We start from the raw sequence: 57,671 nt of genomic DNA, 5'->3' as shown, positions 1-57,671 counted from the left end.
GGATCCCGGCCTCGGCCGGACTCATCTCCGTGACGTCGAGCTCCTGGCCCGACTGCCGGATGTGATCGACCTCCCTGCGCAGGTCCGAAACCTGCGCACCCTTCTCGAACGCGGCCGTGATGGGGGCGCGGGTCGTGGTCGCCCGCACACCGCCCGCCGTCAGGGCGTCGAAGGCCTCCAGGCAGTCCGAGTTCATCGGGACGAACGAGCGCATCGACCGGTCCCACGTCCGCTGGGTGCATCGTCGGGCGAACTTCACCAGGAACGACCACAGCCCCGGATCGATCGCGGGAGGGACGTACAGCGGGGCGTCGCGGTCCAGCAGGGAACGCAAGCCGTAGCGGAGCACGGCGGGCTCCGGCAGCGGGACCGACAGTCCGGGGGAGAGGTAGCCCGCATTGCCCCACGAGGACCCCGCTGCGACACCCTCGCGATCCAGCACCGTCACCTCGGTGCCGTGCTCCTGCAGGAACCAGGCGGTCGACAACCCCACGATCCCCGCGCCGACCACCACCACCCTCTCGGGCACTCCGTCGCTGCCGTCCGCACGCATGCTCGCCTCCACGATTCTCGTCGACTGGGCCCAGCATGAGTCCGTTCCCGCTCGGAGCGTCTGTCGGATCCGCACAAAACAAGCCCGCCGCGTTGGAACGAATCCACGATCGCGTCACTCGGACGGGTCGCTCGCGGCCAATGAGATGATCATCGCGAGACGCTTGTCCGGATCGTCCAGATCCAGCGGCGTCAGTTCGGCCATCTTTCGCATCCGGTAGCGCACGGTGTTCGGATGCACGTCGAGACGGGAGGCGGCGTCGCCCAGGTCTCCCTGGCACTCCAGCCACGCACGCAGGGTCGCGACGTAGCGAGTACCGCGCTCGGCGTCGTGCCGGCGGAGTTCGACGACAGGGCCGCGTGTCGGCTCACGCCCGGCCGAGGCGGCATTGCGCAACCGACGGAGCAGGATCTCGTGCCAGGCGTCGTCGTACCCCACAGCGAGCCCCCGCGCCGGGTCGTCCGCGTGCACCGCGAGGCTTTCGTCCGCTTCCCGGCGACTCGCCGAAACCTGGAACGGTCCCGCGAGACCACCGACTCCGGCGAGGACTCCAACGTCCTCGGGCATCTCCCTGGTCAGGGAGCGAATCCATTCGTAGGCGCTCGTGGTGTCCTCGTCGCTCGACAGCACCGTGTACACCGCGTTCGCGAACAGCGCGCTCCGCCCCGGACGAGCCCAACCGAAACCGGTGGTGGCCCGCTCGAAGGCCAACAGCACGGCAGCCCCCTGCTCACCATCGGTGCGGGCCTGCACCACCACCACTCGGAACCGGCTACCGCGCAGCCCCAACCTGCTGAGCACCGTGGGTGCGTCCACGGTGCCTTCCAACAGTCCGATCACGAGGTCCGACTCGACCTGACGCTCCAGATCGGCGCTCGCCCGGGAACGGAGCATGTGCAGCGCCACGGTCCGTGCACCCTCGATCAGAGCCGCCTCGTGCTTCGGGGCGAGCGGTGTCGGAGTCTCCACCCAGATCGACCCCAGCAGCTCCCGGCCCGCCCGAACGGCGATGACCACTCGTCCGGCGATCCCGTCGTCGGACAGCGGTCCCACGAACAGGGGCTCGTCCGAGGAAGCGAGGTGCGCGAACACGCGCCGATCCGACAACTCGCGCCGGATTCCCTCCGGGACCCGCCGACCGAGGATCGTTCGCAACCGAGCGGGGTCCGACGCCTCCTGACTGCTCGAGTACGCCAGCACACCGGACTGGTGGTCCTCGATCGTGACGGGTCCGGCCACCGACTCCGCCAACGAGTCGGCCAGCACGAACAGGTCCGTGGGGCCACGTCCCGCCTCGGTCTCGCGGCCTTCCAGCACGAGCCCGTACACGACCCCCGCGAGTTGCCCCCAGGACACGGCCGGATCGACGACCACGACCGCGACCGACCTGTCCCGCGCAGCACTCAGGATCCGCTCGGTCATCTCGGAGAGGCGGAACACGACCACGGTGGCACGGGTGACGTGGAGCAGGGACCGCGCCGACTCCGAGGACTCGATGCCCACGGCCAGCAGCACGTCGTCGACGCCGCCCACGGTCTCGGAGGGGTCGTGCAGTGCGACACCGCGCAGCTCGGTCCGCCGGGCCCCGGCAGCGCAGTACAACCGCGCCCCGTACTCACCGAGGACGTTGACCAACCGATCCAGCTTGATCACACGACCTCCATCAGCCAACCCCGCGAGCCTTCACGGAAGGCACCCGCCCGCCCCCGCCCCGTGGGATGGACGGGGTTCCCTCCGTGAATCCGAAACTCAGGAGCGCAGAGTGGCTCCGCAGTGCTCCTCGGCGGCGGCGACCGCCGTGTCACGGGCCTCGATGGCCTCTCCCTGCTTCAGCGTCCGGTCGGGCGCGCGGAAGCGCAGGGCGAAGGCGAGGGACTTCTTGCCCTCCCCGATCTGCTCGCCGGAGTAGACGTCGAACAGGTGGACGTCCTCCAACAGCTCACCACCACCGGAGCGCAGGGCCTCGGTCACCTCGGCGGTGGGCGTCGAGGCGTCGACCACCAGCGCCACGTCGAGCAGGACCGGCGGATACGCCGAGATGTGCGGAGCCGGAAGCTTCTCGACCAGCGGGAGCGCGTCCAGGTCCAGCTCCACGGCGCAGGTCCGCTTGGGCAGTTCCATCGCCTCGACGACCTTGGGATGCAGTTCCCCGGCGTGGCCGACGACCGTGTCACCCACCTTGAACTCCGCACAACGCCCCGGATGCCACGGAGCGAGGTCCCCGGCGGTGACGGTGAGTTCCACGCCCGCCGCCTCGGCCACGGTCCTGGCGGCCTGCACGGAGTCCTCCCAGCCGGCCTGACGCCCCTTGCCCCACCATCCGGCGCGCTCCCGGTTCCCGGCCAGCACCGCACCGACATGGGTCGGCTGTGCCGGCAGGGCCGCACGCATGGCGGCGAGTTCCTCGTCGGCGGGCCTGCCGGACACGCCGAGCTCGGGCACCGCCTCCGGCTTCTCGTCCGGCTGGACGACCTGCCCGATGTGGAACAACGCCAGGTCCCGGTGTCCGCGGGACACATTGCGCTGCAGCGATTCCAGCAACCCCGGGATCAGGGTGGTGCTCAGTTCCGAACGCTCGGTTTCCAGCGCGTTCAGCGCCGTCAACGTCCTGCGGCGCGAGTCGTCGGAGTCCAGGCCGAGCTTGTCGAACACGTCCTGCCCGGTGAACGGGAACGGCAGTACCTCCACGTACCCGTCGTGGGCCAGCGCGCGCGAAACGGACCGACGGCGCTGTTGCGACTCGTCCAGACCGCGACCGGCCGGAGCGTGCGGCAGCACCGAGGGAATCGTGTGATAGCCCTCCAGCCGCAGTACTTCCTCCACCAGATCGGCGGACTGGATCAGGTCGGGACGCCAACTCGGCGGGGTCGCGGTCACCAGACCGACTCCCTCGTCGGAGGTGCTCACCTCGATCCGGCAACCGATCTGGCTCAGGCGCTTGGCGGTCACGCCGCGCTCGTAGGAGACCCCGGCAACCCGGTCCGGCAGGGCCAGCGGCATCGTCACCGGCTCAGGCGCGATGGGCTCACCGACGTCGGTACGGCCCGTTTCGACACTGCCGTCGCCGTAGCGAACGAGCAGCTGAGCGGCCATTTCCGCGGCCACCGGCCCCAACGCGGGGTCCACCGAGCGCTCGAAGCGCCTGCCCGCCTCGCTGGGCAGCTTGTGCCTGCGGATCATGCGGGCGATGGAGGCCGGATCCCAGTGCGCCGCCTCCAGCAGCACATCGTGCGAGTCCGGACCGATCTCGGTGCTCGCACCGCCCATCACCCCGGCCAGTGACACCGGGCCGGAGTCGTCGCAGATCACGATGTCGTCGGAGGCCAGGGACCGCTCGACGCCGTCGAGGGTGGTCAGCTTCTCGTCGTCGGTGGCGCGGCGGACCACCACGGTTCCGGTGAGCTTCGTGGCGTCCCAGGAGTGCAGTGGCTGCCCCAGTTCGAGCATCACGTAGTTCGTCACGTCCACGGCCAGCGAAATCGACCGGATACCGGCCAACGCCAGCCGGCGCCGGATCCACCACGGCGTCGACACCGTCGGGTCCACCCCGGTGACGCGGCGGAAGACGAACCTGTCGCAGGCGGTCGAGTCCTGGATCTCCACCGGCCGGGACGGCTGCTGCTCTTCGGGCACTGCGCGCGTGGCGGGATCACCGAACGGCACGTTCAGCGCGTTCGACAGCTCACGAGCCAGGCCGCGCACCGAGAAGCAGTACCCGCGGTCCGGTGTGATCGACAGCTCGATGATCGTGTCGTCGAGTCCGACGAGGTCGATCGCGTCCTCGCCGGGATCGGCCGATCCCGGCGGCAGCACGAGGATGCCGTCGAGGTCCTCGCCGATTCCCAGCTCCTTGCTCGAGCAGATCATGCCCTCGCTGGTGCGCCCGTAGGTCTTGCGGGAGCTGATCTCGAAACCACCGGGCAGCACCGTGCCCGGCAGGGCGAGCACCACCAGGGCGCCCTCGCTGAAGTTCGTGGCGCCGCAGATGATGCCCTGAGTCCGCTGCTCGCCCGACTCCTCCTCGCCGACCTCGACGCGGCAGAACCGGACGGGCTTCTTGAACTCGGTGAGCTCCTCGATCTCGGCCACGCGGCCGACGACCAGCGGCCCGTCGACCGAGGCCAACGGGGTGACCTCCTCGACCTCCAGCCCGATCCGGACGAATGCCTCCGCCAACGTCGACGCACTCGTGTCCTCGGGCAGCTCAAGGTGTTCGGCCAACCAGGAAACCGGAATCCGCACTGGTCGTCGCCCTTCTTCTCGATGGGTCAGGAAACAAGGCCGGATACGACCGGCGGGTCAGGACTCGACCCCGAACGCCCGGGTGAACCGGACGTCCCCCTCGACCATGTCCCGCATGTCGGGGATGCCGTTGCGGAACTGCAGGGTTCGCTCCAGCCCCATGCCGAAGGCGAATCCCGAGTACGTCTCGGGGTCCACTCCGCAGGCCCGCAGGACGTTGGGGTTGACCATGCCGCAGCCGCCCCACTCGACCCAGTCCGCGCCGCCCTTCTTCTCCGGGAACCACACGTCCATCTCGGCGGAGGGCTCGGTGAACGGGAAGAACGAGGGGCGCAGCCGGGTCACCGAATCCGCACCGAACATCAGGCGCGCGAAAGCGTCCAACGTGCCCTTCAGGTGCGCCATGGTCAGCCCCTTGTCCACGGCCAACCCCTCGACCTGGTGGAACACCGGCGTGTGGGTCGAGTCCAGCTCGTCGGTGCGGAAAGTCCGGCCGGGCGAGACGACGTAGACCGGCAGCTCACGCTCCAGCAGCGCACGGACCTGAACCGGGGAGGTCTGGGTCCGCAGGACCAGTCCGGAGTCCTGCGGGGCGATGTGGAAGGTGTCCTGCATCGTGCGCGCGGGGTGGTCCTTGCCGAAGTTCAACGCGTCGAAGTTGAACCACTCGGTCTCCAGCTCGGGCCCCTCGGCGACCTCCCAGCCCATCGCCACGAAGCCGTCGGAGACCCGTTCGACGAGCTGGGTGATGGGGTGCCGGGCACCGGTGGGGACGCGGTCCCACGGCAGCGTGACGTCCACGGCCTCCTCGCGGAGGACACGCTCGTCACGTTCGGCCTGCAACTGCTCGCGGCGCTCGTCGAAGGCGCTCTGGATCGCCGAGTGGGCTTCGTTGACGCGCTTGCCCGCGTCGGACCGGGCCTTCGGCGGCAGCGAACCGATCTCGCGGCGAGCTATCAGCAGTGGAGAGCGCTCTCCGAGGTGAGCGGGCTTGGCCGCGGCCAACTCGTCGAGGTCGGCAGCCTCCTCGAAGGCCTTGCGGGCTTCGGCGACCGCGCGCTCAAGCGTCTCCGGGGCGAGCGCGACGACCTCTTTCGGGTCGTACGAGTCGTTGGCTGCGGACATCGTCAGTCGTAACTCCCGTGATCCCACGGCCCGCCGAAACGGACCTGCTCGTGAACATGCGGACTCACACCGCGTTGGTCAGCCTTCGAGTCTAAGCGATCGGCCCAGTCTGCTTTGCGGCGCAATGCGCTGTGAGACCTCCCACGCTATGACCGTGCTGGGTTTTCCTCAGCGAGCACGGCGCTGGGCTCTGGCGGAGGCGTAGAGACACACCGCGGTGGCCGTCGCCAGGTTCAGGCTCTCCGCCTGTCCATACAACGGTACCCGCAGGGTGGTGTCCAGTTCTTCGACGACTTGCCGTCCCAACCCGTGCGCCTCGCTACCGAACACCCACGCCGTGGGCTCGGCCAGGGCTCCCCGCAGATCGGCGGCGTCGAGGTCCTCCACGGCCGCCCCGTCGGCCCCAACCGGCCTCAGTCCCGCCTCGCGGCAGGAGCGCAGCACCGACGGAACGTCCCGCTGACGAGCCAGCGGCAGGTGGAAGAGACTGCCGGTGGAGGCACGGACGGCCTTGCCGTTGTAAGGATCGACCGTGTCGCCGGCGAACAACACGGCCGCGCAACCGGCCGCGTCGGCCACCCGGACCGCGGTCCCGGCGTTTCCGGGATCGGCCACGTCGACCAGCACCGCCACCAGTCGCGGGCGATCGGCCAGTACTTCGTCGACGTCCCGGCCGGGCAGGTCGCACACGGCCACCAGCCCCTGCGGCGTCACGGTCTCCGACAACGAAGCCGCCGCGCGGGAAGTCACGGGGTGCAGCGGAATCCCGGCCGCATCGACGGCTTCCCACACGTCGGGATGCCGGGTGAGGGCGTCCTCGGTGGCGAAGACGTCCCGCAACCGTGCCGTACCACCGAGCTGAGCCGTCACCGCCTCACGCACGGCCTGCGCTCCCTCCGCCAGGAACGCACCCGCGCGCTCACGACCCGCTCGGCGGGTGAGCTTGCGAGCGGTGACGACCCGGGACGAACGCTCCGTCAGCGGAGTTCGCTCGATCCCGGGTCGCCGTGCCGGCTCGGTGCGCGAAGAAATCAGGCCGCACCTTCGGGCAGGTTCTGCCGCGCGACGTCGGTCAGCGCGGTGAACGCGTTCGGGTCGTTGACCGCCAGCTCGGCGAGCATCTTGCGGTCGACCTCGACCTCGGCCGCCTTCAAGCCCTGGACGAAGGCGTTGTAGCTCATCCCGTTCTGCCGCGCGGCGGCGTTGATACGGGTGATCCACAGCTTCCGGAACTCACCCTTGCGGGCGCGCCTGTCCCGGTAGTTGTAGGTCTGCGAATGGAGCATTTGCTCCTTCGCCTTGCGGTACAGCCGGGAGCGCTGCCCGCGGTACCCCTTGGCGGATTCGAGGATCTTCCTGCGTTTCTTCTGGGCGTTTACTGCCCGCTTGACGCGTGCCACGGGTCCGTCCTGTCGAACTAATCGGGGGCGGTGGTCCGCCCGGGCGAATAAGCCTGCAAGTCGCTGGTGAAAGCGGCGCACCGCTCACACATCGAAGAGGAGATCCCTCCGATCAGCGTCCCAGCAGCTTGTTGACCTTCCTGACGTCGCTGCGGTCCACGTTCGTGGAGCCCTCCAAGCGGCGCTTGAGCTTGCTCGACTTCTTCTCGAGGATGTGGCGGTGACCCGCACGCTCGCGGCGCAGCTTGCCCTTGCCGGTCACCTTGAACCGCTTGGCAGTACCGCTGTGCGTCTTGTTCTTCGGCATGTTTGTCGTCCTCGTTTCGTACGAATGCCGGGAGGGACGCCCGCAAGGCATCCCCGCCCGGCCTTCACTTCGGGCGAAGCCGCCGCCGAGGGCGGAAACGCCGATCACTCACCCGTCCGACGAGCACGGGCGGGTGTTACGACGCGTTCGCCTTGCTCTTGCTGCCCTTACCGGTCTTGTGCGGCGCAAGCACCATGATCATGTTTCGGCCGTCCTGCTTCGGGTTCGACTCGATGAATCCCCTCTCGGAGACATCCTCGGCCAACCGCTGCAACAGTCGAAAGCCCAGCTCGGGACGCGACTGCTCACGACCGCGGAACATGATCGTCACCTTGACCTTGTGGCCCTGACCGAGGAAGCGGGACACGTGGCCCTTCTTCGTCTCGTAGTCGTGCGGGTCAATCTTAGGCCGGAGTTTTTGCTCCTTGATGACGGTCTGCTGCTGGTTACGGCGCGACTCACGAGCCTTTTGCGCGCTCTCGTACTTGTACTTGCCGTAGTCCATGAGCTTGCAGACCGGCGGTTTCGCCTGCGGAGCGACCTCGACAAGGTCCAGATCCGATTCCTGCGCAAGTCGGAGCGCGTCTTCGATACGAACAATCCCGACCTGTTCACCGTTAGGTCCGACCAGCCGGACCTCGGGCACTCGGATGCGGTCGTTAATGCGCGTCTCGGAGCTGATGAGGCCTCCTCGGTTCGATGGCGTGTCATGCTGGCCTGCGTGCGTGAAGCTCGCCCCCGGACATGCCAGCATCTCGTGCATCCGGTTTCACCGGACCACGAGAGCTTACTCCGACCGATCGAACCGGTACCACGTACCGCCTCGTTCACCGACGAAACATCGTCGATGCACCGGACCCGGAAGCCTTCGAAAACGGCCACACGGGTGGGAGCGGGGCTCCACTTAGCCACCCCCGACTCAGCAGGGGCTGGTTATGCATGGGATCGTAACAGGCGTGAGTGAGTCCCAGCCAACCGCGTCCCTTCCTCCCGAGGAACCCTCGGACGAGGAGCGAGTTCACGACGCAGACACCGAGCACAACGTTCGCGAGCTCGCTGCTGTTCCCAGCGTCGAGGTCATCAGCCGAGCCGCCGTGATGCTCATGTCCGCCGCGGCCGAGAAGCTGGGACTGGCCGAGGAGGATCCCGACAACGCGCCGACTCGCGACCTCGACGAGGCACGCCGGCTGATCACGGCCCTGGCCGGTCTGGTCACCTCGTCGGTGGAGTACCTCGGCCCCCACGCCGCGTCGGTGCGGGACGGCCTGCAGACCCTGCAGCGCTCCTTCCGGGAGGCCTCGACCGAGCCGGACCCCCCCGGCCAGGGCCCCGGCGAGCGCTACACCGGCCCGGTGCACTGACCTCGCCGGTCCCGTACAGCTGGCTCCGTACGGCGGATTCCGCACTCGTGGCCGCCACGACGTGACGGCCACGAGTGCGGTGGCAGTCCTAATCCACCACGGCCAGGGCGTCGATCTCGACGAGCATCTCCCCGGGCAGGCCGACGTAGACCGTGGTGCGGGCGGGGAAGGGCTCGCCGACGACGCGAGCGTAGGTCTCGTTCATCTCGGTGAAGTGCGCGACGTCGGTCAGGTAGACGCGCAGCATCAGCACGTCCCGCAACGACGCTCCTCCCGCCTCCAGGATCGCGATGACGTTGCGAAGCGACTGCTCGGTCTGCTCGACGACACCGCCCTCCGCCAGTTTCCCGGTCTCCGGATTCACCGGGGTCTGGCCCGACACCTGAAGGATGTTGCCCTTGCGCACCGCCTGCGACAGCGGAACGCCCGCCGCCGGTGCGGGTGCATCACCGGTGCTGATCACGGTCCTGGTCATCGATCTTTCCTTCCGTTGACGAAACTCGCTGCGTGTCCGGCCAATCGAGCTCGGCCGACACCCGCCGGGCCGTGCCCAGGAGGTCGTCGACGAGCGCCATCAGCCCGTCGAGGTCGAGCAGCACCTTGGGCACCGACAGCGATATCGCGGCGACCACTTCGCCGCGTGCTCCGTGCACGGGTGCCCCGATGCAGTGAATGAAGTCCTCGTGTTCGCCGTGGTCCACGGCGTACCCCTGCTCGCGGACCCGGTCCAGTTCCGCGAGGAACGCTTCGGGGGTGGTGATCGTGCTCTCGGTGAGGACGGGGTAGCTCAGTCTCCGCGCGAGTTCCCGACGTTGTCGTGCGGGCCACTCGGCGACCAGCACCTTGCCGACGGCGGTGCAGTGCATCGGCGCGCGCTTGCCGACCCGGGAGTACATGCGTACGGAGTGGCGGCTGTCGACCTTGTCGACGTAGACGGCCTGATCCTCCTCGAACGTGGCCAGATGAATGGTGTGGCCCGTCCGCTCCCCCAACTCCACCAGGTGCTCGCGGGCGGCACCGCGCACGTCGAGGTCCTCCAGGGCACGGTGGGCGAGGTCGAACAGCGCGCTGCCGAGCCGGTAGTGGCTCACGTCCTCGCGGCGCACGAAGTGGTTCGCCTCCAGCGACCGCAGCAGCCGCATCGCGGTGGACTTGTGCACGCCCAACGACTCGGCCACCTGCTCCAGGGTCTGGGAACCGTCCGTCGCCAACCGGGTGAGCACCGCCAGTCCCCGCTCCAGACTCTGACTCATCCGATCACTCTGCCCTCGCGGATCGTGACCGACGACCACTCCCGCTCGTCTGCGAGCAGCATCCGGGACACGTCCGCCTCCGGTAGCGGGGGGCCCACGTCGTCGGTGGTGCACAGTACGGCGGCCGCCTTCAGATGACCCGAGCGCAGCCGGTGTCGCGGCCCGTTTCCGGCCAGGGTGGAGGCGAGCACCCCCGCGGCGAAGGCGTCTCCCGCGCCGACCGGTTCCACCACGTCCACGCGCAGCGCGGGTTCGAACAGCTCGGTACCGTCCTCGACGAGGGTGGCTCCGGTGGCGCCGTGCTTGATCACCAGTGAGCGCGGGTGCGGCAGCAGCTCGCGGATCTCGGAGACGGACCGGCTGCCCCAGACCTCGGCGGCCTCGTCGTCACCCACCAGCACCACATCGGCGCGGTCGGCGAAGGCGCGCAGCAGTTCGGCGGGGTCGTCGACCCCCTCGGCCCCGCGTGCGCTCCACAGCAACGACCGCCAGTTCACGTCCAGCGAGACGAGCATGTCGCCACGCGGGAGGTCGAGCGCGGCGTCCACGAGTTCGCGGCAGGACGACGACAGCGCCGGGGTGATACCGGTCAGGTGCAGCAGTCGCGTTCGTTCCAGGTCCAGGGCCCCGAGCAGCTCCGGTCCCATCGCGGCGGCCGCCGAATCGGTGCGGTTGTACCACACCCGACTGCCGGTGTGGCCCGGTGCTTTGAAGTACACCCCTGTCGAACGGCGCCGGTCGATCCGGACGTCCTCGAGCTCGATCCCGAAGCGTCCCAGCCGGTCCAGCACGACGCTGCCGAAGGGGTCGGCGCCGAGCGCGCTCACCCAGCGGGCCCGCATTCCGCCCTCGGCCAGGTGACAGGCCACGTTGGACTCGGCACCCCCGATCGTGCGGTGCCAGGTGTCGACCTCGTGGGCCGGACCGTCGCCGGAAGGCACGAACAGCACCATCGACTCACCGAGGCACACCGCCTCGTGCGGTTCCGCGTTCCCGTCCGTCCCACCGAACCGATCAGTTTCCATCGTCCCTCCATCGGCGTCCCGATTGACGCCCCGTTGGTCGAATGCTAAACATCAACTTAGCAATATACGCAACCTGCATTGCAACATATGCAACATTGGGAGGGTCAGTGCGGGCGGCGAGCATGGACCGGACAGCGGTCGAGGAACTGTACGACGAGCGCATCGACTGGCGCTTCAAGGGCATGCCCGGCGAATCTTTCGGTCGTACGGTCGGCGAGTTCCTCGCCGGGCGACCGAAACTGTTCGAGGCGGGATTCGTCGGACCGTTGCTGGTGCTCGACCACGACGCTCTGGAACACAACCTGCGGACGATGTCCGAGTGGTGCGCACAGCAGGGGGTCCTGCTGGCACCCCACGGCAAGACCACGATGGCGCCGCAGCTGTTCCGACGGCAGCTCGATCACGGTTGCCGGGCCATAACGGCAGCGAACCTGAGTCAGCTTCGCGTCTATCGCGCCTTCGGCGTGAGCCGCGTCCTGCTGGCCAATCAGCTCGTCGACCCGAACGGGTTGGCCTGGCTGGCCGCCGAGCTGGAACGGGATCCGGAGTTCTCGTTCAGCTGCTGGGTCGATTCGGTCCAGGGCGTGCGGGCGATGACCGAGGCCCTGGCCCCCTGCGCACTCTCCCGACCGGTCGACGTCCTGGTCGAGCTCGGGGGTGAGCACGGCCGCACCGGCGCCCGCGATCCGCGGCAGGCGCTGGAGGTCGCGCAAGCGGTGGCCGACAGTCCGGTGCTGCGCCTGACCGGCGTCGGTGGGTACGAAGGCGCGATGTCGCACGACCTCAGCGAGCGGGACGTCTCGACCGTGGACACCTACATGGCACGGCTGCGGGAACTCGTGGGGGCGCTGGCCGAGGCCGGACACTTCCGGGGACTGGACGAAGTGATCGTCACCGCCGGCGGCAGCTCCTACTTCGACCAGGTGACCGAGGCGCTGACGGCACCGTGGCCGACCGAGCTTCCGGTGGTCCCGGTACTCCGCAGCGGCGCGTACGTGACCCACGACGACGGCCTGTACCGCACGATGTCGCCGTTCGGCAGGAAACACCGGCTGAGCGGGGAGGAACGACCGTTCCGACCGGCGATGCGCGTCTGGTCGCAGGTGACCTCCCGCCCGGAACCCGAGCTCGCGCTGCTGACCATGGGGCGCCGCGACGTGTCCTTCGACCAGGAGCTGCCCGAACCCCGGATCCACCGCGACCGGCGCGGGAACACCCGCGAACTCGCCGAGGGCCGGATCACCTCGCTGGCCGATCAGCACGCCTTCCTGTCCCTGCCCGCCGACTCGACGATCGAGGTCGGCGACTGGATCGCCTCCGGGCTGTCGCACCCGTGCACCGTGCTCGACAAGTGGACTCTGATCCCGGTCGTGGCCGGCGACGAGGTGGTCGACCTCATCCGCACCTTCTTCTAGAGGCACCGAGGAGCATCCACTATGGACATCGTGGTCCGGGGAGCTCGCGTCGTGGACGGAACCGGGGCGCCCGAATACCGGGCCGACGTCGGGGTCGACGACGGGCGCATCACCGAAATCGCCCGGCCGAACCGGCTGTCCGGCCGGCGCACGATCGACGCGCACGATCTCGTACTCGCCCCCGGATTCATCGACATGCACTCCCACTCCGACCTGCGCCTACTGGCCGAGCCCGACCACACGGCCAAGGTCTCGCAGGGGGTGACGCTGGAAGTGCTCGGGCAGGACGGTCTGTCCTACGCCCCGGTCGACGACGCGACCCTGACCAACCTGCGCGCCCAACTGGCCGGGTGGAACGGCGATCCGCCCGGGTTCGACTGGAACTGGCGCGGCGTGGCCGAGTACCTGGACCGGCTCGACTCCGGGATCGCGGTCAACGCCGCCTACCTCGCCCCCCAGGGAACGCTGCGCATGATGTGCGTCGGCCACGAGGACAGGCCGGCCACCGGGGAGGAGATCGACCGGATGCGCGAGCTGCTCGCCCGGTCGCTGCGCGAGGGCGCGTTCGGGATGTCCTCGGGACTGACCTACACGCCGGGCATGTACGCCTCCACCGGTGAGCTGGCCGCGCTGTGCGAGGTCACCGGAGAGCACGGGGGGTTCTACAGCCCCCACCACCGCAGTTACGGCGCGGGAGCGCTGGACGCGTACGCGGAGATGATCGAGGTCAGCTCGCGATCGAGGTGTCCGCTGCACCTGGCCCACGCGACGATGAACTTCGGGGTGAACGAGGGCAGGGCGGACGAGTTCCTGTCCATGCTGGACGCGGCCCTGGAATCCGGGGCCGACATCACGCTCGACTCGTACCCCTATCTGCCCGGATGCACCGCGCTGCACGCGCTGCTGCCGAGCTGGGCCGGCGCCGGGGGCGTCGAGGCGACGCTGGAACGGCTTCGTGACCCGGCCCAGCGCGAACGGGTCCGCGAGGTCATGGAGCACGAGGGCTCCGACGGCTGCCACGGTGTTCCGGTCGACTGGGAGACCATCGAGATCAACGGCGTCCAGCGGCCGGAGGTCAACGGGCACCTGGTCGGGCGCAGCGTCGCCGAGTCCGCCCGCCTGGCCGGTCGGCAGCCCACCGAGCTGTACCTCGACGTGCTCGTCTCCGAACGGCTCGGCAGTTCCTGCCTGATGCACGTGGGGCACGAGGACAACGTGCGGGCCATCATGCGCCACCGGGTGCACACGGCCGGCAGCGACGGACTGCTCGTCGGAGATCGCCCACATCCCCGCGCCTGGGGCACGTTCCCGCGTTATCTGGCGCACTACGTGCGCGAACTCGGTGTTCTCGGTCTCGAAGAATGCGTGGCGCACATGACCGGACGCGCCGCCGACCGCCTGGGACTGCCCGAGCGGGGGCGGATCCGCGAGGGCAACGTCGCCGACCTCATGTTGTTCGATCCCGACGCCGTCACCGACACCGCGACGTTCGACGAACCGCGTCGGCAGCCCGAGGGAATCCCGTACGTCCTGGTCAACGGCACTCCGGTCGTCGACGAGGGCGACCGCAACGACGCTCTCCCCGGTCACGCGCTGCGCAAGCAGTCCTGAGCAGACCCGTTTCCCCGCCACCAGCCGTGAGTCGGTTCCGGCTCATCCACACCACCTGGAGGTGACCTGTGTCCGGGTTCCTCGACTGGCTGCATCACGACACCGCCGGGCTGCTCACGTTGTGCGCGGCGGGCATCGCCCTGCTGCTGTTCATGATCATGCGGCTGCGACTCGAACCGTTCATCGCGTTGCTGGTCACGGGCCTGCTCGTCGCCCTGGCCGCGGGACTGTCCCCGGAGGAGATCGTGGGCAGTGCGCAGTCCAGCGGCGAGTCGCTGGTCGAGGACGGCTTCGGCAGCATTCTCGGGCACATCACGGCCATCGTGGGGCTCGGTACCGTGCTCGGGGCGCTGCTGGAGAACTCCGGCGGTGCCCATCTCATCACCCGCAAACTGCTCACGGCGTTCGGAGAAAAGCGCGCACCCCTGGCGATGGGGCTGTCCGGCTTCGTCTTCGGCATCCCGGTGTTCTTCGACATCGGCATCTTCGTGCTGGCACCGCTGGTCTACGTCGCGGCGCGCCAGGGCGGGCGCTCCATCCTGCTGTACTGCCTGCCGCTTGCGGCCGGCCTGTCGGTGACGCACGCGTTCCTGCCTCCGCACCCGGGTCCGGTCGTCGTCGCGGGCCTGCTCGACGTCGATCTGGGATGGCTCATCGCTATGGGCCTGGCCTGCGGCGTACCCGCCTTCGCCGTCGGTGGTGTCCTGTTCCCCTCCTGGATCGGCAGGAGGATCCACGTTCCGGTCCCGGAGGACATGATCGTCTCGGGGGACGAACCGCCCCGGACGGAGCGAGAACCCGCGCTGGCCACGATCGCCTTCATCATCGGCCTGCCCCTGGTGCTCATCCTGGCCGGAACGTTCAGCAGCATCACCCTGCCCGAGGGAGCGCTGCTGGACGTGCTGACGTTCCTGGGCAGCCCCGTGGTCGCACTGACCTTCGCCGTGCTGCTCGCGTTCTGGCTGCTGGGCACACGACGGGGAATGACCGGTGCGGACCTGTCCGCTCTGACCGGACGGGCGCTGCGGCCCCTGGGCATGATCCTGCTGGTCGTCGGCGCGGGTGGTTTCTTCGGCGAGGTGCTCTCGGAGACCGGCGTCGGAGAGGCGCTGGCGGGGTCGCTGAGCGCGGCGGGGCTCCCGGTGCTGGTCTCGGCCTACGTGATCAGCAGTGGCCTGCGGGTGGCCCAGGGGTCGGCCACGGTGGCGATCGTGACCACCGGCGGCATCCTGGCGCCGCTGTTGGCCGAAGCCGACCACTCGCAGCCGCAGCTGGCACTGATCGCGGTCGCGATCTCGGCAGGTTCGATCACCGCCTCGCACGTCAACGACGGAGGCTTCTGGATCATCTCCCGCTACTTCGGGATCCCGGTCGCCGAGACCCTCAAGACCTGGACGGTGCTCGAAACCATCCTGTCACTGGTCGGTTTCGGCATGGCGGTGCTGCTGAGCATCGTCGTCTGACATTGGACCATTTTGGTCTAGTCCAGTCGTCTCCGACGCGGCACACTGAGCGGCATCCCACCGACGAGGAGGCGACATGTCCGACCACGAGATGCGGCGCCGACGGTTCCTGACCCTGGCAGCGGCCGGAGCCTCGACGCTGCTGGTTCCGGGAACGGCCCAGTCCCTGCCACGCGAACGAGCGTGCAACCGAGCGGCCTACCTCGGGAGCTTCACCTGGACGACGCCGCCGGGACACGGCTTCGACATCGCCCGGCACCACTCCGCCTCCGGGAAGCTGACATCGGTGTCCCGCCTCGGCGGTGTCTCCGATGCCTCCTGGATGGACTTCTCCCCCTCCCGCCGGATCCTCTACACCACCAACGAGCTCACCCCCGAAGGCGCCGTCACCGCGCTGGATGTCACCGACCCCTTCGCCCCCGAAGTGCTCAACACGCGTTCCAGCCGCGGGGGCGGACCGACGCATCTGAGCGTGCACCCCGACGGCCGGTTCCTGCTGACCGCGAACTACACCGACGGCAGCATCGTCGTACACCGCCTCCAGGACGACGGCCGCGTCGGAGCGTCGACCGACCTCGTCCGGCACGTCGGCACCACGCGCGCCGCCAAGGCCCACCAGGTGCTCACCGATCCCAGCGGGAACTGGGTGGTCGCCGTCGACCTCGGAGCGGATGCCGTCTACACCTACGCACTGGACACGCGCGGTGGAGAGCTCACCGAACACCGGCGGCTCGACCTGCCCACCGGCACCGGACCGCGCCACCTCGCCTTCCACCCGGACGGCGAGCACGCCTACCTGCTGGCCGAACTCGCCTCCACCGTCACCGTGCTCTCGTGGGACTCCACGAGCGGCACTTTCACGCCGGGACAGGTCCTCGACACGCGAGGCGACCACACCGGCGGGGAGAACTTCCCGGCCGAGATCGTGATCAGTTCCGACGGGCGCTTCGCCTACGCCACCAACCGGGGTGACGACACGATCGCGACCCTGGGGATCGGCGTCCGGACGGATTCGCCGAAGCTGCTGGAGACCGTCCCCACCGGAGGGTCCTGGCCGCGGCACTGCGCGCTCTCCCCGGAACAGGACCGCCTGTACGTGGCCAACCAGCGATCCGGCACGGTCACTTCCCTACCCCGGGATCCGGTCACCGGTTCGCTGCGGCCAGCCGAACTCCCCGTCGACGTCCCCGGTGTCGCGATGGTGGCTTTCCCGTCGTGAACGTCCTCGCAATCGGTCCGTAATGGTTTAGACCTTGTGACGCGGAAGTGGTCCACCTAACATCCACTCAATTGCTCACAACAAAACGCACGTTGCACTGCTTGCAACGGAGGTGTCATGAAGGCGTGGAGACCGCTCGCCGCCGCCACGGTGGCCGTCCTGTTGACGGCCTGCGGGCCACCCCAGGTCGACCGGACCGGACCGCAGCAGGACAAACGCACCGGAACCCTGCGGGTGTGGCTGTTCGACGAAGCCAACCGAGAGCCCAAGGAAACCGTCGTGAACAAGGCGGTGCGGCAGTTCGAGGCCGCCCACGCCGACGTCACCGTGGACGTGCGCTACATTCCGGTCGACAGCCGATCGGAGCGGTTCACCGGCGCCTTCAACGATCCCTCCAGCGCGCCCGACGTGGCCGAGTTCGGCAACACCGATCTGGCCAGCTACGTCGCGGCGGACGGATTCGCCGATCTCACCGGGATGCTCGAACGGTGGCCGGCCGCGGACGACCTGTCCCCCTCGGTGCTGGACACCGCCAAGATCGACGGCAAGGTCCACGGGGTTCCCTGGTTCACCGGCATCCGCGCCCTGTACTACCGCACCGACGTCTTCACCGAGCTCGGACTGGAGCCCCCGCGCACGCTCGACGAGCTCGTCACCACCGCTCGCAGGATCCGGCAGGCCCGCCCGGACCTGTACGGCATCTCCGCCGGCGGCAAGTACCACTACGCGATGATGCCGTTCGTCTGGGCGGCCGGTGGCGACATCGCCACCCGCGACAACGGTTCCTGGACCTCCGCCCTCACCGGCGAAGCCGCCCGCAGGGGCGTCAACACCTACGCCTCGCTGATCAGCCCGGGCATCTGCCCACCGGCGCAGTGCGCGGGCATGACCGGCACGGAGAGCGTGCAGGCCTTCGCCGGCGGCAAGGCGGCGATGACCATCGGCGGGGACTTCAACCGCGCGGCCGTCGACGCGGGCCCGGTCGGTGACGACTACGCCGTGGTCCCCCTGCCCGGCTACGAGGCCGGTTCCGCCGCCCCGGCCTTCGCCGGGGGCAACCTGCTCGGCGTCATGGACTCCTCGGACCACTCCACGCTCGCCCGCGAGTTCATCAAGGTGCTGGCGGGCAAGGAGCGCCAACGCGAGATGTACGAGGCGATGGGCAACCTGCCGACCTTCACCGACGTTCAGCGCCGGGTGGCCGGCGACGATCCGTGGATCGAGCCGTTCATCCGGAGCCTGCAGTCCGGTACCCGTTTCGTCCCCGCCACGCCGGCGTGGTCGGAGATCGACGCCCAGGAGATCCTGCCGACCATGGTGCAGCGCATCGCGACCGGAACCGATCCGAAGGAGGCCACCCGCCGGGCGTCCGAACAACTGAACGCGGCGTTCGGGGACTGACGAATGACCGCGGACACCACCACGCGTCGTGTCGGCGTCGAACCCACCGCACCGGACGACACCGCTCCACCCACCCGCAAGCGACGCGGGGACGGCCGCAGCGCGCTGTTCTACCTCGCTCCGTCCGCGCTCGTCCTCGTCGGCGTCATGGGCTATCCGCTGTACCAGCTCGTGCAGTTGTCGCTGTACGACTACGGTCAGGCGCAGGCCAGCGGCGGGGCGCCGCTGGAGTTTCTGGGGTGGGGCAACTACGCCACCCTGCTCGGTGACGGCCGGTTCTGGACCGTGCTGGTCCAGACCTGCGCCTTCGCCGGGGTGTGCGTCCTCGGCAGCCTCGCCGTGGGAATCGGCCTGGCGGTGCTGGCCGGCCGGGTGCGCACGCTTCCCCGGATGCTGCTGTTCCTCGCGGCGCTGGGGGCGTGGGCGACGCCGGCCGTGGCGGGTTCGACGGTGTGGCTGTTCCTGTTCGACCAGGACTTCGGGCTGGTCAACGAGGTGCTGGTGGGTATAGGCCTCCACGGCTTCGAGGGCTTCTCCTGGACCTACGACCGCTACGTCGCCTTCGGGCTGGTCGCCGGCGAGGTGATCTGGTGCTCGTTCCCGTTCGTGCTGGTGACGATGTACGCGGGCATCAAGGCGATCCCCGGCGAGGTGCTGGAGGCGGCGTCCCTGGACGGTGCCTCCACGTGGCGGACGGCCCGTGAGGTGATCATGCCGATGCTGCGGCCACTGCTGGTCATCGCCACCATTCAGTCCATCATCTGGGACTTCAAGATATTCACCCAGATCTACGTGATGACCGACGGCGGAGGCATCGCCGGGCAGAACCTGGTCCTCAACGTCTACGCCTACCAGGAGGCGTTCGCGGGCTCCAACTACGGGCTCGGTTCGGCCATCGGGGTGGTCATGACGATCCTGCTGCTGATCATCACGGCGATCTACCTCCGTGCCCAACGCGCTACCGGGGAGCGAACGTGAGCATTCCGGCGACCCGACTGCCGCGACGCTTCCTGCGGCGGCCCGGCCGGACACTGGCCGAGATCACCACCGTGCTCGTCGCGGCGGCGGTGGCGTTCCCGCTGTACTGGATGGTGCTGACCGCGTTCAAGCCCCGGGGCCAGATCCAGTCGAGCGATCCACGACCGTGGACGAGCACGCCGACGCTGGAGAACTTTCGCCAGGTGTTCACGGCCGACGACTTCGGGCGGTACTTCCTCAACAGCGTCGTCGTGGCCACCGCCGTCGTACTGCTCTCGCTGCTGGTGTCGTTCCTGGCCGCGGTGGCGCTGACCCGGTTCCGCTTCCGGGGACGCACGGTCCTGCTGGTCATGATCCTGATCGCGCAGATGGTCCCGGTCGAGGCCCTGACGATTCCGCTGTTCTTCCTGATGCGCTCGGTCGGCTCGGCGGTTCCCCAGTTCGGCCTCAACCACCTGGGATCACTGGTGCTGGTACATCTGGCCTTCAGCCTGCCGTTCGCGATCTGGATGCTGCGCGGGTTCGTCGCGGCAGTGCCCGAGGAGCTGGAAGAGGCCGCCACGCTCGACGGCGCAGGCCGGGTGCGCTTCACCTGGCAGGTGCTGTTCCCGCTGGTGGCGCCGGGGCTGGTGGCGATGAGCGTGCTCTCGTTCATCCACGCCTGGAACGACTTCCTGTTCGCCAAGACCTTCATCATCTCGGCCACGCAGAACCAGACGTTGCCGCTGGCCATCCTGACGTTCTTCAAACCGACCGGCAACGACTGGGGAGCCATCATGGCCGGATCGACCCTGATGACGATTCCGGTGCTCGTCTTTTTCGTCCTCGTGCAACGGCATCTCATCTCGGGGATCGCCGGTGCAGTGAAGGGGTGAGGATGTCCTCCACGGCAGCGTCCCGATGGGACGGTCTGCTCCCCCGCCCGGTCTCGGTCGAGCCGCGGCCGGGGGTGTTCCCCCTCGGGGAGAGGACCACGATGGACGGCCCGCCGAAGGTGGTCGAATGGCTGCGACGCCGGCTCGGAACGACCACCGGGCTGGCACTGCCTCCCCACCGCGCCCCCGACGTCGGGTTCCGCATCGACTCCGGGGCGGTACCGGGTCCGGAGGGCTACCGGATGGAGATCACCGAGTCCGGTGTCACCGTTACGGCCCACGACGAGCCCGGTGCGCACTACGCCGCGCAGACCCTGCGCCAACTGCTCGGCGCCGACGCGCTGCGGCAGGCTCCCGTCTCCGGTGAGTGGTGGGTTCCCCGTGGAACCGTGACCGATCACCCGCGCTTTTCCTGGCGCGGCTGTCACCTCGACGTCGCGCGGCACTTCCTGCCCAAACGCGAGGTGCTGCGCTTCGTCGACCTGCTCGCCGCGCACAAGCTCAACGTCCTGCACCTGCACCTGACCGACGACCAGGGGTGGCGCGTCGAGGTTCCGAGGTACCCGAAGCTGACCGAGGTCGGGGGCTGGCGACACCGGTCGATGGTGGGACGAGGAGCCACCGACACCTACGACGACCGGCCGCACGGGGGCCACTACACCGGAGCCGATCTCGCCGAGATCGTGTCCTACGCGGCCGAGCACCACGTCACGGTGGTTCCGGAGGTCGACGTGCCCGGGCACAGCCAGGCCGCCATCGCGGCCTACCCCTGGCTGGGAAACCATCCGGACCGGCGGTTACCGGTCTGGGACCGCTGGGGCGTCAGCGAGCACGTCCTCAACGCCGAACCGGCCACCGTGGACTTCTTCCTGGCGGTCCTCGACCGGATCCTGGAGCTCTTCCCCGCACCGGTGGTCTGCGTCGGGGGCGACGAGGTCCCCGCGACCGAATGGGAGGACAGCCCGCGCGCCCGGCGGAGGGCGGCCGAGCTCGGACTCGACGAACCCCGCGCGCTCCACGGCTGGTTCCTGCGGCAGGTCATCGAGCACCTGCACTCACGAGGCAGGCGCGCGATGGGCTGGGACGAGATCCTCGACGCGGGGGGACACCTCCCACCCGGCACGATCGTCGCCTCGTGGCAGGGCGAGCGCGGTGGCGAGCGAGCAGCCCGGGCGGGACACGACGCGGTGATGTGTCCGGAGCAGTCCGTCTACCTCGACCACCGCCAGTCCGACCACCCGGACGAGCCGATCCCGGTGGGGTTCCTGCGCACCCTGACCGACGTGTACGAGTACGAGCCGGTCCCCGCGGGGCTCTCGGACGAAGCCGCCGCTCACGTGCTCGGCGCGCAGGCGCAGGTGTGGACCGAGCACCTGGACTCACCCCGCCGCGTCGACTACGCCACCTTCCCCAGGCTCTGCGCGTTCGCCGAAGTGATGTGGAGCGAGCGGACACACCGCGACGTCACCGACTTCGAACGGCGGCTGAACACCCACCACCTGCCGCGACTCGACGCCCTCGGAGTCGAGTACCGACCACCGGACGGGCCGCACCCGTGGCAGACCCGCCCGGGCGCGGCAGGGCGGCCCCGCTGAGGTTTTCGCGGTTTCGAGGGCGGTCTCAGGACACGATCCGGGCGAGGACGGTGCGGAAGGCGTCCCGGTCGACGATGGCCGGTTCCTCGGCCAGCCACCGGCCGATCTCGGAGACGAACGACTCCGGTGTCATCGGTGCGACGGGTACGTCCCCGGGCTCTTCCGTGCTGACCTCGCCCGCACGGCTGGAGTAAAGCACCATCGCCCCCGCCACGTCGAGTCCGGGCAGCAGACGCCGGTACGCGGCGACACTCTCGTCCAACCGGGTTCCCCCGCCCCGGAAGCGCCGCCCGTCGCGCCAGAGCGTTCCCGTCGAGTCGACCGCGTAGTGCCCCGGCAACCACATCTTCGACTCGACCAGCACGAGGCGGTGCCCGCACAGCACGGCGTGGTCCACGTCCGCGAACACCGAGTCCGGCCAGGACAGACCGTGGAAGATGCGCGCACCGGGCAACCGGGTCAGGTACTCGGCCAGCAGTTCCGCCGTGAGGTGCTCGCCCCGCTCACCACGAATCGTCCCGGGCCGCCCGAACACCGTGCGACCACCGAACTCCGCGACGAACGCCCGATCGGTCGGGGTGGCGGGCAGCAGGTGCGGAGCGAACCGGACGACTCCGACTCCCACCATCGTCGGCAGCAACCACAGGACCAGCAACAACGGCCACACCGAAGTCATCAACGCCACCGGCAACAGCAGCAGCCACCCCCCCAGGACGCCGACCGTCGGTACGCGTGGGTATCCGGTCGTGGGGACGAAGCGGACGCGTTCACCCGGGTCGACGGTCTCCCACCAGTCGATATCGGCCGGGTCCGGCCGCGGCGTGTCCGGGACGAAGTCGGGATCCTCCCCGAAGGGCTGTTCGGACCACCGCCGCGGCTCGGGACGAGGCCGGAAGACGGTCCCCGACCGCGCCGCCGACCGCGCCGCCGAGACGGTCTCGCCGTCGTACTCGGCTCGCCGCTCGGGGTCGCTCAACGTCTCGTAGGCGTCCCGCAGTGCGCGGAACGTGCCGGTGGTACCGCCCACGTCGGGATGCATGACCCTGGCCAGCGACCGATACGCCGACTTGATCTCCGCGATCGAGGCATCGGGACGCACCCCGAGCAACTCGTAGTAATCGACTCCGCTCACGATTCAAAGCCCACCTTCCGTTCCCGCGCGATCACGATATGGGGGCGGGAACGGCGGGCTGTCAGCAGCCCTGGAGGTAACGCAGTACGGCGAGCACACGGCGGTTGCTGCCCTGGTCCGAGTGCAGCCCGAGCTTGTCGAAGATACCGGCCACGTACTTCTCGACCGCTCCGGCGGTGACGACGAGCTCGGCGGAGACGGCCGTGTTCGACCTCCCCTCGGCCATCAGCGCCAGCACCTCCCGCTCGCGCGGTGTCAGGGCGGCGAGAGTGGACGGCCCCGTGCCGCCCATCAGCCGGGACACCACCTCGGGGTCGAGGACCGTGCCACCCGCGACCACCTGCTCGAGCGCGTCGACGAAGTCACTGACCTCGCTGACGCGGTCCTTGAGCAGGTAGCCGACACCGTCGGCCCCGTCGGCCAGCAGTTTGGTGGCGTAGTGGGTCTCCACGTACTGCGAGAACACCAGAATGCCGATCTCCGGGTGCTGAGCACGGATCCGCCGAGCCGCACGCAGTCCGTCATCGGTGTGCGTGGGTGGCATTCGAACGTCCGCGACGACGACATCAGGACGTCGCGCGTCGACGGCTTCGGCCACCATCTCCGCGTCCCCGACCTCACCGACCACCTCGTGTCCCCTGGCGGCCAGCAGTCTCGCGAGTCCCTCCCGCAGCACCACCGAGTCCTCGGCCAGCAGGACGCGCATCGTATCTCCGCTCACGCCCGCACGGGCAGGTCGATCGTGATCACCGTGGGGCCTCCCCGAGGGCTGTCCACGGTCAGCTCCCCGTCAACGGTACGGACCCGGTCCAGCAATCCCGCGATACCGCTGTCCCCCTCCTGGACGGCGCCACCCGTACCGTTGTCGCGCACCCGGAGCAGCACGCGTCGACCATCGCTGGAGGCTTCCACCACCGCTGCCGTGGCCGCGCTGTGCTTGGCCACGTTCGTCAGCAACTCCGCCACGCAGAAGTACCCGATGGTCTCGATGGCCGGGTCCGGCCGCCGGGGCAGCTCCACCCGGAGATCCACCGGGATCGCGCTGGCCGAGGCCAGGCTCGACAGTGCCGGTTCGAGGCCGCTGTCCAGCACGGGCGGGTGTATTCCGCGTGCGAGGTCACGCAGCTCGACCAGGGCCTGCTTGGCGTTGCGGTGGGCGTAGTCCACGGTCTCGGCGGCTCGCCGGACCGCCTCCTCGGAGGGGTTCGGGGAGCGCAACGTCTCCCGCGCCTGACCGAGGTCCATCGTCACCGTCACCAACCGCGCCTGCGCGCCGTCGTGCAGATCACGTTCGATGCGGCGCAGGGTCACCGCCGAGTCCTCCACCGCGTGCGAACGCGACGTCTCCAGGTCGGCCACCCGCTCGGAAGCCGCGGTCGGACCGAGCAGCCCCCACACCAGCAACCGGTCCACGGTGATCACGCTGCGCACCACCCACGGTGCCAGTATCAGCAGCAGCAGTCCGGAAGCGCTTCCTACCAGCGACTTCGGAACGGTGTCGAGCCAAACCCCGGGAAAGAGCTCGACGGCCAACAGCGGACGGGTGACGCCGTCCGCGTGCGCGTACGAACCGGCCGTGCGGAACCAGAGGGGGTAGAGCAGCGAACCGAAGCCGCCGACGTAGCACGTGATCGCGAAGACGAACGACAGGATCGCCGTGGGCAACCTCAGGAACAGGTACAGCAGCGCCCGCCAGCCGACGACGTCACCGAGCCCGGACCGCAGCCAACCGGACGCCCCCGGTCGACGACGCATCGGCCCGGGATCCCGGACCTCCAGCCCCAGGTGATGAGCTGCTCGACCACGCTCGAAAGCCGCCCAGCCCCTGGCTGCCGGCACCATCGTCGCCAGGAACAGCAAACCGAGTCCGATCGGCCCCGTACCGATCCCCGCCCCCACGGTCACGATGGTGTAGGTGAAACCCGCGATGACGATCGGTAAGCTCGTCACCGCGTACAGGAGCTCCCCGCGGATGCGCCGGAAGAACCCGGCACGTCCGTTCGTCTCGGCCCAGCCGGGTGTCGCGGAAGTGGTCACGGCGGTCACGATGCTCAGCCTGGCACTCCGGAGGTCGCGGCGGTATCCGGTTGCCGGGGGTGCCCGTCCTGGGGGCTATCCCCCACGCACCCGCTGTTTCGGAGCCGGGGGAGCCGCTCGCGTCGCGAGGGTCGCCGTACCGACACCGAGCTTCGGATGCCGCACGGTGACACGGATGCTTCCAGGGGCGTTGTACTGCGAACGAACCCACACCGCACCGACCGCGCCCGCGTCACCGAACGCGAACGGGTTCTCGCCCACGAGCGTGCCCGGCCCGTCGACGGAAATCGTCACCTCACCACCGACGTACGGGCGCGCAGCACCGTAGCGGTCCAGGGCGCGAAAGACCACGCGCGTGGTGTCGACACCGTCGGCCACCAACTCGCCGTCGTCGGCACGCACCGCCAGCACGTCACCGGAGGGATCCCCGGCGAACGAGCGGCTCAGCACGCGGTGGTCGCCGAGGTAACCGTCGACGCGCAGCTCGGGCGGCCCGGAGGGGTCGACGGTCAGCTCGACGAAGGACGGCGGGTAGGGAAGGTTCCCGAAGCGCTTCCCGTCCGGGAACACCGTGGCGAACGGTTCGCCCCCCACGGCGAGCTCGAGGCGGTCGCAGTTGGAGCAGATCATCGCCGTGCCGGGGCCGTTCGGCGGTGCGGACGGGCCGAAGTCCCAGTAGAAGGCGGGCTCGATCACCGGGCGAACCCGCGGGTCCACCTGCGAGCGGTAGATGGCCGCTCCCGGCTTCGGCTCGCGGAACAGGTCGAGCACACCCGGCGTCTTGACGCCCCGGAAGTGGTTCCCGGTGCCGGAGGGGTAATCGTAACCGCACCAGGCGAGCAGCCCGCAGTAGCGGGAATCGGACGCGGCCTGCTCATGAGCCTGGGCGTGCGCGATCGCCTGCGCCTGTTGGACGGCGACCGGATCGGTCCTGCGGTAGAACTTCGCCGGACCGGACAGGGTTCCGACGGCCTCGGAAACCAGGTAGGGCCGGTCGGTCCGCGGCGGCGCCAGGAGGGGGACCCCGTCCCGCCCCCCGTAGTCGTTGAAGGAGAAGACGTCCTGAACGAAGTTCGGGGTGTCGTGCGAGCCGCCGATCATCGCGCCGGTGGTGGGACGGGTGCCGTCCAGCGAGTGCGCGAGCTCGTGGGTCCTCGTCCACAGCTCGACGTCGTCGAGGTTCTCGTTGAGCCGGGACCCCCACAGGACCACCGAGGGGCGGTTGCGGTCGCGGACCACCATCTCGCCGACGTCGCGGACGACGTAGTCCCGCCACTGCTCGTCCCCGATGTAGCGCCCCCAGCCGGCCGCCTCCTCGAAAACCATGAGTCCCAGCTCGTCGCAGGCGTCGAGGAACGCCTCGGACTGGGGGTAGTGCGAACACCGGACCATGGTGCAGTTGAGCTCCGCGCGCAGGATCTCGGCGTCACGACGTTGCACGCGAGCCGACATCGCGGCACCGGCGAACGGGAAGAACTGGTGTCGGTTGAGCCCGAAGAGCCGGAGTCGTTCACCGTTGAGGAAGAACCCCTCCGCGGTGAAGCGGGCGTCCCGGAAACCGATTCGAACGCGGTGCTCGTGTACCGCGTACCCGGCCGTGAACAGCGTGGTGACGACGTCGTAGCGCCGCGGGTCGTCGGGGGACCAGAGTTCGACGTTCCCCGGGTTTTCCAGCACCAGGTCCGTGGTGACACGCCCCGGTTCGTCGATCCGTACCGGCTCCGCGCTTTCCGCGAGGACGCGGGATCCGTCACGCAGTACGACGCGCAGCCACGCCCGGTGGCCGGGTACCCGTGCCGCGTCGAGCGTGCACCGCACGTCGACCCGCCGACCGGAGTCGAGGACGTCGACCGGTCTGGCGAAGACGTCGGCGACGAAGACCTCCGGAACGCCGTGCAGACTCACCCCCCGGTAGAGCCCACCGGGCTGCCAGAAGTCCACCGAGGTGTTCGGGACGGAGGGTTCCGGCCGGTTCGGCGGCACGTTGAGGTGGAAGCGCGCGTCCAGCAGCACGGTCAGCGTGTTGCCACGTTCCCGGAGCCGCTCGGTGACCTCGGAACCGAACGGCAGGTACCCGCCGAGATGCTCACCCACGGTGTGCCCGTTGAGCAGCACGGTGGCACCGGTGAGCGCGGCACCGAAGTCGAGGAACCAGCGCAGACCGGCGTGGCCGCTCGGCAGGTCGAACTCCCGGCGATAGCCCCACCGGTGCTCCCAGTCGCCCGGGTCCCACTGCCGCCACGACAAATCGGTCACCGTGTGCGGCAACGTCACACGATCGAGACCGACACCGTCGAGCCCCCGCCGCGCGGAGTCGGTGGGCAGCGGACCGCCGAACAACCAGTTCCGGTCGAGCGAGAGCGTTCGCGCCGCGGCACCGCGAAAGGACGAGGAACCGGTCGTGCCGGTGGCCGGAGGCGACGAGCGCACGGAGTCGCGGGCGAAACGCTCGGGCGAACCGTCGGCGGTCGATTCCATGAACCGGTCAACTCCTCGTGCGCTCCGGCGCCGTCCCAAGGCAACCGCCCGGCCACGAGAAGACGGTGTCCGGGAAAAGCGGTGTCCGGAGAAGGAACAACCCCGAGCACGGACTCAACCACCGGTACGCGATCCGGGCAACTCGGCAGCACGCGGAGGAGCGACCTCCCGCACGGGCAGCGGGCCGAGTACCGAGCGCGCGGAGCCGGGTAGCCGGTCACGCCTCCCCGAGCACCGGAGCCAGGAACCGGCCGGTGTAGCTGGCCTCGACCTCGGCCACCTGCTCGGGCGTTCCCTCCGCGACCAGGGTGCCGCCACCGTTGCCGCCCTCCGGGCCGAGGTCGAGCAACCAGTCGGCCGTCTTGAGCACGTCGAGGTTGTGCTCGATGACGACCACCGTGTTGCCCTTGTCGGCCAGCCCGTTGACCACGCCGAGCAACTTGCGGATGTCCTCGAAGTGCAGGCCCGTGGTCGGCTCGTCGAGCACGTAAACGGTCTGTCCCGTGGAGCGCTTCTGCAGCTCACTGGCCAGCTTCACGCGCTGGGCCTCACCGCCGGACAGCGTCGGCGCCGGCTGCCCCAGCCGCACGTAACCGAGCCCGACGTCGACCAGCGTCCTGAGGTGGCGGTGGATGGCCGTGATGGGCTCGAAGAACTCCGCGGCCTCCTCGATCGGCATGTCCAGCACCTCGGCGATGGTCTTGCCCTTGTAGTGCACCTCCAGGGTCTCCCGGTTGTAGCGGGCGCCCCTGCAGACCTCGCACGGCACGTAGACGTCCGGCAGGAAGTTCATCTCGATCTTCAGCGTGCCCTCGCCCGCGCACGCCTCGCAGCGTCCCCCCTTGACGTTGAACGAGAACCGCCCCGGCTGGTAACCCCGCACCTTCGCCTCGGTGGTGGCGGCGAACAGCTTGCGGATCCGGTCGAACACGCCGGTGTAGGTGGCCGGGTTCGAGCGCGGGGTGCGCCCGATCGGCGACTGGTCGACCTGCACGAGCTTGTCCACGTGCTCCAGGCCCTTGATCCGCTTGTGCCGCCCCGGCACGGTGCGGGCGCCGTTGAGCTTGTTAGCCAGCGTCGTGGCCAGCACGTCGTTGACCAGGGTCGACTTGCCCGAGCCGGACACGCCGGTCACTCCGATGACGCAGCCGAGCGGAAAGGACACGTCGATCTCGTGCAGGTTGTGCTCACGGGCTCCCACGACGGTCAGCTGCCGTTTGGGGTCCCGCCGGCGACGCTCGTCCGGTACCGGGATCCGCTTGCGCCGGGCCAGGTAGTCACCGGTCAGCGAGTCCTCGTTGTCCAGCAGCTCCTTGACCGGCCCGCTGTGGACGACGTGACCGCCGTGCTCACCGGCTCCGGGACCGATGTCGACGACCCAGTCCGTGCTGCGCACCGTGTCCTCGTCGTGCTCGACCACTATGAGCGTGTTGCCCAGGTCGCGCAGCCTGCTCAGGGTCTCCAGCAGTCGGTGGTTGTCCCGCTGGTGCAACCCGATGGAGGGCTCGTCGAGCACGTAGAGCACGCCGACCAGCCCGGATCCGATCTGGGTGGCCAGCCGGATGCGCTGCGCCTCGCCCCCGGACAGCGTGCCCGCCGCCCGGTCCAGCGAGAGGTAGTCCAGCCCCACGTCGAGCAGGAAGCCCAACCGGGCCTGCACCTCCTTGAGCACCCGGCCCGCGATCATCTCCTCGCGCTCGCCGAGGCGGAGGGCGTTCAGGAACGCCGAGCAGTCCCGTACGCTCAGCGCGCTGAGCTCGGCGATGGACAACTCGCCGTATTCGGCGTTGTCCATGGTCACGGCCAGGATCTCGGGCTTGAGGCGGGCACCGTCGCACGCCGGGCACGGCACGTCCCGCATGTAGCCCTCGTACTTCTCGCGGGAGTAGTCCGACTCGGTCTGCTCCAGCTTGCGTTCCAGGAACGGGATGACGCCCTCGTAGTTGGCGTAGTACGAGCGCTGCCTTCCGTAGCGGTTGCGGTAGCGCACGTGGACCTGGTCGTTGCTACCGTGCAGCACCGTCTTTTTGACCTTGGTCGGAAGCCGGTTCCACGGGGTGTCCATGCGGAAGCCGATCGCCTCGGACAGCGAGGTCAGCAGCCTGGTGAAGTACTCGGCGGTGTGCCCGCCCGCCCACGGGGCGATCGCGCCCTCGCCCAGCGGCAGGTCCTCGTCGGGCACGACCAGTTCCGGGTCGACCTCCTTGCGGATGCCCAGACCCGCGCACTCGGGGCAGGCACCGTAGGGCGAGTTGAACGAGAACGAGCGCGGCTCCAGCTCCTCCACGCCGAACGGGTGGCCGTTCGGGCAGGCCAGGTGCTCGGAGAACTTGCGCTCCCGCTGCGAGTCGTGCTCGTCGGTGTCGACGAACTCCAGCACGACCAGTCCATCGGCCAGCCGCAGCGCCGTCTCCACCGAGTCGGTGAGGCGCTGCTTGGCACCGGCCTTGACCGTCAGGCGGTCGACGACCACCGCGATGTCGTGCTTCTCCTGCTTCTTCAGCGTCGGAGGCGACTCCAGCGGGTGGACCGTGCCGTCGACGCGGGCGCGTGCGTAGCCCTGGGTACGCAGCTGCTCGAACAGGTCCACGTATTCGCCCTTGCGACCGCGCACGACCGGCGCGAGGACCTGGAAGCGAGTGCGCTCGGGCATCTCCAGGACCTGGTCGACGATCTGCTGCGGGGTCTGCTTGCTGATCAGCTCGCCGCAGACCGGGCAGTGCGGCCTGCCCGCGCGGGCGTAGAGCAGGCGCAGGTAATCGTGCACCTCGGTGATGGTGCCCACGGTGGAGCGGGGGTTGTGGCTGGTCGACTTCTGGTCGATGGACACCGCGGGGGACAGTCCCTCGATGAAGTCCACGTCGGGTTTGTCCATCTGCCCCAGGAACTGGCGAGCATAGGCGGACAGGGACTCCACGTAGCGCCGCTGCCCCTCGGCGAAGATCGTGTCGAAAGCCAGGCTCGACTTCCCGGAACCGGATAATCCGGTGAATGCGATGAGACTGTCGCGCGGCAGGTCGAGATCGATTCCGCGCAGGTTGTGCTCGCGAGCGCCACGGACGACAAGGCGGTCAGCCACTCGGTGGTCCCTTCGAAAGTTTCGGTATCGGTGGGCGAACGCACACCGCGGCAAACCCTGCTCCTGCCGTCGGCGTCGGTGCCAACACGTCGCCACCCATGCTAGGCAGCGGCACCGACAACGTCCCCTCCGAGCCCGGGGTTCCCGTCCGACGGTCTCCGCGCGGAAGCAGGGCTCCACCCCACCACAACAGGTCCGCGGACCGGGCCATTCCGCGCCACGAACACCCGTGCCGGGGCAGCAGCACTCTCGGCGGCGCCCCTGAGAGCCCCTCGGCGGCACACTAGGTGTCCCCACTTCAAAATACCTGGACAAAGTACTTCCGGTCCCCCGGCATGAGCACTTATCCTCGAGCTTTCAAGGCACTGCGTTACAGCCCTCCGCACTCCTCGCTTCGGGGGACAAGCCCATGCCCGATCTCGATCTCGGTTCCGGCGGTTGGAACCACGACCCGAGTCCCCCCGCCGAGGTACCGGAACCCACCGCGCTGCTCTCCGCGATCGAGAACGCGACATCGTGGTTGCTGGAGACGGTCCACGGCTTGGACGAAAAGGAGATTCGTCGCCACAGCTTGCTCCCCGGCTGGACGCGAGCGCACGTCGTCTCTCATCTGGCCCGCAACGCCGACGGATGCGTCAATCTGCTCACCTGGGCGCGCACCGGTGTCGAGCACCCCATGTACGCGAGCAAGGAGGACCGGGACGCCGATATCCAGGAAGGCAGCGTGCGCAGCCGCTGGCTGCTGTACGAGGACCTGCGGGCCGCCTGCGCCCGCTTCGCCCAGTCCGCGCGAAAGTTGCCCGGGGCCGCCTGGACAGCCGAGATCGTGGGTGCGCCCGGGAAACCGATAGCGGCTCACGAGATCCTGCGGGCGCGGCTGCTGGAGGTCTGGGTGCACCTGGTCGATCTCGAATGCGGCATCGGGTTCGACGCCATTCCCCTCTCCGACGTCGAGCTGCTGCTCGACGACACCATCCGTCAGCTCGCCGGACGCCCGGACGTGCCCGCGACCACGATCGTCACCGACTTCTCGGACGGCAGGCGCCGCACCTGGTCCATCGGCAACCCCCAGGCCGAGCACCGGCAGGTTCGCGGTGATCCCGACATGCTGCTCGGCTGGTTGCTCGGGCGGTACAGCAACGAAGCCCTCAGCGGCGACATTCCGCGCGTTCCGACGTGGCTTTGAGCAGTGGCACCGGCGCGGCGTTAGGATCACCACCGTGCAGATCCAGGACACCTACACCGGCCACGTCGAGCCCGGTGGCGCGGCGACCCGGCGACGACTCGACGCGCTGAACATCATCAAGCTCTCGGTCGGCTCGATGGACAACAACGCCTACCTCCTGACCTGTCTGAGGACGGGAGACGCCCTGATCATCGACGCCGCCAACGATCCGGAACGGCTGGCCGATCTGCTCGGGCACGACGACGAGCGTCCCCGGCTGCGCACGATCGTGACCACTCACCAGCACCCGGACCACTGGCAGGCCCTCGGTTCGCTGGCCGGTCAGACCGGTTCCTACACCGTGGCGCACCCCGCGGACTCCGACGGGCTGCCGGTGCCACCCGACCGCGAGGTCGAGCACGGCGAGACCGTGCAGGTCGGCGACTGCGCCGTCGAGGTCATCCACCTGCGCGGGCACACTCCCGGCTCGATCGCGCTGCTCTACCGCGACCCCACCGGCCACCCCCACCTGTTCACCGGTGATTCGCTGTTCCCGGGCGGGGTGGGCAAGACCGGTTCCCAGGAGGCGTTCCGGTCGCTGATCGACGACGTCGAGACCCGCGTGTTCGGCGAGCTGCCCGACGAGACATGGGTCTACCCCGGTCACGGCGACGACACGACGCTGGGAACCGAGCGCCCCAAGCTGCCCGAATGGCGCCAACGCGGCTGGTGAGGCGCGCACGGGTGCACGAACCAGGTGACGGCTCGTCGGCGCGTCGTGCTCGTGTGCTCTCTCGACGCGCCGAGCACCCGCCGTCAGGGGCGGCGCCCGAGGAACCCCAGCAGCCGGTCCTGGGCGGAGGCGTCGGCCGGAACGCTCACTTCGGGACCGCAGACGCCCTCCGCTCGCAGGCCGTCTCCGAGTCGGGTCGCGTCGGAACGCACCCGCTCGACCTCGTGGGCGGGCAGCGTCTCGGCCTGGCCGGTGGCTCGGGCGATGTCCCACCCGTGGACGAGGAGGTCGAAGCAGACGAAACCGTCGACGGTCTCCCGAAGCGTGGTGCGCCCGAAGTAGCCCTCGTACTCCAGTCCGGCCCGCTCGGGATCGGCCAGCAGCTCCTCCGTGGCCTCGCGCGCCTCGTGCCAGGCACCGAGCGGGTCCCGGTCGACGGAGTCGCGCAGCGTCATGGACAAACCGACGTGGGTAGGCGTGTTCCGGTGCGTGTCGAGCACGTGGCCGAGAACGTCTCCGGCACTCCATCCCTCGCCCGGGGAGGGACTTTCCCAACGTCCGTCGGGTACGGCCTCGACCCGACGCGTGAACTCGGAAGCCAGTGCACGATAGCGTTCGGCGACGTCCGTCATTCCCGGAGTTTGCCCGACAGCCGGATCGGGCGACGCCCGAGGCCGTGTCGGACGGCCCGGGAACCGAGCCCTCGGTCGCGACGTTCCCGCACCATTCGAGCGCCGGAGTAATCTCGGTACCGGGACGGGACCGGCGCCGTACTTCCTCGGTGGCGGATCGAGCGGCGGGACCTGCGGGAGGGTCGCGGCATGACGGAGCGCAAGCCGACCGGCGTCGACTTCGAGACGTGGATCGACAGGCAGATCCGGACGGCGCGGGAGCGCGGCGATCTCGACGATCTGCCCGGCGAGGGCAAACCCCTGCCCGACATGGACAAGCCCCGCGACGAGCTGTGGTGGGCACGTGACTACGTGCAGCGGGAGGGCCTGTCGACCGAAGCGCTGCTTCCCACACCGCTCCAGCTGCGCAGGGAGGTCGAGCGACTGCCGGACACGGTTCGCGGGCTGTCCACCGAACAAGCGGTGCGTGACACCGCGGAGGAGCTCAACCTGCGGATCGTGCACTGGCTGCGGGCACCGTCGGGGCCACGGGTACCGATCGCCCCGGTGGACGCGGAGAGCGTGGTGCGACAGTGGCGCGCGGACCAAGCAGCAGCCACCGAGACCGACGACGCCGCCGCGGCCGGGCCGACCGACCGGGCTCGGCCGAGCGAGGCTCCGCTCCCGCGCCGCCGGTGGTGGCACCGGCTGCGCGACCGGCTGAAGCCCGGTTCGTCGAAGACTCCGTCAGGACGTTGACCGGCGCGAGCACCGGACCGGTACCCGACGTGTACCGGCATTCCCGGGGTGAAACGCACACCACGACGACGCCGATCCCTTCGGCGTGATCACGGTATCGCCCGAGCAACCACCCAACCGCGCACTGCGGAAATCATCCCTCGGCGGGACCGAGACGCTTGAGTCTCACGACCAGTGCTCCGTCGACGACCGTGAGAGCGGCCATCATCACCGCTCCACCCCCCCCGGCTTTCGACGAACCCCCGCTTCGGAGCTGCTCCGCGACCACGAGGCTGAGCGCTGCCCGTGAAGCCGTCCACGGCCATCGCCGACACCCACGAAGCGGTCCCGGCTCCATCGCGAGATCGATCAGTCCCAATGTTCTGACCCCGCCGGAACTGCCACCGAGACCGGGCACGGACGCGCTGCGGGAGGAGCCCCACCCCCATGACCAGCGTCACCACGCCGACCACGTCGCTCATCCGATCGCCGTCGATGCGAACCACGTCACCCATCCTCTCCGAAGAGGGCACCGAGCAGGAGAGCCCGCGATCAACGTGGCATGCGCCGCCAGATCGGGCGGGGCACCAACCGCATCGCGGCGTAGACCCAGCGCAGCACTCCGGGGACCCACACCTCGCCTCGGCGGCGTCGCAACGCGGCGACCGCGGCGTCGGCGACCTGCTCCGGCCTGCTGGAGAACGGTGCCGGTGACATTCCCTCGGTCATCCGGCCGATGACGAAACCGGGGCGCACCAGCAGCAGGTGGACACCACTGCCGTGCAGCGCGTCGGCCAGCCCGCTGGCGAACCCATCGAGTCCGGCCTTGGCCGAGCCGTACACGTAGTTCGCCCGGCGCACCCGGACCCCGGCCACGGAGGAGAACACGACGAGATGGCCGTGGCCCTGCCGCCGCAGCAGGGTGGCCAGGTGCGTCAGGATGCTGACGTGCGCCACGTAGTCGGTGTGCAGCACCGCGAGCGCGTGTTCGGCGTCGTGCTCGGCGCGTTGCTGGTCACCGAGCACGCCGAAGGCGGTGACCACCACGTCGAGACGGCCGTGGCGCTCGACGAGATCGTCCAGAAAAGCACGGTGGCCCGCCACGTCGTCGGCGTCGAACTCGACCCGCTCGACGGTGGTCGCACCGGCCTGCCGCAGTGTTTCCTCCTCGGCTTCGAGATCGTGACTGCGCCGTGCCGCCAGCACCGCGGTGTCCAACCCGTCGCCGACCAGGCGGCGCGCCACTCCCAGACCGATCTCGCTGCGGCCGCCGAGAACCAGAACCGTTCCACTCATGGGATGCGAGTCTGCCGGACGGAAGCGGAAGGAACGCAGCCGCACGGTCCCCCCGCGAGAAAGGACGCTGCCGCGGGGCCTCGGCCTGTTCCGAGATGCCCCGAGGATGGGATCCTGAATCCATGACGAGCGAGCGCAACGTACTGGGCGGAGAGTTGGAAGCCTGCGGTACCGATCCGCTGACCGGGTTCTACCGCGACGGCTGTTGCAACACCGGCCCCGAGGACATCGGCAACCACACCGTGTGCGCTGTGGTGACCAACGAGTTTCTCTCCCACCAGCAGGAGGCGGGCAACGACCTGTCCACCCCGCGTCCCGAGTTCGGCTTCTCGGGACTGACCGCCGGGGACCGGTGGTGTGTCTGCGCCTCACGCTGGCTGGAAGCCTACGAGAACGGTGCGGCACCACCGGTGGTGCTGGCCGCCACCCACGAGAGCGCTCTCGAGGTGATCGACCTCGAGAAGCTCAGGGAGCACGCCGTGGACGTGCCGGCCGACCCGAGCGCGTTGACCTGAGCGGAGATCGGTGACCGCTTCGGTGCGGAGTACGCACGGTGGGAGAATGGTGGTATGGGTGACGAGCTGGAGCAACGACAGGACCGCGGAGCGTCGACGGGGACACGTCGTGACCGCGACGACGAGGGTCGTGCCCGGAACGCTCGCCCGCGCGACGGCCTCGGCCGGCCGCTGCCGTACGAGGCCACCGGTGTCGAACGCCAGCCCGAAGGGGTCGTCCGCTCCACCGAGCAAACGCTCGCGGAAGCTCAGCAGCTCCTCGACGGGGGCAAGCCCTTCCACGCGCACGAAGTGTTCGAGGACGCCTGGAAGGCCACGCAGGACTCCGGGCGTGAACTGTGGCGCGGGCTGGCACAGCTGGCGGTCGGTCTGACCCACGCGGCTCGCGGAAATCCGACGGGGGCTCAGTCCCTGCTGCGACGCGGTTCCGACAACATTCGGCCCTTCGAGAGCGAAGCGCCGCACGGTATCGACGTGTCGGGACTGATCCGCTGGACGGAGACGCTCATCGAGGACCTGAGCGCCCGCGAGACCGTTCCGAGCGCCGAGGCTCTCGCCCCGCGCCTGCGCGGCTGAGGTTCAGGGCTGCAGGCGCCGGGACGTCCACGCCCCCTCGATCCACTCGTAGTGCAGCCTGCGGTGCAACCTGTCCGTACTGCCGTGCCAGAACTCCACCCGCTCCGGCACGAGGCGTATCCCTCCCCAGTCGGCTGGTCTGGGAAGCGGGGAATCTCCGGCGGCGAGCCGTTCGGCTTCCCCACGCAGTTCGGTCCGATCCCGCAGCGGCTGACTCTGCCGCGCGGCGATCGCCGCCGCCTGCGCCGGCACGGAACGTTCGGCGAACAACGCGTCCGATTCGTGGTCGGACAACCACTCGACGGGGCCGGCCACGCTGATCTGCTGCAGGGTCTCCCGCCAGTACAGGGTCCCCGCGGCCCAGGCGACCGCCGCGAGCTCCCGGCCCTTTCGGCTGCCGTGATCCGTGCCGAACACCACGCCCCGATCGTCGATCTCCTTCACCAGGACGACTCGCGTCGAGGGTCGACCGCGCGGGTCGGTGGTCGCCAGCACCATCGCTCCCGGTTCCCGGACACCGTTCTCGACGGCACCGGTCAGCCAGCCACGCAGTAGCTCCACCGGATCACCGGGCGGGGAGTCGAACTCGGCGAGCTCCAGCGCGGTGTCACCACCCAGTGTCTCCAGCTCCAACCGGCCCACGGAACACCAACCTCCCAGATCGGACACGCATCTCGGCCGACGAACCCCCTGCTGCCGCGGAACGGGGGTGCGGCGCACTGCCGAGAACATCGACTCCGCGGGACCCCAGGTCAATCGGCACCCGCACACCAGAGTGACGGGAACACTCCCGGCACCAGCGCGAAAGAGCCGCGCCGGGTCCGGGGCGACCCAGGGTCCGGCGCGGCTCGATTTCGATCAGGAGTCAGGACAGCGGGCGGTCCGTCGGCGCGATCGGAGCCGGGAGCGCGTCGCGACCGGTCAGGTAGCGGTCCACCCCGGCCGCCGCCGAACGGCCCTCCGAGATCGCCCACACGATCAACGACTGCCCACGGCCCATGTCTCCGGCGGTGAACACGCCGTCGACCGTGCTCATGAACGTCTTGTCCCGCGCGACGTTGCCCCGGCCGTCGAGTTCGACGCCGAGTTCGTCGATCAGGCCCTCGCGTTCGGGACCGACGAAGCCCATCGCCAGCAGCACCAGCTCACAGGGCAGCTCCTGCTCGGTGCCTTCGACCGGCACGAGCTTGCCGTCCTCCTTGCGCATCTCGACCAGGCGCAACGCACGCAGCTTGCCCTCCTCGTCGCCGAGGAACTCCTGGGTGTTGACCGAGAACATCCGGTCACCGCCCTCCTCGTGGGCCGAGGAGACGCGGTAGACCATCGGATAGGTCGGCCACGGCTGGTCGTCGGTCCTGGTCGACGGCGGAGTGGGCATGATCTCCAGCTGAGTCACCGACGCCGCGCCCTGGCGATGCGCCGTGCCCAGGCAGTCCGCTCCGGTGTCACCACCACCGATGACCACCACGTGCTTGCCCGCGGCGCTGATCGACGACTCGGTGAGGTCGCCCTCCTGCACGCGGTTGGACGGCGGCAGGTACTCCATGGCCTGGTGCACGCCGTCGAGATCGCGACCCCGGATCGGCAGCTCCCGCGCCTTGGTGGAACCACCCGCCAGCACCACGGCGTCGTGCTCGGAACGCAGCTGCTCGGTCGTGAGGTCCACACCGATGTTGACGCCGGTGCGGAACTCGGTACCTTCCGCGCGCATCTGCTCCAGCCGCCGGTCCAGGCGGTGCTTTTCCATCTTGAACTCGGGAATGCCGTAGCGCAGCAGCCCACCGATGCGGTCGGCCCTCTCGTAGACGATCACGTCGTGACCGGCCCGGGTCAGCTGCTGGGCCGCCGCGAGACCGGCCGGTCCGGAGCCCACCACGGCGACCTTGCGACCGGTTCGGGTGGCCGGAAACTCCGGCCGGACCCATCCCTCGGCCCAGGCCCTGTCGATGATCTCGATCTCGACCTGCTTGATCGTGACCGCGTCCGAGTTGATGCCCAGCACGCAGGCCGACTCGCAGGGAGCCGGGCACAGCGTTCCGGTGAACTCCGGGAAGTTGTTCGTGGCGTGCAGCCGTTCGCTGGCCGACTGCCAGTCCTCCCGCCACACCAGGTCGTTCCACTCCGGGATCAGGTTGCCCAACGGGCAGCCCTGGTGGCAGAAGGGAATCCCGCAGTCCATGCACCGCCCGGCCTGCTTGCGCAGCTTGTCCTGCTCGAACTCGTGGTAGACCTCCCGCCAGTCCTTGATGCGGACGTCCACCGGGCGACGCTCCGGGGTCTCGCGCGGGGTGGTCAGAAAGCCCTTCGGGTCAGCCATGTGCGGCCTCCATGATCGCCTCGTTGACGTCGCGCCCGTCGCGCTCGGCCGCGGCCTGCGCGTTCAGAACCCGCTTGAAGTCCTTCGGCATGACCTTTCCGAAGCGCTCCAGCGCGGTGTCGCGGTCTTCCAGCAGGTCGCGGGCGACGACCGAGCCGGTCTCCTCGTAGTGCCGACGCAACCGGTCGGCCAGGAACTCGCGGTCCACCTCGTCGAGCGGGTCCAGATCGACCATGTCGTGGTTGACCCGGTCCGGGCGCAGGTCCAGCACGTAGGCCACACCACCGGACATGCCCGCCGCGAAGTTGCGACCCGTGTCGCCCAGCACGACCACCCGACCACCTGTCATGTACTCGCAGCCGTGGTCGCCCACGCCCTCGACGACGGCGACGGCTCCGGAGTTGCGGACGGCGAAGCGCTCGCCCACCACACCGCGCACGAACATCTCACCGCTGGTGGCACCGTAGAGCAGCACGTTGCCCGCGATCACGTTGTCCTCGGCGGCGAAGGAGGCCTCCGTCTCGGGGCGCACCACGACGTGTCCCCCGGACAACCCCTTGCCGACGTAGTCGTTGGAGTCGCCGACGAGTCGCAGGGTGATTCCCCTGGGCAGGAAAGCGCCGAAGGACTGTCCCGCCGAACCGGTGAACGTCAGGTCGATCGTGTCGTCGGCCAGTCCCCGACCGCCCCAGCGACGGGTCACCTCGGAACCGAGCATCGTGCCCACCGCCCGGTTGACGTTGCGGACCGGCAGCTCCAGGTGCACCGGCGAGCCCTCGTTCAGGGCACCCTCGCAGAGCTGGATCAGCGTGTTGTCCAGCGCCTTCTCCAGTCCGTGGTCCTGCTCGGTGGTCTGGTGCATGGAGGCGTCGTCCGGCAGTTCCGGCACGTGCAAGATGCGCGAGAAGTCCAGTCCCCGCGTCTTCCAGTGCCGGCTCGCCGACTCGGTGTCCAGCAGCTCGGCATGACCCACGGCCTCGGCGACGGAGCGGAAACCGAGCGCGGCCAGGTGCTCGCGCACCTCCTGGGCGATGAACTCGAAGAAGTTCACGATGTAGTCGGCCCGACCGTCGAACTTCGACCGCAGTTCGGGGTTCTGGGTGGCCACGCCGACCGGGCAGGTGTCCAGGTGGCACACCCGCATCATCACGCAGCCGGAGACGACCAGCGGAGCGGTGGCGAAGCCGAACTCCTCGGCCCCGAGCAGCGCGGCGATCACGACGTCACGGCCCGTCTTGAGCTGGCCGTCGGTCTGCACCACGATCCGGTCCCGCAGGCCGTTGGCCAGCAGTGTCTGTTGCGTCTCGGCTAGCCCCAGCTCCCAGGGAGCTCCGGCGTGCTTGATCGACGACAGCGGGGAGGCGCCGGTGCCGCCGTCGTGCCCGGAGATGAGCACCACGTCGGCGTGCGCCTTGCTCACCCCCGCCGCGACCGTGCCCACGCCGACCTCGGAGACCAGCTTGACGTGCACCCGTGCTCGCGGGTTGGCGTTCTTCAGGTCGTAGATGAGCTGGGCGATGTCCTCGATGGAGTAGATGTCGTGGTGCGGGGGCGGCGAGATCAACCCGACTCCCGGGGTCGAGTACCGGGTGCCCGCGATCCACGGGTAGACCTTGTGCCCGGGCAGCTGGCCGCCCTCGCCGGGCTTGGCCCCCTGGGCGATCTTGATCTGGATGTCGTCGGAGTTGACCAGGTATTCACTGGTGACGCCGAAGCGACCGCTGGCGGCCTGCTTGATCGCCGAACGCCGCCACTCGCCGCTGTCGTCCACGGTGAAGCGATCGGCGTCCTCGCCACCTTCACCGGTGTTGGACTTACCTCCGAGCCGGTTCATCGCCACGGCCAGCAGCTCGTGCATCTCCTGGGAGATCGACCCGTAGGAGATCCCGCCGGTGGCGAACCGCTTGACGATCTCGGAGACGGGTTCGACCTCCTCGACCGGCACCGGTTCGCGCGCACCGTCGCGGAAACCGAGCAGGCCGCGCAGCGTCATCAGGTTCTGGGACTGCTCGTCGACGTGGTTGGTGTACTCCTTGAACACCTCGTACTGCCCGCTGCGGGTGGAGTGCTGCAACTTGAACACCGTGTGCGGGTTGAACAGGTGCGGATCGCCCTCACGGCGCCACTGGTACTCACCGCCGACGTTGAGGTCACGGTGGTTCGGCTTGATCCCGTCGACCGGGAACGTCTTGCGGTGCCGCTCCTCGATCTCGGCGGCCAGCACCTCGAAGTCCGCCCCGCCGATGCGGGAGGTCGTCCCGGCGAAGCAGCGGTCGACGACCTCGGAACCGAGACCGATCGCCTCGAAGATCTGGGCACCGGTGTAGGAGGCGACGGTCGACACGCCCATCTTCGACATCGTCTTGCGCAGGCCCTTGCCGAGCGCCTTGATGAGGTTCCCGGTGGCCTGCTTGGCCGTCATTCCCGGCAACTGGCCGCGGTGCACGAGGTCCTCGACGCTGGCCATCGCCAGGTACGGGTTGACCGCGGCGGCACCGTAACCGACCAGCAGGGCCACGTGGTGGACCTCGCGGACGTCACCGGCCTCCACCACCAAGCCGACCTGGGTACGGCTCTTCTCCCGCACGAGGTGGTGGTGCACGGCACCGGTCAGCAGCAGGGACGGGATCGCGGCGTACTCGGCGTCGGCTCCCCGGTCGGAGAGCACGATGACCCGGGCACCGCCGGCCACGGCCTCGGAGACCTCGTGGCAGATCTCGTCCAGCCTGGCCCGCAACCCGGCACCGCCCTCGGCGGCCCGGTAGACCATGTGGATGGTCACCGAACGCAGGTCCGGGCGGTCACCGTCGTCGTCGATGTGCACGATCTTGGCGAGCTCGTCGTTGTCCAGCACCGGGAACGGCAGCACGAGCTGGTGGCAGGCGGCCGGATCAGTGGCCAGCAGGTTGTGCTCGGGGCCCACGTGCGTGGTCAACGAGGTCACCAGTTCCTCGCGGATCGAGTCCAGCGGAGGGTTGGTTACCTGGGCGAACAGCTGCGTGAAGTAGTCGAACAGCTGGCGGGGACGTTCGGACAGCGCCGCCAGCGGCACGTCGTTGCCCATCGAGCCCACCGGCTCGGCCCCCGTGCCGGCCATCGGCTTGAGCAGGACGCCGAGCTCCTCCTCGGTGTAGCCGAACAACTGCTGGCGATGCACCAGCGAGTCGTGCGAGGGCACCTCCCGCTCTCGCCCCGGGAGGTCACCGAGGTGCAGCAGGCCCTCGTCCAGCCACTGCCGGTAGGGGTTCTCGGCGGCGAGCTCGCCCTTGATCTCCTCGTCGTCGACGATGCGCCCCTGCTCGGTGTCGACAAGGAACATGCGTCCCGGCTGCAACCGACCCTTGCGCACCACCCGCGAGGGGTCGATGTCGAGCACACCGGTCTCGCTGGCCAGCACGACCATGTTGTCCTCGGTGACCCAGTAGCGTCCCGGCCGCAGGCCGTTGCGGTCCAGCACCGCGCCGATGCGGGTGCCGTCGGTGAAGGCCACCAGTGCGGGTCCGTCCCACGGTTCCATCAGGTTGTTGTGGAACTCGTAGAAGGCGCGCCGCGCCGGGTCCATCTCGGTGTGGTTCTCCCAGGCCTCCGGGATCATCATCAGCACCGAGTGCGGCAGGCTGCGTCCGCTGAGGTGCAGCAGCTCCAGCACCTCGTCGAAGGTGGCCGAGTCGCTGGCGTCGGGAGTGGCGATCGGGTAGAGCCGCCGCAGGTCGCCCGGGATCAGCTCGGTCTCGAGCATGCTCTCGCGCGTACGCATCCAGTTGCGGTTGCCACGCATCGTGTTGATCTCGCCGTTGTGCGCGATGTAGCGGTACGGGTGCGCCAGCGGCCACGAGGGGAACGTGTTGGTGGAGAACCGCGAGTGCACCAGGGCCAGCGCACTGGCGAAACGCTCGTCGGTGAGGTCCGGGAAAACCGCGTCGAGCTGGGACTCGGTGAGCATCCCCTTGTAGACCAGCGTCCGGGACGACAGGCTCGGGAAGTACACGTCGGTCTCGTGTTCGACGCGCTTGCGCACGCAGAACGCACGCCGTTCGAGCCGCAGCGCGTCGTCGGAATCCGGTTCCTGCGCCTCAGCCAGGAACAGCTGTCGAAACCGCGGCATGACCTCGCGGGCGGTGGCTCCGGCGCAGCTGGGGTCGACGGGCAGCTCACGCCAGCCCACCACCCGCAGCTCCTCTTCGGCCGCGATGCGCTCGATCGCGGTGACGGCCGCGTCGAGGGCGTCGTCGGCGACGGGCAGGAACGCGTTGCCCACGGCGTAGGTACCCGCACGGGGGAGATCGAAGGGCGCCACGGCACGCAGGAACTCGTCCGGCACCTGGGTCAGGATGCCGACTCCGTCGCCGGTGTCGGGATCGGCGCCCTGGGCCCCCCGGTGCTCCAGGTTGCGCAGAGCGGTCAACGCATTGACCACGATCGCGTGTTGACTGTCCCCGGCCATGTCGGCGACGAAGGCCACCCCACACGAATCGTGTTCGTAGGCAGGGTCGTACAGACCCTGAGATTCGACGCTACACTGCGCCTGGTTTCTCACATTCTGGGACGCCGGCATAGGACCCTCCCGTTTTCAGTGAACAGACCGCGCGAGGTGAAATCACTCGCTGCGAGCCCACAAGTACCTTCACGGTACTGGCAAGAGGATGCGCCGTTGCACTCTTGGTCAGTTCGCGGCACTCTACCGACCCACTGCCGCAAAAGATACCGTCGCGTAACTTACGTTACACCAGCAGACAGGTATCCCACTGATTGAAACAGTAAACGCGGCGGCACGAAAAAACAAGGGCGAACCCGTCCCGAGCATTCCTCAGCCCTCGATCACCCCAGGTAATCGACTTAGGCCGCGCCGGGGAGCCACTCGACGGCGAGGCCGTCCCGCTGACCGAACCGCTCCAGGTGGCGCCCGACAACGTCGTGCACGACGTCGAGAACCTCGGCGCTTTCCGCCTCGACCTCCAGGGCGAGCAGGCCGTCAGTGCAGCGCAACAGGCAACTGCCGGATCCACGCTCCCCGGGAAGGGTGATCCGCGTGCCTTCGTGATCCTCCTCCACCGCACAACGCCGACCCAGATGCGAGGAAAGCTGCTTCGCGTATCGAGCCGGATTGTCGGTACGCACCTCGGCGCGCGTGTGAACCATGAACGGTCCTCCATCAGGTCGGTTAGGTTAACCTAACCGACCTGATGGAGTTCGCCGAGTCACCCGTTGGGCAGGACGAGTATCGGCGCCCACTGTCACTGACGCTCGGCTTCGAGCTTCAGCGCCCGCAGGGTGGCTTCGATGTTGCGCTGATTCGCCGCGTCCCGGTCGGCTTCACCCGTGACCTCGGCGCTCACCGACGTGTACCACGACGGACGGCGGTCCCAGGTCCGCTCGGTGACCACGCACCCCTGCTCGGTGGACCGCAGCTCGTACTCCCAGTGCGAGACCGGTGTGTCGGCGTCGTCGACGTCGAAGGCGAACCGCCGCCCCCGCTCGGCAGCACGCACCGTGGCCACCGTCGTCCAGGTCTTGTCCCCGTTGCGGTTGGCTCCGCGGAAACGCATCCCCTGTTCCGGTGATCCCGCCTCGTCGATCCACTCACCTCCCTCGAGTTCGCCGGACAACCGGGCCAGCGTGTCGAGATCGGTGATCAGTCGATAGACCAGCTCGGGGGCGGCCGCGACTTCGACGTGCGCGTTCGCGGTGGGATCGGCCATGCAGCACCTCCTCTGTATTCCTCGATCCTACTTCGCCGTTCACGAGGCCGACCGCGCTCGGAATCCGCACCCGTCAAAACGCACGGACGTCGTCGGGGGCATGGGCGAAGGGCAGGAAGCGCACGGAGGGCCGGCCATCCGGTCCGTCCGGGGTCACAGCGGAGCGGACGCCGTAAACGTCGGCGATGAGCTCCTCGGTGAGCACCTGTGCCGGTGAGCCCGCGGCGACGGCTCTCCCCTCCCCGAGGACCACGAGGTGGTCGCAGAACATCGCCGCCAGGTTGAGGTCGTGCAGTGCGATCACGCTGGTGACCGGGATGCGGACGACGAGGGCGAGCAGATCGAGCTGGTGGCGGATGTCGAGATGGTTCGTCGGTTCGTCCAGCAGCAGTTCCCGTGGTTGCTGAGCCAGGGCGCGGGCGATCTGCACCCGCTGCCGCTCCCCTCCGGAGAGCGTGTGCCACGACTGCTCCGCCCTGTCCTGCATCCGGGTCTGCTCGAGGGCCGAGCGCACGGCGGCATCGTCGGCGGCCGAGGGGCCGGTCCACGTTCGGCGATGTGGAACGCGGCCCAGGCCGACGACGTCGAGCACACTCATGTCGACCTCGGTGGTCACGTGCTGCTCGACGACGGCGACCCGGCGCGCGACCTCCTTGCGGTGCAATTCCGACAGCGGGACGCCATCGAGCCGTACGACTCCCGAGGAGGTGGCGCGCACACCGGCCAGCAACCGCAGCAGCGTCGACTTGCCCGAACCGTTCGGCCCGAGCAGCCCGACCGTCGAGTTCGGGTCGGGGTCGAGGCGGACACCGTCGACGATCATCCTGCCGCCGGCCCGCCACGACACGTTCTCGGCGCGCATGCTCACACCGCGACCCTCCTCGTATGGTTACCGTGGCTTTCGACTCCGGTGGAGCACGAACACGAACGCGGGCACTCCGACCAGCGAAGTCACCACACCGACGGGGATTTCCTGCGGAGCCATGAGGGTGCGCGCGACCGTGTCGACCCACACCAGAAAGATCGCCCCGACCAGCGCCGTGGTCGGCAGCAGCTTGCGATGTCCGGGTCCGACCACCGCGCGGGCGGCGTGCGGCAGCAGGAGACCGACGAAACCGATCGCCCCGGCGGCACTCACCAACGTCGCAGTCAACAGCGCGGTCACGGTCAGCAGCAGCGATCGGGTCCGGACGACGGAGACACCGAGCGTGCTCGCGGCGTCATTGCCGAAGGTGAACGCGTCGAGAGCCGTGGCCTTGACGAGGCACACCACCAGCGCGAGCACCAGCGCGGACAAACACAGCCACACGGTGAACCAGTCCGTGCCGCTGAGCGAACCCAGCAACCAGAACAGCACACCTCGCGTCTGCTTGGAGTCCGCGAAGGACATCACGATGAACGAGGTCAGCGCCGAGAACAGCTGCATTCCAGCGACACCGGCGAGGATCATGCGATCCGTCGTGCCCCCCACGGCACGGGTGAGCAGCAGCACCAGGGCGAACGAGCACAGCGCTCCGAGGAACGCGCCGACCGACAGCGAGGCCATCCCGGCACCGACACCTCCCACCACCACCAGCACCGCTCCCGTGGAGGCTCCCGAGGAGATACCGAGCACGAACGGGTCGGCGAGCGAGTTGCGCAGCAGCGACTGCATGATCGCTCCGCACACCCCGAGACCCGCACCGCACACGGCCGCCAACAACGTGCGCGGAAGGCGCAGCTGCCAGACGATGCCGCCCCGAAGCTGGGAGAGCCCCGACTCCCCCAGCCCGACGTGTTCGGCCACGACCGCCCAGACGTCGCCGACCACGAGGTCGGAGGGGCCGAACGTGATCGCGAGCGCGACCGAGACGGCCAGGACCACCAGACCACCGCCCCACAGGACCGCGGCGCCCCAGCCTCCGGAACGAGCCAGCAGCGCACTCACCCGGCGAGCCCGGACTCACGCAGTCCCCGGGCCACCTTCTCGACCCCGTGGACGGTGCGGAGGGAGGGGTTCATGGCGGCGCCGCTGAGCGGTACGTAGCGCTTGTTCCGCACGGCGTCCATGTGCTTGGTGACCGGGTGGGACTCGAGAAACTCGATCTTGGCGGCGGCCGTTTCGGCACTCTGGCGCCTGCGGGTGAGGTCACCGAGGACCAGCACGTCGGGATCGCGCGCCGCGACGGTCTCCCAACCGACCTGCGGCCATTCCTGATGGGTGTCGTCGAAGACGTTGTGCGCCCCGACCGCGTCGGTGATGATGCCCGGCGCACCGCAGCAACCGGCCATGTACGGCGCCCTGGAGTTGGCGAACCAGTAGAGCACGGACACGCCGTCGGCATCGATGCCCTTCGTGGCCGCGTCGAAGCGCGCCCGCAGGTCGGCGATCAGTTTCGCCCCGCGCTCCTCGACCCCGAAGACCTTCGCGAGATCACGGATCTCGTCGTAGATCAGGCCCATCCGCAGTGGCTTCGTGCGCGAGCCGTCGCCGCTGCCGCCGTCGGACTTGGCGCAGTCGGCCGGGGACACGTACGTCGGCACGCCGAGTTCCTCGAAGTCGGAAAACGAGGAAACCGAGCCCACGGTGGACGAGAAGGAGGCGGAAACGAAGTCGGGCTCCTGGGCCAGCACTCGTTCGAACGAGGGCGGGTTGTCCGCCAGTCTCGGGACCTCGGCATTGGCCGCCTCCAGTCCCTTCAGGACCGGATCGGTCCACGTCGCGGTACCGACCATCCTGTCGGCCAGTCCCAGCGACAGCAGGAGCTCGGTCGATCCCTGGTCCAGCGAGACCGCCCGCCGCGGCGGAGCGTCGATGGTGATCTTCCGGCCGCAGTCGTCGATCGTCCTCGGATATCCGGGCGGGCTCTGCTGCCGGTCACCGGTGACGTCTCCACCACACGCGGTCAACAGCCCGAAAGCAACCACGATCACGCTGACCAGCGAAAACACACGACTTGTCGGCACGAACATCCTTTTCGTCGGGGCTCGATCGCGGAGCCTGTCGGCCGTTTCCCCGAGCACCGCCACGGCGGCTCGGAGGTACCAGCAGGTTTTCGGGCTCGGGATCACGCGGACGAGGCGCCTTCCCGGATGATCATCCAGTGGCCGCTGCCTCGCCCATCACCCTCACCGCTGCGCGTCAGCTCCGGATTCGCACCGGATTCCCTGGCCCAACACTGGGTTGACTGGCCACGCCAAGTTATCAGGAACGCGATCATTCGCGCAGCCCGGGGCAGTCCACCCTGCTCGACAGGGCGATCGACTCACTGTCCGTAGCACGAATGCGGTCATCCATGATCACTGTGGTGCGGAACCCACACACCCGACCGAGTTCGCTCCGAGTGATTGACGCGCCGGCCGTCCGGGTATACGGGAGGCCACCGCAACCGAGAGCTTCAGGAGGGACGCCGCATGTCCGAGACCCAGGACGACAGTGACCGCACGGGTTCCTGGCAGCGGCTCAGCGAGGCTTTGAGCGCCGTGGCCGCGGCGTGGCGAGAGGCGGGAGCCTCCCAGATCCACCCCGCCCCCGAGGACACCTCCGCCATTCACCAGCTACGACGTTCCCAGGCGCAGGAGCTGGCCCGCACCGGGTACGAGGCGGCCGAGGCGCTGACCGGCCTCGCCACGGTACTGGCCGGCCAGGAGGGTGCCGCGCAGGTGTGGGAAACCGCCCATCAGTCCCAGCGGGAGTCCTGGCGCCGGTGGCGAGTGGCCATGGACGCCGAGGTCCCCGACGAGAACACCCCGCCCTGAATCCCGACCACACGGGACCGTTTCGCCCGCGGACACCGCCGGAAGGATTCGCGAGATCATGGAGACCAACGAAAACCCCCACCGCGCGGCACGGATGCGTGCGAGGACGATGACCGTGTTCCTGCGAGGAGCCGGACACGGGCTCGTGTCCGGCGCTGCCGGTGTCGCGGTGATGACGCTGGGCGAGAAACTGGAACAGCGGATCACGGGACGGCCCGACTCGCACGTTCCCGGTCGCACCATGACGCGGCTGCTGCCGACGACGAAGTCGCCCGCCAGCGTGAACCTGTTCATGCACTTCGGACAGGGAGCGCTCCTGGGCATGCTGCGGGGAGTCATGGCGGACTCGGGACTGCGCGGGCCGTGGTCGTCGGCCATGTTCGCCGTCGTCCGCCTGACCAACGACCAGACCCTCGAAAACGCCAGCGGCGTCGGTGCTCCACCGTGGACCTGGCCGCGGACGGAACTGCTCGTCGATCTGGCACACAAGTCCGTCTACGCCCTGGCCACGGGGTTCGTGGCCGACAAACTGGCGGAGCGGATCGGCCCGGGGCCGGGCCTGCAGCACGCACGGTTGCGCTGGGGACGCCACACCGACATCGGTCCGGTGGAGCCGAAGGCCGCCGGTGGCGGCGGAGGTCGACAGCACTGAGGGAGCCAAAAACCACATGCTCGTGCCGTCGACCCGTCGGCCTCGACTTCGGACTCCCCAAAACAGCTGACGGTGGAAACACCGTCACCTCTCGTAGTGTGTCGATCGTGAGCACCGAGTTGAGCGCATCGTCACCGGAGCCCGCTCCCGCTCGGCGGGCCGGGTTCGCGGCCCTGTCCGCCGATCTGCTCGTCGTGCTCGGCGGCGCATTGCTGGTGTGGCGCGCGGGGGTCGTCGGACAGCGGCTGCTGGACCGCGGGGTCAACATCTACCTCGACTTCCCGCCGCTGTTCGCCAGTTGGGCGCCCCACACCGGCCCGGGCACGATCCCGGCCGTCGCGGTCGCGCTGGCGGTCGTGCTCGGCGGTCCCGTGCTGGCGCGGCGGATGCGCTGGGGGCCCCTGCTGGGGATCACTTACCTGGCGTCGCTGGCCTGGACCGCGTCCCTGACCCTCGTCGACGGGTGGAAGCACGGTGTCCTGACCAAGCTGGCCGGGAACAAGAACTACCTGGCCGAGATCGACCGGGTCGAGAGCATCCCCGGGCTGCTGGCGACCTTCACCGATCGCATCCTGCTGGAGCCGGGTTCGTGGGCCGTGCACGTCGCCGGGCACCCCCCGGGGGCGCTCGTGGTCTTCGTCTGGATGGAGCGCATCGGGCTCGGCGGCTTCGTGGCCGGTGCGGTGCTGTGCGTGCTCGCCGGGGCGACCGTCGGCATCGGTATCGCCACGACCCTGCGGGCGCTGGGCGAGGAGGGCACGGCGCGCAAGATACTTCCGTTCACCGTGCTGATGCCCGGCGCGGTCTGGGTGGGGGTCTCCGCCGACGGCCTCTTCGCCGGAGTGCTGACCTGTGGTGTGGCGCTGCTGGCCGTCGGATCCACCAAGCGGGGCTGGCGCGGCGCTCCGGCCGCTCTGGCCGGGGGGCTGCTGCTCGGATTCATGCTCTTCCTGTCCTACGGACTGGTGCTGGCCGGCTTGCTGCCCCTGGTGGTGCTGGTGCTGACGCGGCGGGTGCGCCCCGCCCTCGTCGCCGTGGTGGCCGTGGTCGGCGTCGTGGTCACGTTCGCCGCCCACGGGTTCTGGTGGTACGAGGGATACCAGCTGGTTCACGAACGCTACTACCAGGGCATCGCCGCGACTCGCCCCTACGGCTACTTCGCCTGGGCCAACCTCGCCTGCCTCGTCCTCGCCGTCGGTCCGGCCGTGCTGGCCGGGCTGCGCCGGTTGGCTTTCGCGCCCCGTCGAATGGCGCTCGGTGCCCGCCTGCTCACCGTCTCGACGCTGCTGTGCCTGCTGGCCGCCGACCTCTCGGGGATGAGCAAGGCGGAGGTGGAGCGGATCTGGCTGCCGTACTCGCTGTGGCTGGTGCTGCCCTGTGCCCTGCTGCCCCGTCGACACGTCAAGTGGTGGCTGGCCGCGCAGGCGATCCTGGCACTGCTGATCAATCACCTGCTCCGCACCCGATGGTGAATCGGCCCGTCGCGCACCGTCGGAGCGCTCGCACGCCGGGCGCCTCAGAGCGGCAACGCCCGGCGTGCTCAGGGGTTCTCAGCTCACGCTGCGCAGCTCCTCGATCCGCTCGGCCATCCCCAGGTCGTTCTCGGTCACTCCGCCCGCGGAGTGAGTGGTGATGCGGACCGTGAGGCGGTTGTAGTCGTGCACGCTCAGATCCGGGTGGTGGTTGGTCTCGTTGGCCAGGTGGGCGATCGCATTGGCGAAGCTCATCGCCGTGAGGAACCCCTTCAACTGCCAGGTCTTGGACACGGCGCCGTCGCCGTACTCCCAGTCGGGAAGTTCGGCGAGCCGGGTGTCGATGGCGGACCGCTCCAGCAGCTCGGGCACGATGCCTCCTTCTCGTCGTGATGGGCGAACCAACGATGGCCGTACTTCAGGACAGTTCCTCGTCAGGACGCTGCGGCACGGCCTGTTCGACCTCCTCGCCGCTGCTGTAGTCGCCCTCCGGCAGCGCTTCCAACGCACGCAGCGTCTTGGATTCGGCGCCGCGGTCCTCGGCGTAGGCCACCAACTGTGCCTTGGCCGCCGGGAACTGGATGCCTTGCAGGGCCTTGAGCACCCGGCGTTCGTCGGCGTCGGTCATCGTCGTCCTCCTTGTCTTGATCACCGTATCGCTTCACGCTCGAGCTCCGCAGTACGCGGAACGTGTGCCGTGGTTACCCGTACTTGCGATCTCCTACACCTCCCCCGTGCGAGTACCCGGTCATCCTGCGCGGGACGCTACCGAAACAGGTGCTGCAAGAACGTGATCGCCGACTCCACGACCGTGGTCACACCGTTGACGAGCATCCCCCAGCCCGCGCGGACGACACCGGCGGCTCCGACCGGATCCCGCAGCATCAGAAACACGGCCACGCAACCGGCCAGGGACACCAACACAAGCACGCTCCTGCGGTTCACTCCCGCCCTCCTCATCGCCCCACCCGGGGACACGCTACTGCTCGGCCGACAAGGTAGTCCGGATTTCGGCGTCGCGCGTCGCCCCCCGAAGGTCATTACTCGTTCGGGTGGTTCACGCGAAAACCGGGATCCGTTCCCCGCATCGCGGTGGTCGCAGTCCCGAAGGATCACCGACGCGAACGGAGCATTCCCATGGCCGACCGGACCGTCACGGATTCCCGGCCGCTGCGCGAGACCGTGGAGCACCTGCTGGTCAGGCTGCTGACCAGCACCGGTGACCACCGTCCCGACACATCCCCGAGCCCGCCGGCCCAGCTGCGCGCGGTCCTGGTGGCGGCCGAGGACCACGGCTGCGACCGGAACGACCGAGCCCGCGCGGCCGCGATCACGGCGCTGGAGCGGTGGACCGTCGCCGACCTCTCCGGAGCCCGATCCAGCCTGATCAGGGCCCACTGGTTACTGACCGACACCGCGAGAGCGAACGCGGCCGGAGGTAGGCATCGACCCGTGCGCGCCGTGCCGTGAGTCGGCTCAGTAGGCGCCGACGTTCTCGAAGTACCGGCGCGGGTTGTCGACGAGCATGGTGGTGATCTGCTCCTCGGACACACCGCGCTGCCGCAGCGCGGGAAGCACGTCGTCACTGATGTGCGTGTAGTGCCAGTTCGGCGCCACACGCTGCTGCTCCTCGTCGGGGAACCAATCGATGTAGCAGGAGGCGTCGTGAGCCAGTACGAGACTGTCGGTGTAGCCACGTCGGACGAGTTCGGCCACCGTGTCCACACGCCGTTCGAAGGACTGCAGCACGTCCAGGCCGAAACGGTCCATTCCGAGCAGCGAACCGGCGTCGGCCAGTCGAGTCAGGTACTCCAGATCGGTGGAGTCCCCGCTGTGGCCGACCACGACCCGGCCGAGGTCGACCCCCTCGGAGGCCAACAGCTGCTGGGCGGCGAGGCCGGAGCGGTTGCCGACGTTGGTGTGCAGGGTGATGGGCACCCCCGTGAGTCGGTGAGTACGCGCCACGGCACGCATGACGCGCTCCACGCCCGGTGTCATTCCCGGAGCATCGATGGCGCACTTGAGGAAGGCGGCCCGGACACCGGTGCCCGCGATCCCATCCGTGATGTCCCTGGTGAACATCTCCACCATCGGTTCCGGGCCGTCGAACAGGGTTCCCGGCCCGCGAAAGTGCAGGAACATCGGCACGTCGTTGTAGGTGTAGACACCGGTGGCCGGGATGATGTTGATGTCGACCCGCTCGTCGATGCGCTGAATGCGGGGAATGTAGCGCCCCAGCCCGATGACGGTCGGGTCCACGATCGTGTCGATTCCCCGGGATTTCAGGGCGGTGAGCTTGTCCACGGCATCGGACACGCGCTGCTGCTCGTCCCAGTGCTCGGGATAGTTCTGTCGGAACTCCTCGCTGAGCACGAACACGTGCTCGTGCATGAGCACACGTCCCATTCGGGTGGAGTCCACGCCACCACCGACGGTCGGAACCTCGGTCACGACGTCCCCTTTCCCGAGGGAGAACCTGCCTCCTCGCTTTCTCCCACACGCGCTTGGCCACCACAACGGTCCGAAGTGCCCGTCCGGGTGAATTCGGACGGTTTCGCCGAAATCGCCGAACCGATCGGCACGGTCACCGGCGATCACGGACGTCAGTCGAACAGTGCCTTCACAGTGCTGCGGAACTCCTCCGCGGCGACGGCGGGGTGGTCATTGGTGCGAGTGGCCTCGCGCATCGGCGCCAGCGTCGCCGCCACGGCTTGCTTAGCCGCGCGCACGGCGGCGGGCGGTTGCTCGGCGATCGAGCTCAGGACCTGGTCGGTGTGGCTCCGCAGCTCCGCGTCGGCCACGTGCCGCTCGGCCAGTCCCGCGCTCACGGCGGCGGGCGCTTCGAGCAGTCGCCCGGTGTAGAGCAGCTGCCGGGTCAGCGAGGGTCCTGCGAGAGCGACCATCCGGGCCGCGAAGGCCGGGCTGGTCCTGATGCCCAAACGCACGATCGGCATCCCGATCCGCGCCGAGTCGGCCATGAAACGCAGGTCGCAGGCCAGTGCGAGCTGGCATCCCGCGCCGGCGGCGACACCGCGGACCTCGGCCACGACGGGGACCGGGCATTCCTCCACGGCCCGAAACGCCGCTTCCATCCGGGCGAAGGAGTCCTCGACGGCCGCCATGTCGGCATCGACCCACTCGGTCATGTCCGAGCCCGCGCAGAATGTCTCGTCCCTGCCGCGCAGCACGATCGCGCACAGCGTGTCGTCACTGGCGAGCTCGCCGACGACCTGTTCGATCCGGGTCCAGCCCTGTCCGGTGAGCGCGTTGCGCTTGGCCGCGTCTCCGATGGTGATCTCGGCGATCGGTGGATCGACACGTACCGTGACGTGCCGCGCCGCACCTTCGGGATCGCTCATCGCGGACCTCCTCGCACGCTCGTCGAGCCGTCCGGTCGTGGACCGAGGATTTCAGTGGATGAACCACTCGTCCACTGGTCCGGCCATTTCGAAGATTGCTATCATCGCGAAAACCTGTCAAGGGGGTCCGGTTGTCCGTCTCCGACTCATTGCGTCCGGTACCACGCACACGTCTACACGAGCAGGTGGTCGAGCGCCTCCGCGAGCACGTGGAGTCCGCCGGGCTGCGCAGCGGCGACCGATTGCCCTCCGAACGGGACCTGGCCGAGCGCCTCGGCGTCAGCCGGGCCTCGATCAAGCAGGCGATTCTCGTCCTCGAAGTGCAGGGACTGGTGGAGATCCGCCACGGCGGGGGCACCTATCTGCGCACGGACACCCTCACCGCGGAACCGGTCTCGACGCTGGTCGAGCGCCAACGCCGGCTCCCGGACGTGCTGGATGCCCGTGAAGCGATGGAAAGCAAACTCGCCGAACTGGCGGCGCTGCGTCGGACCGAGCAGGACCTCGCCGAGATCGACTCGGCGCTGGAGGCGATGCGCGCCGAGATCGCCGAGGGGCTGCTCGGCGAAGAGGGCGACCGCCGCTTCCACGCCGCGGTCACCGCCTCCGCCCACAGCGCGCTGCTCGCCGAATTCATGAGCGGAATCGCCGAGAGAATCGCGGAGAGCCGCCGCGAGTCCCTGCAACAGCCCGATCGCCCGAGCCAGTCGCTGACCCAGCACACTCGCATCGCCGAAGCCATCCGTGCCCAGGACACCCAGGCCGCGCGCGAGGCGATGCGCGCGCACCTGGTCACGGTCAGCCGGGTGAGATTGCTCAGCTGGACCCCCGAAGACGAATAGTTCCCGGGGGGCGGTCCAGCCATTCAGCGGCCGGCAGCGGGACCGTCGTTGCTCCGCGATCCGGCCGTCGTCGAACGATGCGCTCGCCGAAGCGTGAGCGCGGCGACGACTGTGACGGCCATCGTCGCGGCGCCGAGCCAGGAGGCTGTCGTGTATCCGGTGTCGGTGGGAAACGTCGAGCCGATCGGGGTGTGGGCGGCCAGGGTCAGGCCGCCCAGTGCGCTGCCGATCGAGAAGCCGACGCTGCGGACGACCTGATTGAAGCTCATCGCGCTGGAGGTCTCCTCCGCCGGGGTGACGGCGAGGATCGCGGTGGGCATCGTCGCCGAGAAGGCACCGACGCCCAGCCCCAGCACGCCCATCACCGCGAACGACAGCCACAGCTGGCTCCGGGCCAGGGCGAACAGCGCCAGCGCCGCAAGCACGGCCGTGCCCCCGACGGCCAGGACCGTCGCCGGAGTGAGCCGCTCGCGCAGCGGCCGCACCAGCTTGCCGCCGGCGAACCCCAGCGCGGAGAACGGCACCAGCACCATGCCCGCGACGAAGACGTCGACGCCGAACCCGTACCCGGCCGACTCGGGCGTCTGCACATAGCGGGTCACCAGTGTCAGCAGCAGATACATGCCGATGCCGCCGAGCAGCATGACCACGTTGGCCCCCGCCACCGCGGAGTTCCGCAGCAGGGCGAGATCCACCAGCGGGGCGGCGCACCGGCGCTCGCGAAACACCCAGGTACTGATCAGCACGGCCGCGGAGGCCAGGAGCGCGGCGGCGAACGCCGGGCGATCGGTCCAGACCGTGGTCTGACTGATCGCCAGGAGCAGGGCCAACAAGCCACCGCCCAGCAGCGCCGCGCCCGGTACGTCGATCGCCGCCGAGCGGCCCGCCGGCGGCTGGGGCACGGACCACCAGGCGGTGGCCAGCGCGACCGCGGTGATCAGCAGGCCGAGCCCGTACGCCGCGCGGAGCCCGGCCACGTCGGTCAGCAGCCCGGCGAGCGGGTACCCGAGGCCGATACCGATGGTCGAGGCCACGGAGAGGAGCGCGATCGCCGAGCCGGAGCGCTCGCCGGGCAAGTGGTCGCGGGCGACTCCCATCATCAGCGCCGTCAGTCCCCCTCCCGCGCCTTGGGCCACTCGCCCGGCGAGCAGCCAGCCGAACGACGGCGGCACCACCGTCAGCAGACTGCCCACCACGACGGCGGCCAGCGTGGCGAGGATCACCTGGCGACGGCGCGGACCGGTACCCAGCCGACCCAGCACCGGGGTGGCGATCGCGCCGACCAGCAGCGGGGCGGTGAGCGTCCACTGCGCGGCGGCCAGCGGGACGTCGAACTCGCCCGCCACCGGGGTGATCAGCGGAGCCCCGAGACTGCCGACGACGGCGACGACGAGCGCGATGAGCATCAGCGCGGGCACCAGCGGGCGATCTGCCGTGGCCGCGGGCGCGTCGTTGTTCGTGGTCATCGGTTCGCCTCGGCGGTCAGGTGGGGGAAGAGGCCGGGGTGGACGCGTGCGGTCGCCTGGTTCGCCCAGTCGGCGTCGACCTCCTCGGCCGCGAGGGCGGCGTTGGTGTTGAGCAGAATCCCGTACGCCATGAACGTCTTGATCCGCACCGCGTCGAGCCCGGTGGTGTCGCTGACTGTCTGCCGCAACCGGCCGAAGCTGTCCCGCACCGCCTCGCGCACCTCGGCGTCGTCGGTGAGACTGTCGTAGTAGCGTCGGCCCACGGCCGCGAGCGCGTCGAGCCCGGACGCCGAACCGGCGGACGTGGCGAGTCCCTCGGCCATCGTGGCGAAGGCGCGGTCGACCACTTCGAGGAAGAGCCGCTTCTTGGTGCCGAAGACGCGGAAGACGTAGGCGTGCGTGATGCCCGCCTCGCTCGCGATCACCTCGGCCGAGACCCCGTGCAGTCCGTGCTCCGCGAACTCCTCGGCGGCGATCTTCAGCACCTGCTCGCGACGTTCCGCGCCGGACAGCCGCTTGCGACGCTCCACAGCCATGTCGCCCCCCCCAGAAACTGGTAAGTCACCCGTAACTTACCGCTCTCGGAATCGGCGGCCCAGGCTCAGCTCGCACGTCCAGGAGTCCGACGAGCCGTTCCGCGGCCGGAGACGGCACGCCTAGGCCGGGTTGGCCACCACGAAGACGAACCAGATCAGCAGTGGTGCCGCCGCGACCACCACGGCACCGTAGATCAACAGCTTGCGGAACAGCGCTTCCCGGTCGAAGCCGCCGGAGTTGGCCAGCACGATGGCGCCGTTGGTGGAGAACGGACTGACGTCGACCACGGTCGCCGACACCGCCAGCGCGGTGATCATGCCCACTGCCGCGATCTCCCCCTGCTGCAGGAAGGGCACGGCCAGCGGGATGAGCGCACCCATGATCCCGACGGATGAGGCGAACGCCGACACCAGACCACCGATGTAGCACAGCAGCAGGGCGACCACCAGCGGGATGCCGATGGCGGCCACCGAATCACCGGCGTACTCGATGGTGCCCATCCGCTTGAGGACACCGACGTAGGTCAGCACTCCGCAGATCAGCAGTACGGTCGGCCAGGCCACTTCTGCGGGTGCGTTGCGGGCGCTTCCCGGCGAAGCGATGCTCAGCAGCACGGCGACGGTCACCGCGACCAGTCCCACGTCGAGATCGAATCCCAGCGTGCTCACCACCAGGGCCACCAGTCCCGCCAGGGTCAGCACTCGTTCCCGGGACAACGACGCGGGCTCGGCACCGGAACCCACCGTCGCGTCCGCACCGGAACCCACCGTCGCGTCCGCACCGGAATCCGACCCGCCCGCCGATCCGGCCGCCCCCACAGTGGCCACCGAGCGCACCGGACTCGCCGAGGTGGCCGCGGCGGCAGGCGCCGAGCGCGGCAACCGCAGACCACCGAACGTCGCGAAGACGATCACCGCGATCGCCGTGTTGACCACCAGGGCACCCAGGAACAGCACCACCGGCCCCATGGGCAGTCCGCTCTCGGCGACCACGCCGTTGGCGATGGTGCCGTAGACGCTGATCGGGGAGAAGCTGCCCGCCTGGGTTCCGTGCACGACCATCGCGCCCATCAACAGCGGATTGATCCGGTACCGCGCCGCCATGCTCATAGCGATCGGCGCGACGATGGCGCACGCGGCGGGACTGACGGCACCGATGGCCGTCAGCAGTGCGCCGATGCCGAACACGACCCACGGGATGAAGGCGATCCGCCCACCGACCAGGCCGACCGCGCGGTGTACCAGCCACTCGGTCGTGCCGTTGGCCCGCGCGATGGCGAACAGGTAGGTCACACCCACCAGGACGACGAACATGTCGCCGGGGAAACCGGCGAATATCTCCTCCGCGGACAGCCCCGCGACCGCCGTCCCCACCAGGAACGCCGCGGCCAACATCAACATGCCCAT

At 69.2% G+C, this 57,671-nt stretch carries 53 protein-coding genes and 1 riboswitch (2 of these 54 running past the window's edge); of the genes, 19 read left to right on the top strand and 34 right to left on the bottom strand.

Annotated features, from left to right (window positions below; genetic code table 11):
- The 8 genes from FHX42_RS16550 to infC form a co-directional block, all read right to left on the bottom strand.
- Positions 1-553 carry the 5' portion of an NAD(P)/FAD-dependent oxidoreductase gene (locus FHX42_RS16550; protein ID WP_182545270.1) on the bottom strand. Its footprint begins 701 nt before the window's first position, so only the first 553 of its 1,254 coding nucleotides appear in the window; its start codon is at positions 551-553; its stop codon lies beyond the left edge, outside the window.
- A 114-nt stretch (positions 554-667) separates the two neighbouring features.
- A complete protein-coding gene (locus FHX42_RS16545) occupies positions 668-2,206 on the bottom strand; it encodes a PucR family transcriptional regulator (RefSeq protein ID WP_182545269.1) in 1,539 nt (512 codons plus the stop codon).
- Between the two features lie 96 nt (positions 2,207-2,302).
- Positions 2,303-4,795 carry a phenylalanine--tRNA ligase subunit beta gene (gene pheT, locus FHX42_RS16540; protein ID WP_182545268.1) on the bottom strand — a complete coding sequence of 831 codons (2,493 nt, stop codon included), beginning with the start codon at positions 4,793-4,795 and terminating at the stop codon, positions 2,303-2,305.
- A 57-nt stretch (positions 4,796-4,852) separates the two neighbouring features.
- Positions 4,853-5,920 carry a phenylalanine--tRNA ligase subunit alpha gene (pheS, locus tag FHX42_RS16535; RefSeq protein WP_182545267.1) on the bottom strand — a complete coding sequence of 356 codons (1,068 nt, stop codon included), beginning with the start codon at positions 5,918-5,920 and terminating at the stop codon, positions 4,853-4,855.
- 168 nt (positions 5,921-6,088) lie between these two features.
- A complete protein-coding gene (locus FHX42_RS16530) occupies positions 6,089-6,952 on the bottom strand; it encodes a TrmH family RNA methyltransferase (protein WP_182545343.1) in 864 nt (287 codons plus the stop codon).
- Positions 6,952-7,320, bottom strand: a complete 369-nt coding sequence (gene rplT, locus FHX42_RS16525; protein ID WP_182545266.1) for a 50S ribosomal protein L20 — start codon at positions 7,318-7,320, stop codon at positions 6,952-6,954. Before rplT ends, FHX42_RS16530 begins: the two co-directional genes overlap by 1 nt.
- A 112-nt stretch (positions 7,321-7,432) precedes the next feature.
- Positions 7,433-7,627 (bottom strand): 50S ribosomal protein L35, encoded by a 195-nt coding sequence (rpmI, locus tag FHX42_RS16520; RefSeq protein ID WP_182545265.1) that lies wholly within the window; start codon positions 7,625-7,627, stop codon positions 7,433-7,435.
- Positions 7,628-7,763: 136 nt separating this feature from the next.
- Positions 7,764-8,381 (bottom strand): translation initiation factor IF-3, encoded by a 618-nt coding sequence (gene infC / locus FHX42_RS16515; protein WP_182545342.1) that lies wholly within the window; start codon positions 8,379-8,381, stop codon positions 7,764-7,766.
- A 202-nt stretch (positions 8,382-8,583) separates the two neighbouring features.
- Between infC and FHX42_RS16510 the strand changes: the two genes are divergently transcribed.
- The gene (locus tag FHX42_RS16510; RefSeq protein ID WP_182545264.1) at positions 8,584-8,988 is read left to right on the top strand and encodes a DUF1844 domain-containing protein; all 405 of its coding nucleotides are present in this window, start codon (positions 8,584-8,586) and stop codon (positions 8,986-8,988) included.
- Positions 8,989-9,076: 88 nt separating this feature from the next.
- Here the strand turns inward: FHX42_RS16510 and FHX42_RS16505 are convergent, their stop codons facing one another.
- From FHX42_RS16505 to FHX42_RS16495, 3 genes are read right to left on the bottom strand one after another with little or no spacing between them, the layout of a single operon-like run.
- Positions 9,077-9,463, bottom strand: a complete 387-nt coding sequence (locus FHX42_RS16505; RefSeq protein WP_182545263.1) for a RidA family protein — start codon at positions 9,461-9,463, stop codon at positions 9,077-9,079.
- Entirely contained in the window at positions 9,435-10,241 is an 807-nt protein-coding gene (locus tag FHX42_RS16500; RefSeq protein ID WP_182545262.1) for an IclR family transcriptional regulator, read from the bottom strand. Before FHX42_RS16500 ends, FHX42_RS16505 begins: the two co-directional genes overlap by 29 nt.
- A complete protein-coding gene (locus FHX42_RS16495; protein WP_182545261.1) occupies positions 10,238-11,266 on the bottom strand; it encodes a sugar kinase in 1,029 nt (342 codons plus the stop codon). Before FHX42_RS16495 ends, FHX42_RS16500 begins: the two co-directional genes overlap by 4 nt.
- Positions 11,267-11,388: 122 nt before the next feature.
- On the opposite strand from FHX42_RS16495, the gene FHX42_RS16490 reads away from it, so the two are divergent.
- The 8 genes from FHX42_RS16490 to FHX42_RS16455 all read left to right on the top strand — a co-directional run bounded on the left by FHX42_RS16490 (position 11,389) and on the right by FHX42_RS16455 (position 21,823).
- Entirely contained in the window at positions 11,389-12,681 is a 1,293-nt protein-coding gene (locus FHX42_RS16490) for an amino acid deaminase (RefSeq protein WP_182545341.1), read from the top strand.
- Between the two features lie 21 nt (positions 12,682-12,702).
- A complete protein-coding gene (locus FHX42_RS16485; protein WP_182545260.1) occupies positions 12,703-14,292 on the top strand; it encodes an N-acyl-D-amino-acid deacylase family protein in 1,590 nt (529 codons plus the stop codon).
- A 68-nt stretch (positions 14,293-14,360) separates the two neighbouring features.
- On the top strand, positions 14,361-15,755 hold the full coding sequence (locus FHX42_RS16480) for a GntP family permease (protein ID WP_182545259.1): 1,395 nt from the start codon (positions 14,361-14,363) through the stop codon (positions 15,753-15,755).
- Between the two features lie 76 nt (positions 15,756-15,831).
- A complete protein-coding gene (locus FHX42_RS16475; protein WP_182545258.1) occupies positions 15,832-16,974 on the top strand; it encodes a lactonase family protein in 1,143 nt (380 codons plus the stop codon).
- Positions 16,975-17,091: 117 nt separating this feature from the next.
- Positions 17,092-18,375 carry an extracellular solute-binding protein gene (locus FHX42_RS16470; protein ID WP_182545257.1) on the top strand — a complete coding sequence of 428 codons (1,284 nt, stop codon included), beginning with the start codon at positions 17,092-17,094 and terminating at the stop codon, positions 18,373-18,375.
- Between the two features lie 3 nt (positions 18,376-18,378).
- Entirely contained in the window at positions 18,379-19,353 is a 975-nt protein-coding gene (locus tag FHX42_RS16465; protein WP_182545256.1) for a carbohydrate ABC transporter permease, read from the top strand.
- 32 nt (positions 19,354-19,385) lie between these two features.
- Entirely contained in the window at positions 19,386-20,228 is an 843-nt protein-coding gene (locus FHX42_RS16460; RefSeq protein ID WP_182545340.1) for a carbohydrate ABC transporter permease, read from the top strand.
- Between the two features lie 2 nt (positions 20,229-20,230).
- Complete coding sequence (locus FHX42_RS16455; RefSeq protein ID WP_182545255.1) at positions 20,231-21,823, top strand: beta-N-acetylhexosaminidase; 1,593 nt, start codon at positions 20,231-20,233, stop codon at positions 21,821-21,823.
- 25 nt (positions 21,824-21,848) lie between these two features.
- On the opposite strand, the gene FHX42_RS16450 is transcribed toward FHX42_RS16455, so the two are convergent.
- From FHX42_RS16450 to uvrA, 5 genes are all read right to left on the bottom strand, one after another.
- On the bottom strand, positions 21,849-22,955 hold the full coding sequence (locus FHX42_RS16450; protein WP_182545254.1) for a J domain-containing protein: 1,107 nt from the start codon (positions 22,953-22,955) through the stop codon (positions 21,849-21,851).
- 61 nt (positions 22,956-23,016) lie between these two features.
- The gene (locus FHX42_RS16445; protein ID WP_182545339.1) at positions 23,017-23,661 is read right to left on the bottom strand and encodes a response regulator; all 645 of its coding nucleotides are present in this window, start codon (positions 23,659-23,661) and stop codon (positions 23,017-23,019) included.
- 11 nt (positions 23,662-23,672) lie between these two features.
- Positions 23,673-24,992 (bottom strand): sensor histidine kinase, encoded by a 1,320-nt coding sequence (locus FHX42_RS16440; RefSeq protein WP_182545253.1) that lies wholly within the window; start codon positions 24,990-24,992, stop codon positions 23,673-23,675.
- A gap of 75 nt (positions 24,993-25,067) precedes the next feature.
- Positions 25,068-27,470, bottom strand: a complete 2,403-nt coding sequence (locus FHX42_RS16435; RefSeq protein ID WP_182545252.1) for a glycoside hydrolase family 2 protein — start codon at positions 27,468-27,470, stop codon at positions 25,068-25,070.
- Positions 27,471-27,687: 217 nt separating this feature from the next.
- The gene (gene uvrA / locus FHX42_RS16430) at positions 27,688-30,549 is read right to left on the bottom strand and encodes an excinuclease ABC subunit UvrA (protein ID WP_182545251.1); all 2,862 of its coding nucleotides are present in this window, start codon (positions 30,547-30,549) and stop codon (positions 27,688-27,690) included.
- Positions 30,550-30,958: 409 nt separating this feature from the next.
- Between uvrA and FHX42_RS16425 the strand changes: the two genes are divergently transcribed.
- Entirely contained in the window at positions 30,959-31,735 is a 777-nt protein-coding gene (locus FHX42_RS16425; protein ID WP_182545250.1) for a maleylpyruvate isomerase family mycothiol-dependent enzyme, read from the top strand.
- A 34-nt stretch (positions 31,736-31,769) separates the two neighbouring features.
- Positions 31,770-32,447, top strand: a complete 678-nt coding sequence (locus FHX42_RS16420) for an MBL fold metallo-hydrolase (protein ID WP_182545249.1) — start codon at positions 31,770-31,772, stop codon at positions 32,445-32,447.
- 83 nt (positions 32,448-32,530) lie between these two features.
- Here the strand turns inward: FHX42_RS16420 and FHX42_RS16415 are convergent, their stop codons facing one another.
- On the bottom strand, positions 32,531-33,079 hold the full coding sequence (locus FHX42_RS16415; protein WP_182545248.1) for a TIGR03086 family metal-binding protein: 549 nt from the start codon (positions 33,077-33,079) through the stop codon (positions 32,531-32,533).
- Positions 33,080-33,268: 189 nt separating this feature from the next.
- On the opposite strand from FHX42_RS16415, the gene FHX42_RS16410 reads away from it, so the two are divergent.
- Positions 33,269-33,817 (top strand): DnaJ family domain-containing protein, encoded by a 549-nt coding sequence (locus tag FHX42_RS16410; protein ID WP_182545247.1) that lies wholly within the window; start codon positions 33,269-33,271, stop codon positions 33,815-33,817.
- A gap of 531 nt (positions 33,818-34,348) precedes the next feature.
- Here FHX42_RS16410 and FHX42_RS16405 read toward each other — a convergent pair.
- Positions 34,349-35,092, bottom strand: coding sequence for an SDR family NAD(P)-dependent oxidoreductase (locus FHX42_RS16405; RefSeq protein ID WP_182545246.1), 744 nt, complete (start codon positions 35,090-35,092; stop codon positions 34,349-34,351).
- A gap of 122 nt (positions 35,093-35,214) precedes the next feature.
- On the opposite strand from FHX42_RS16405, the gene FHX42_RS16400 reads away from it, so the two are divergent.
- Together FHX42_RS16400 and FHX42_RS16395 are read left to right on the top strand one after the other, a co-directional pair.
- Positions 35,215-35,607 (top strand): DUF2237 family protein, encoded by a 393-nt coding sequence (locus FHX42_RS16400; protein ID WP_182545245.1) that lies wholly within the window; start codon positions 35,215-35,217, stop codon positions 35,605-35,607.
- Between the two features lie 54 nt (positions 35,608-35,661).
- A complete protein-coding gene (locus tag FHX42_RS16395; RefSeq protein ID WP_182545244.1) occupies positions 35,662-36,183 on the top strand; it encodes a DUF309 domain-containing protein in 522 nt (173 codons plus the stop codon).
- Between the two features lie 3 nt (positions 36,184-36,186).
- Here the strand turns inward: FHX42_RS16395 and phzG are convergent, their stop codons facing one another.
- The 8 genes from phzG to FHX42_RS16355 all read right to left on the bottom strand — a co-directional run bounded on the left by phzG (position 36,187) and on the right by FHX42_RS16355 (position 47,151).
- Positions 36,187-36,825 carry a phenazine biosynthesis FMN-dependent oxidase PhzG gene (gene phzG, locus FHX42_RS16390; protein ID WP_328796241.1) on the bottom strand — a complete coding sequence of 213 codons (639 nt, stop codon included), beginning with the start codon at positions 36,823-36,825 and terminating at the stop codon, positions 36,187-36,189.
- A gap of 223 nt (positions 36,826-37,048) precedes the next feature.
- Positions 37,049-38,500: a glutamate synthase subunit beta gene (locus FHX42_RS16385; protein WP_182545242.1), complete on the bottom strand. Its 1,452-nt coding sequence runs from the start codon at positions 38,498-38,500 to the stop codon at positions 37,049-37,051.
- Complete coding sequence (gene gltB, locus FHX42_RS16380; RefSeq protein ID WP_182545241.1) at positions 38,493-43,055, bottom strand: glutamate synthase large subunit; 4,563 nt, start codon at positions 43,053-43,055, stop codon at positions 38,493-38,495. Before gltB ends, FHX42_RS16385 begins: the two co-directional genes overlap by 8 nt.
- Before the next feature lie 281 nt (positions 43,056-43,336).
- Complete coding sequence (locus FHX42_RS16375) at positions 43,337-43,639, bottom strand: DUF2218 domain-containing protein (RefSeq protein ID WP_182545240.1); 303 nt, start codon at positions 43,637-43,639, stop codon at positions 43,337-43,339.
- Positions 43,640-43,734: 95 nt separating this feature from the next.
- Positions 43,735-44,199 (bottom strand): SRPBCC family protein, encoded by a 465-nt coding sequence (locus FHX42_RS16370; protein WP_182545239.1) that lies wholly within the window; start codon positions 44,197-44,199, stop codon positions 43,735-43,737.
- Between the two features lie 73 nt (positions 44,200-44,272).
- On the bottom strand, positions 44,273-45,061 hold the full coding sequence (locus FHX42_RS16365; protein WP_182545338.1) for an ABC transporter ATP-binding protein: 789 nt from the start codon (positions 45,059-45,061) through the stop codon (positions 44,273-44,275).
- Positions 45,062-45,088: 27 nt separating this feature from the next.
- A complete protein-coding gene (locus FHX42_RS16360) occupies positions 45,089-46,126 on the bottom strand; it encodes a FecCD family ABC transporter permease (RefSeq protein ID WP_182545238.1) in 1,038 nt (345 codons plus the stop codon).
- A complete protein-coding gene (locus FHX42_RS16355) occupies positions 46,123-47,151 on the bottom strand; it encodes an ABC transporter substrate-binding protein (RefSeq protein ID WP_182545237.1) in 1,029 nt (342 codons plus the stop codon). Before FHX42_RS16355 ends, FHX42_RS16360 begins: the two co-directional genes overlap by 4 nt.
- Before the next feature lie 57 nt (positions 47,152-47,208).
- Positions 47,209-47,386, bottom strand: a riboswitch (cobalamin riboswitch).
- 206 nt (positions 47,387-47,592) lie between these two features.
- Between FHX42_RS16355 and FHX42_RS16350 the strand changes: the two genes are divergently transcribed.
- From FHX42_RS16350 to FHX42_RS16340, 3 genes are all read left to right on the top strand, one after another.
- The gene (locus tag FHX42_RS16350; protein ID WP_182545236.1) at positions 47,593-47,937 is read left to right on the top strand and encodes a hypothetical protein; all 345 of its coding nucleotides are present in this window, start codon (positions 47,593-47,595) and stop codon (positions 47,935-47,937) included.
- A gap of 109 nt (positions 47,938-48,046) precedes the next feature.
- Positions 48,047-48,589, top strand: a complete 543-nt coding sequence (locus tag FHX42_RS16345) for a hypothetical protein (RefSeq protein WP_220480491.1) — start codon at positions 48,047-48,049, stop codon at positions 48,587-48,589.
- Positions 48,590-48,696: 107 nt separating this feature from the next.
- Positions 48,697-50,061 carry a hypothetical protein gene (locus FHX42_RS16340; protein ID WP_328796238.1) on the top strand — a complete coding sequence of 455 codons (1,365 nt, stop codon included), beginning with the start codon at positions 48,697-48,699 and terminating at the stop codon, positions 50,059-50,061.
- A gap of 78 nt (positions 50,062-50,139) precedes the next feature.
- Here FHX42_RS16340 and FHX42_RS16335 read toward each other — a convergent pair whose 3' ends face one another.
- The 3 genes from FHX42_RS16335 to FHX42_RS16325 form a co-directional block, all read right to left on the bottom strand.
- The gene (locus tag FHX42_RS16335) at positions 50,140-50,433 is read right to left on the bottom strand and encodes a 4a-hydroxytetrahydrobiopterin dehydratase (protein ID WP_182545235.1); all 294 of its coding nucleotides are present in this window, start codon (positions 50,431-50,433) and stop codon (positions 50,140-50,142) included.
- Between the two features lie 46 nt (positions 50,434-50,479).
- The gene (locus tag FHX42_RS16330; protein ID WP_182545234.1) at positions 50,480-50,689 is read right to left on the bottom strand and encodes a DUF2795 domain-containing protein; all 210 of its coding nucleotides are present in this window, start codon (positions 50,687-50,689) and stop codon (positions 50,480-50,482) included.
- Between the two features lie 137 nt (positions 50,690-50,826).
- Positions 50,827-51,006, bottom strand: a complete 180-nt coding sequence (locus FHX42_RS16325; RefSeq protein ID WP_182545233.1) for a hypothetical protein — start codon at positions 51,004-51,006, stop codon at positions 50,827-50,829.
- Between the two features lie 192 nt (positions 51,007-51,198).
- Between FHX42_RS16325 and FHX42_RS16320 the strand changes: the two genes are divergently transcribed.
- The gene (locus tag FHX42_RS16320; RefSeq protein WP_182545232.1) at positions 51,199-51,531 is read left to right on the top strand and encodes a hypothetical protein; all 333 of its coding nucleotides are present in this window, start codon (positions 51,199-51,201) and stop codon (positions 51,529-51,531) included.
- 6 nt (positions 51,532-51,537) lie between these two features.
- On the opposite strand, the gene FHX42_RS16315 is transcribed toward FHX42_RS16320, so the two are convergent.
- Together FHX42_RS16315 and FHX42_RS16310 are read right to left on the bottom strand one after the other, a co-directional pair.
- Entirely contained in the window at positions 51,538-52,512 is a 975-nt protein-coding gene (locus FHX42_RS16315) for a phosphotriesterase family protein (RefSeq protein WP_182545231.1), read from the bottom strand.
- A 152-nt stretch (positions 52,513-52,664) separates the two neighbouring features.
- Positions 52,665-53,420 carry an enoyl-CoA hydratase/isomerase family protein gene (locus FHX42_RS16310; protein ID WP_182545230.1) on the bottom strand — a complete coding sequence of 252 codons (756 nt, stop codon included), beginning with the start codon at positions 53,418-53,420 and terminating at the stop codon, positions 52,665-52,667.
- Positions 53,421-53,605: 185 nt separating this feature from the next.
- Between FHX42_RS16310 and FHX42_RS16305 the strand changes: the two genes are divergently transcribed.
- Complete coding sequence (locus FHX42_RS16305; protein ID WP_182545229.1) at positions 53,606-54,262, top strand: FadR/GntR family transcriptional regulator; 657 nt, start codon at positions 53,606-53,608, stop codon at positions 54,260-54,262.
- 23 nt (positions 54,263-54,285) lie between these two features.
- On the opposite strand, the gene FHX42_RS16300 is transcribed toward FHX42_RS16305, so the two are convergent.
- The 3 genes from FHX42_RS16300 to FHX42_RS16290 all read right to left on the bottom strand — a co-directional run.
- Entirely contained in the window at positions 54,286-55,728 is a 1,443-nt protein-coding gene (locus FHX42_RS16300) for an MFS transporter (protein ID WP_182545228.1), read from the bottom strand.
- Positions 55,725-56,264: a TetR/AcrR family transcriptional regulator gene (locus FHX42_RS16295; RefSeq protein ID WP_235987370.1), complete on the bottom strand. Its 540-nt coding sequence runs from the start codon at positions 56,262-56,264 to the stop codon at positions 55,725-55,727. The genes FHX42_RS16300 and FHX42_RS16295 overlap by 4 nt, the downstream gene beginning before the upstream one ends.
- A gap of 120 nt (positions 56,265-56,384) precedes the next feature.
- Positions 56,385-57,671, bottom strand: partial view of an SLC13 family permease gene (locus FHX42_RS16290; RefSeq protein WP_182545227.1) — the 3' portion only. The gene runs 72 nt beyond the window's last position; the window shows 1,287 of its 1,359 coding nt (coding positions 73-1,359); its start codon lies beyond the right edge, outside the window; it ends in the stop codon at positions 56,385-56,387.

Origin of the sequence: Halosaccharopolyspora lacisalsi (assembly GCF_014137975.1) — a bacterium.
Taxonomy (GTDB): Bacteria; Actinomycetota; Actinomycetes; order Mycobacteriales; family Pseudonocardiaceae; genus Halosaccharopolyspora; species Halosaccharopolyspora lacisalsi.
The sequence above is the reverse complement of the archived record's forward strand: the minus strand, read 5'-3'. Positions and strand labels throughout refer to the sequence as shown.

Excerpts from the sequence above, each read along its gene's own strand:
- pheS (WP_182545267.1), bottom strand. The coding sequence starts at position 5,920 with ATGTCCGCAGCCAACGACTCGTACGACCCGAAAGAGGTCGTCGCGCTC.
- rpmI (WP_182545265.1), bottom strand. The coding sequence starts at position 7,627 with ATGCCGAAGAACAAGACGCACAGCGGTACTGCCAAGCGGTTCAAGGTG.
- infC (WP_182545342.1), bottom strand. The coding sequence starts at position 8,381 with ATGCTGGCATGTCCGGGGGCGAGCTTCACGCACGCAGGCCAGCATGAC.
- FHX42_RS16505 (WP_182545263.1), bottom strand. The coding sequence starts at position 9,463 with ATGACCAGGACCGTGATCAGCACCGGTGATGCACCCGCACCGGCGGCG.
- FHX42_RS16500 (WP_182545262.1), bottom strand. The coding sequence starts at position 10,241 with ATGAGTCAGAGTCTGGAGCGGGGACTGGCGGTGCTCACCCGGTTGGCG.
- FHX42_RS16495 (WP_182545261.1), bottom strand. The coding sequence starts at position 11,266 with ATGGAAACTGATCGGTTCGGTGGGACGGACGGGAACGCGGAACCGCAC.
- FHX42_RS16490 (WP_182545341.1), top strand. The coding sequence starts at position 11,389 with ATGGACCGGACAGCGGTCGAGGAACTGTACGACGAGCGCATCGACTGG.
- FHX42_RS16485 (WP_182545260.1), top strand. The coding sequence starts at position 12,703 with ATGGACATCGTGGTCCGGGGAGCTCGCGTCGTGGACGGAACCGGGGCG.
- FHX42_RS16475 (WP_182545258.1), top strand. The coding sequence starts at position 15,832 with ATGTCCGACCACGAGATGCGGCGCCGACGGTTCCTGACCCTGGCAGCG.
- FHX42_RS16470 (WP_182545257.1), top strand. The coding sequence starts at position 17,092 with ATGAAGGCGTGGAGACCGCTCGCCGCCGCCACGGTGGCCGTCCTGTTG.
- FHX42_RS16465 (WP_182545256.1), top strand. The coding sequence starts at position 18,379 with ATGACCGCGGACACCACCACGCGTCGTGTCGGCGTCGAACCCACCGCA.
- FHX42_RS16455 (WP_182545255.1), top strand. The coding sequence starts at position 20,231 with ATGTCCTCCACGGCAGCGTCCCGATGGGACGGTCTGCTCCCCCGCCCG.
- FHX42_RS16445 (WP_182545339.1), bottom strand. The coding sequence starts at position 23,661 with ATGCGCGTCCTGCTGGCCGAGGACTCGGTGGTGCTGCGGGAGGGACTC.
- FHX42_RS16435 (WP_182545252.1), bottom strand. The coding sequence starts at position 27,470 with ATGGAATCGACCGCCGACGGTTCGCCCGAGCGTTTCGCCCGCGACTCC.
- FHX42_RS16425 (WP_182545250.1), top strand. The coding sequence starts at position 30,959 with ATGCCCGATCTCGATCTCGGTTCCGGCGGTTGGAACCACGACCCGAGT.
- FHX42_RS16415 (WP_182545248.1), bottom strand. The coding sequence starts at position 33,079 with ATGACGGACGTCGCCGAACGCTATCGTGCACTGGCTTCCGAGTTCACG.
- FHX42_RS16410 (WP_182545247.1), top strand. The coding sequence starts at position 33,269 with ATGACGGAGCGCAAGCCGACCGGCGTCGACTTCGAGACGTGGATCGAC.
- FHX42_RS16405 (WP_182545246.1), bottom strand. The coding sequence starts at position 35,092 with ATGAGTGGAACGGTTCTGGTTCTCGGCGGCCGCAGCGAGATCGGTCTG.
- FHX42_RS16400 (WP_182545245.1), top strand. The coding sequence starts at position 35,215 with ATGACGAGCGAGCGCAACGTACTGGGCGGAGAGTTGGAAGCCTGCGGT.
- FHX42_RS16395 (WP_182545244.1), top strand. The coding sequence starts at position 35,662 with ATGGGTGACGAGCTGGAGCAACGACAGGACCGCGGAGCGTCGACGGGG.
- FHX42_RS16385 (WP_182545242.1), bottom strand. The coding sequence starts at position 38,500 with ATGGCTGACCCGAAGGGCTTTCTGACCACCCCGCGCGAGACCCCGGAG.
- gltB (WP_182545241.1), bottom strand. The coding sequence starts at position 43,055 with ATGCCGGCGTCCCAGAATGTGAGAAACCAGGCGCAGTGTAGCGTCGAA.
- FHX42_RS16375 (WP_182545240.1), bottom strand. The coding sequence starts at position 43,639 with ATGGTTCACACGCGCGCCGAGGTGCGTACCGACAATCCGGCTCGATAC.
- FHX42_RS16370 (WP_182545239.1), bottom strand. The coding sequence starts at position 44,199 with ATGGCCGATCCCACCGCGAACGCGCACGTCGAAGTCGCGGCCGCCCCC.
- FHX42_RS16365 (WP_182545338.1), bottom strand. The coding sequence starts at position 45,061 with ATGCGCGCCGAGAACGTGTCGTGGCGGGCCGGCGGCAGGATGATCGTC.
- FHX42_RS16355 (WP_182545237.1), bottom strand. The coding sequence starts at position 47,151 with ATGTTCGTGCCGACAAGTCGTGTGTTTTCGCTGGTCAGCGTGATCGTG.
- FHX42_RS16350 (WP_182545236.1), top strand. The coding sequence starts at position 47,593 with ATGTCCGAGACCCAGGACGACAGTGACCGCACGGGTTCCTGGCAGCGG.
- FHX42_RS16345 (WP_220480491.1), top strand. The coding sequence starts at position 48,047 with ATGACCGTGTTCCTGCGAGGAGCCGGACACGGGCTCGTGTCCGGCGCT.
- FHX42_RS16330 (WP_182545234.1), bottom strand. The coding sequence starts at position 50,689 with ATGACCGACGCCGACGAACGCCGGGTGCTCAAGGCCCTGCAAGGCATC.
- FHX42_RS16320 (WP_182545232.1), top strand. The coding sequence starts at position 51,199 with ATGGCCGACCGGACCGTCACGGATTCCCGGCCGCTGCGCGAGACCGTG.
- FHX42_RS16310 (WP_182545230.1), bottom strand. The coding sequence starts at position 53,420 with ATGAGCGATCCCGAAGGTGCGGCGCGGCACGTCACGGTACGTGTCGAT.
- FHX42_RS16300 (WP_182545228.1), bottom strand. The coding sequence starts at position 55,728 with ATGACCACGAACAACGACGCGCCCGCGGCCACGGCAGATCGCCCGCTG.
- FHX42_RS16295 (WP_235987370.1), bottom strand. The coding sequence starts at position 56,264 with ATGGCTGTGGAGCGTCGCAAGCGGCTGTCCGGCGCGGAACGTCGCGAG.